Annotated in this window: 53 protein-coding genes and 1 riboswitch (1 of these 54 cut by a window edge); of the genes, 35 read left to right on the top strand and 18 right to left on the bottom strand. The window is 71.7% G+C overall.

Going from position 1 to position 56,377, the window contains the following annotated elements; genetic code table 11:
• The 16 genes from AB0395_RS27745 to hypE all read left to right on the top strand — a co-directional run.
• A protein-coding gene (locus AB0395_RS27745; RefSeq protein ID WP_366285736.1) for a helix-turn-helix transcriptional regulator crosses the window boundary here: on the top strand, window positions 1-90 show its final stretch. 816 nt of this gene lie to the left of the window's left edge; 90 of the gene's 906 nt are visible here — the last part of the coding sequence; the start codon falls outside the window, past its left edge; its stop codon occupies window positions 88-90.
• Between the two features lie 48 nt (window positions 91-138).
• Entirely contained in the window at window positions 139-1,656 is a 1,518-nt protein-coding gene (locus AB0395_RS27740; protein ID WP_366285734.1) for an SDR family oxidoreductase, read from the top strand.
• Window positions 1,657-1,782: 126 nt separating this feature from the next.
• On the top strand, window positions 1,783-2,397 hold the full coding sequence (locus AB0395_RS27735; RefSeq protein WP_366285731.1) for an SIS domain-containing protein: 615 nt from the start codon (window positions 1,783-1,785) through the stop codon (window positions 2,395-2,397).
• Window positions 2,394-2,648: a HypC/HybG/HupF family hydrogenase formation chaperone gene (locus AB0395_RS27730; protein WP_366285729.1), complete on the top strand. Its 255-nt coding sequence runs from the start codon at window positions 2,394-2,396 to the stop codon at window positions 2,646-2,648. The genes AB0395_RS27735 and AB0395_RS27730 overlap by 4 nt, the downstream gene beginning before the upstream one ends.
• The gene (locus tag AB0395_RS27725) at window positions 2,645-3,352 is read left to right on the top strand and encodes an SIS domain-containing protein (RefSeq protein ID WP_366285727.1); all 708 of its coding nucleotides are present in this window, start codon (window positions 2,645-2,647) and stop codon (window positions 3,350-3,352) included. The genes AB0395_RS27730 and AB0395_RS27725 overlap by 4 nt, the downstream gene beginning before the upstream one ends.
• Before the next feature lie 57 nt (window positions 3,353-3,409).
• A complete protein-coding gene (locus AB0395_RS27720) occupies window positions 3,410-4,483 on the top strand; it encodes a hydrogenase expression protein HypE (RefSeq protein WP_366285724.1) in 1,074 nt (357 codons plus the stop codon).
• 93 nt (window positions 4,484-4,576) lie between these two features.
• Window positions 4,577-6,436: a nickel-dependent hydrogenase large subunit gene (locus tag AB0395_RS27715; protein ID WP_366285721.1), complete on the top strand. Its 1,860-nt coding sequence runs from the start codon at window positions 4,577-4,579 to the stop codon at window positions 6,434-6,436.
• A gap of 15 nt (window positions 6,437-6,451) precedes the next feature.
• Window positions 6,452-7,039: a NifU family protein gene (locus AB0395_RS27710; RefSeq protein WP_366285718.1), complete on the top strand. Its 588-nt coding sequence runs from the start codon at window positions 6,452-6,454 to the stop codon at window positions 7,037-7,039.
• On the top strand, window positions 7,036-7,830 hold the full coding sequence (locus AB0395_RS27705; RefSeq protein WP_366285716.1) for a DUF5947 family protein: 795 nt from the start codon (window positions 7,036-7,038) through the stop codon (window positions 7,828-7,830). The genes AB0395_RS27710 and AB0395_RS27705 overlap by 4 nt, the downstream gene beginning before the upstream one ends.
• Window positions 7,823-8,464: a DUF6084 family protein gene (locus AB0395_RS27700; protein ID WP_366285713.1), complete on the top strand. Its 642-nt coding sequence runs from the start codon at window positions 7,823-7,825 to the stop codon at window positions 8,462-8,464. Before AB0395_RS27705 ends, AB0395_RS27700 begins: the two co-directional genes overlap by 8 nt.
• Window positions 8,461-9,915 (top strand): hypothetical protein, encoded by a 1,455-nt coding sequence (locus AB0395_RS27695; protein WP_366285710.1) that lies wholly within the window; start codon window positions 8,461-8,463, stop codon window positions 9,913-9,915. Before AB0395_RS27700 ends, AB0395_RS27695 begins: the two co-directional genes overlap by 4 nt.
• A complete protein-coding gene (locus AB0395_RS27690; RefSeq protein ID WP_366285707.1) occupies window positions 9,905-10,453 on the top strand; it encodes a hydrogenase maturation protease in 549 nt (182 codons plus the stop codon). The genes AB0395_RS27695 and AB0395_RS27690 overlap by 11 nt, the downstream gene beginning before the upstream one ends.
• Before the next feature lie 195 nt (window positions 10,454-10,648).
• On the top strand, window positions 10,649-11,044 hold the full coding sequence (locus AB0395_RS27685; protein ID WP_366285705.1) for a hydrogenase maturation nickel metallochaperone HypA: 396 nt from the start codon (window positions 10,649-10,651) through the stop codon (window positions 11,042-11,044).
• Complete coding sequence (locus AB0395_RS27680) at window positions 11,019-11,270, top strand: HypC/HybG/HupF family hydrogenase formation chaperone (protein ID WP_366285703.1); 252 nt, start codon at window positions 11,019-11,021, stop codon at window positions 11,268-11,270. Before AB0395_RS27685 ends, AB0395_RS27680 begins: the two co-directional genes overlap by 26 nt.
• Before the next feature lie 6 nt (window positions 11,271-11,276).
• Window positions 11,277-12,401 (top strand): hydrogenase formation protein HypD, encoded by a 1,125-nt coding sequence (gene hypD, locus AB0395_RS27675; RefSeq protein ID WP_366285701.1) that lies wholly within the window; start codon window positions 11,277-11,279, stop codon window positions 12,399-12,401.
• Window positions 12,398-13,591, top strand: a complete 1,194-nt coding sequence (gene hypE / locus AB0395_RS27670) for a hydrogenase expression/formation protein HypE (RefSeq protein ID WP_366285699.1) — start codon at window positions 12,398-12,400, stop codon at window positions 13,589-13,591. The genes hypD and hypE overlap by 4 nt, the downstream gene beginning before the upstream one ends.
• Before the next feature lie 61 nt (window positions 13,592-13,652).
• On the opposite strand, the gene hypF is transcribed toward hypE, so the two are convergent.
• Together hypF and AB0395_RS27660 are read right to left on the bottom strand one after the other, a co-directional pair.
• Window positions 13,653-15,929, bottom strand: a complete 2,277-nt coding sequence (hypF, locus tag AB0395_RS27665; protein ID WP_366285696.1) for a carbamoyltransferase HypF — start codon at window positions 15,927-15,929, stop codon at window positions 13,653-13,655.
• A gap of 99 nt (window positions 15,930-16,028) precedes the next feature.
• Complete coding sequence (locus AB0395_RS27660; RefSeq protein WP_366285693.1) at window positions 16,029-16,445, bottom strand: helix-turn-helix domain-containing protein; 417 nt, start codon at window positions 16,443-16,445, stop codon at window positions 16,029-16,031.
• Between the two features lie 99 nt (window positions 16,446-16,544).
• Between AB0395_RS27660 and AB0395_RS27655 the strand changes: the two genes are divergently transcribed.
• Complete coding sequence (locus AB0395_RS27655) at window positions 16,545-17,441, top strand: zinc-binding dehydrogenase (protein ID WP_366285690.1); 897 nt, start codon at window positions 16,545-16,547, stop codon at window positions 17,439-17,441.
• Window positions 17,442-17,616: 175 nt separating this feature from the next.
• Here AB0395_RS27655 and AB0395_RS27650 read toward each other — a convergent pair whose 3' ends face one another.
• Entirely contained in the window at window positions 17,617-18,690 is a 1,074-nt protein-coding gene (locus AB0395_RS27650) for an LCP family protein (RefSeq protein WP_366285688.1), read from the bottom strand.
• Window positions 18,678-19,274: a sigma-70 family RNA polymerase sigma factor gene (locus AB0395_RS27645; protein WP_366285686.1), complete on the bottom strand. Its 597-nt coding sequence runs from the start codon at window positions 19,272-19,274 to the stop codon at window positions 18,678-18,680. The genes AB0395_RS27650 and AB0395_RS27645 overlap by 13 nt, the downstream gene beginning before the upstream one ends.
• A 159-nt stretch (window positions 19,275-19,433) precedes the next feature.
• Here AB0395_RS27645 and AB0395_RS27640 point away from each other — a divergent pair, with 159 nt between their 5' ends.
• The gene (locus AB0395_RS27640; protein WP_366285683.1) at window positions 19,434-20,213 is read left to right on the top strand and encodes an SDR family oxidoreductase; all 780 of its coding nucleotides are present in this window, start codon (window positions 19,434-19,436) and stop codon (window positions 20,211-20,213) included.
• A gap of 228 nt (window positions 20,214-20,441) precedes the next feature.
• Here AB0395_RS27640 and AB0395_RS27635 read toward each other — a convergent pair whose 3' ends face one another.
• Together AB0395_RS27635 and AB0395_RS27630 are read right to left on the bottom strand one after the other, a co-directional pair.
• Complete coding sequence (locus tag AB0395_RS27635) at window positions 20,442-21,545, bottom strand: winged helix DNA-binding domain-containing protein (protein ID WP_366285680.1); 1,104 nt, start codon at window positions 21,543-21,545, stop codon at window positions 20,442-20,444.
• Window positions 21,546-21,640: 95 nt separating this feature from the next.
• Window positions 21,641-22,753 carry an epoxide hydrolase family protein gene (locus AB0395_RS27630; protein ID WP_366285678.1) on the bottom strand — a complete coding sequence of 371 codons (1,113 nt, stop codon included), beginning with the start codon at window positions 22,751-22,753 and terminating at the stop codon, window positions 21,641-21,643.
• 62 nt (window positions 22,754-22,815) lie between these two features.
• Between AB0395_RS27630 and AB0395_RS27625 the strand changes: the two genes are divergently transcribed.
• A complete protein-coding gene (locus AB0395_RS27625; RefSeq protein ID WP_366285675.1) occupies window positions 22,816-23,775 on the top strand; it encodes a YafY family protein in 960 nt (319 codons plus the stop codon).
• A 188-nt stretch (window positions 23,776-23,963) separates the two neighbouring features.
• Complete coding sequence (locus AB0395_RS27620; RefSeq protein WP_366285673.1) at window positions 23,964-24,653, top strand: hypothetical protein; 690 nt, start codon at window positions 23,964-23,966, stop codon at window positions 24,651-24,653.
• A gap of 46 nt (window positions 24,654-24,699) precedes the next feature.
• Here the strand turns inward: AB0395_RS27620 and AB0395_RS27615 are convergent, their stop codons facing one another.
• The 4 genes from AB0395_RS27615 to AB0395_RS27600 all read right to left on the bottom strand — a co-directional run bounded on the left by AB0395_RS27615 (window position 24,700) and on the right by AB0395_RS27600 (window position 28,903).
• A complete protein-coding gene (locus AB0395_RS27615; protein ID WP_366285672.1) occupies window positions 24,700-25,794 on the bottom strand; it encodes an ABC transporter substrate-binding protein in 1,095 nt (364 codons plus the stop codon).
• 210 nt (window positions 25,795-26,004) lie between these two features.
• Window positions 26,005-27,099 carry an ABC transporter ATP-binding protein gene (locus AB0395_RS27610; RefSeq protein ID WP_366285669.1) on the bottom strand — a complete coding sequence of 365 codons (1,095 nt, stop codon included), beginning with the start codon at window positions 27,097-27,099 and terminating at the stop codon, window positions 26,005-26,007.
• Window positions 27,096-28,004: an ABC transporter permease gene (locus AB0395_RS27605; RefSeq protein ID WP_366285666.1), complete on the bottom strand. Its 909-nt coding sequence runs from the start codon at window positions 28,002-28,004 to the stop codon at window positions 27,096-27,098. The genes AB0395_RS27610 and AB0395_RS27605 overlap by 4 nt, the downstream gene beginning before the upstream one ends.
• Complete coding sequence (locus AB0395_RS27600) at window positions 28,001-28,903, bottom strand: ABC transporter permease (RefSeq protein ID WP_366285664.1); 903 nt, start codon at window positions 28,901-28,903, stop codon at window positions 28,001-28,003. The genes AB0395_RS27605 and AB0395_RS27600 overlap by 4 nt, the downstream gene beginning before the upstream one ends.
• 446 nt (window positions 28,904-29,349) lie before the next feature.
• Between AB0395_RS27600 and AB0395_RS27595 the strand changes: the two genes are divergently transcribed.
• The 6 genes from AB0395_RS27595 to cobM all read left to right on the top strand — a co-directional run bounded on the left by AB0395_RS27595 (window position 29,350) and on the right by cobM (window position 34,283).
• A complete protein-coding gene (locus AB0395_RS27595) occupies window positions 29,350-30,591 on the top strand; it encodes a helix-turn-helix domain-containing protein (protein ID WP_366285661.1) in 1,242 nt (413 codons plus the stop codon).
• Between the two features lie 185 nt (window positions 30,592-30,776).
• A complete protein-coding gene (locus tag AB0395_RS27590; RefSeq protein ID WP_366285658.1) occupies window positions 30,777-31,175 on the top strand; it encodes a PPOX class F420-dependent oxidoreductase in 399 nt (132 codons plus the stop codon).
• Window positions 31,176-31,253: 78 nt separating this feature from the next.
• The gene (gene def / locus AB0395_RS27585) at window positions 31,254-31,802 is read left to right on the top strand and encodes a peptide deformylase (protein ID WP_366285655.1); all 549 of its coding nucleotides are present in this window, start codon (window positions 31,254-31,256) and stop codon (window positions 31,800-31,802) included.
• 91 nt (window positions 31,803-31,893) lie between these two features.
• Window positions 31,894-32,286 carry a TIGR03618 family F420-dependent PPOX class oxidoreductase gene (locus tag AB0395_RS27580; protein ID WP_366285652.1) on the top strand — a complete coding sequence of 131 codons (393 nt, stop codon included), beginning with the start codon at window positions 31,894-31,896 and terminating at the stop codon, window positions 32,284-32,286.
• A complete protein-coding gene (cbiE, locus tag AB0395_RS27575; protein WP_366285649.1) occupies window positions 32,279-33,502 on the top strand; it encodes a precorrin-6y C5,15-methyltransferase (decarboxylating) subunit CbiE in 1,224 nt (407 codons plus the stop codon). Before AB0395_RS27580 ends, cbiE begins: the two co-directional genes overlap by 8 nt.
• Before the next feature lie 37 nt (window positions 33,503-33,539).
• The gene (gene cobM / locus AB0395_RS27570) at window positions 33,540-34,283 is read left to right on the top strand and encodes a precorrin-4 C(11)-methyltransferase (protein ID WP_366285646.1); all 744 of its coding nucleotides are present in this window, start codon (window positions 33,540-33,542) and stop codon (window positions 34,281-34,283) included.
• A 62-nt stretch (window positions 34,284-34,345) separates the two neighbouring features.
• Here cobM and AB0395_RS27565 read toward each other — a convergent pair whose 3' ends face one another.
• Entirely contained in the window at window positions 34,346-35,419 is a 1,074-nt protein-coding gene (locus tag AB0395_RS27565) for a cobalt-precorrin-5B (C(1))-methyltransferase (RefSeq protein ID WP_366285643.1), read from the bottom strand.
• Between the two features lie 68 nt (window positions 35,420-35,487).
• On the opposite strand from AB0395_RS27565, the gene AB0395_RS27560 reads away from it, so the two are divergent.
• A complete protein-coding gene (locus tag AB0395_RS27560; RefSeq protein ID WP_366285641.1) occupies window positions 35,488-36,240 on the top strand; it encodes a cobalt-precorrin-6A reductase in 753 nt (250 codons plus the stop codon).
• Between the two features lie 95 nt (window positions 36,241-36,335).
• Here AB0395_RS27560 and AB0395_RS27555 read toward each other — a convergent pair whose 3' ends face one another.
• The 3 genes from AB0395_RS27555 to cobG are packed head-to-tail and all read right to left on the bottom strand — an operon-like array spanning window position 36,336 to window position 39,792.
• Complete coding sequence (locus tag AB0395_RS27555; RefSeq protein ID WP_366285639.1) at window positions 36,336-37,880, bottom strand: precorrin-2 C(20)-methyltransferase; 1,545 nt, start codon at window positions 37,878-37,880, stop codon at window positions 36,336-36,338.
• Window positions 37,877-38,503 (bottom strand): precorrin-8X methylmutase, encoded by a 627-nt coding sequence (locus tag AB0395_RS27550; protein ID WP_366285636.1) that lies wholly within the window; start codon window positions 38,501-38,503, stop codon window positions 37,877-37,879. Before AB0395_RS27550 ends, AB0395_RS27555 begins: the two co-directional genes overlap by 4 nt.
• On the bottom strand, window positions 38,500-39,792 hold the full coding sequence (cobG, locus tag AB0395_RS27545; RefSeq protein ID WP_366285633.1) for a precorrin-3B synthase: 1,293 nt from the start codon (window positions 39,790-39,792) through the stop codon (window positions 38,500-38,502). Before cobG ends, AB0395_RS27550 begins: the two co-directional genes overlap by 4 nt.
• Window positions 39,793-39,815: 23 nt before the next feature.
• Window positions 39,816-40,008, top strand: a riboswitch (cobalamin riboswitch).
• A gap of 122 nt (window positions 40,009-40,130) precedes the next feature.
• On the opposite strand from cobG, the gene cobN reads away from it, so the two are divergent.
• The gene (gene cobN / locus AB0395_RS27540; RefSeq protein ID WP_366285630.1) at window positions 40,131-43,745 is read left to right on the top strand and encodes a cobaltochelatase subunit CobN; all 3,615 of its coding nucleotides are present in this window, start codon (window positions 40,131-40,133) and stop codon (window positions 43,743-43,745) included.
• A 145-nt stretch (window positions 43,746-43,890) separates the two neighbouring features.
• Here cobN and AB0395_RS27535 read toward each other — a convergent pair whose 3' ends face one another.
• Entirely contained in the window at window positions 43,891-44,493 is a 603-nt protein-coding gene (locus AB0395_RS27535; protein ID WP_366285627.1) for a superoxide dismutase family protein, read from the bottom strand.
• Window positions 44,494-44,839: 346 nt separating this feature from the next.
• Here AB0395_RS27535 and AB0395_RS27530 point away from each other — a divergent pair, with 346 nt between their 5' ends.
• Window positions 44,840-46,096, top strand: coding sequence for a cytochrome P450 (locus AB0395_RS27530; protein WP_366285625.1), 1,257 nt, complete (start codon window positions 44,840-44,842; stop codon window positions 46,094-46,096).
• Between the two features lie 14 nt (window positions 46,097-46,110).
• Here AB0395_RS27530 and lysA read toward each other — a convergent pair whose 3' ends face one another.
• Entirely contained in the window at window positions 46,111-47,391 is a 1,281-nt protein-coding gene (lysA, locus tag AB0395_RS27525) for a diaminopimelate decarboxylase (protein WP_366285622.1), read from the bottom strand.
• Window positions 47,392-47,535: 144 nt separating this feature from the next.
• On the opposite strand from lysA, the gene AB0395_RS27520 reads away from it, so the two are divergent.
• From AB0395_RS27520 to AB0395_RS27495, 6 genes are all read left to right on the top strand, one after another.
• A complete protein-coding gene (locus AB0395_RS27520) occupies window positions 47,536-48,420 on the top strand; it encodes an ABC transporter substrate-binding protein (protein WP_366285619.1) in 885 nt (294 codons plus the stop codon).
• Entirely contained in the window at window positions 48,411-49,349 is a 939-nt protein-coding gene (locus AB0395_RS27515; protein WP_366285616.1) for an amino acid ABC transporter permease, read from the top strand. Before AB0395_RS27520 ends, AB0395_RS27515 begins: the two co-directional genes overlap by 10 nt.
• The gene (locus AB0395_RS27510) at window positions 49,349-50,140 is read left to right on the top strand and encodes an amino acid ABC transporter ATP-binding protein (RefSeq protein ID WP_366285613.1); all 792 of its coding nucleotides are present in this window, start codon (window positions 49,349-49,351) and stop codon (window positions 50,138-50,140) included. Before AB0395_RS27515 ends, AB0395_RS27510 begins: the two co-directional genes overlap by 1 nt.
• On the top strand, window positions 50,137-51,741 hold the full coding sequence (locus tag AB0395_RS27505) for a D-aminoacylase (RefSeq protein ID WP_366285611.1): 1,605 nt from the start codon (window positions 50,137-50,139) through the stop codon (window positions 51,739-51,741). Before AB0395_RS27510 ends, AB0395_RS27505 begins: the two co-directional genes overlap by 4 nt.
• Window positions 51,738-52,625, top strand: a complete 888-nt coding sequence (locus tag AB0395_RS27500) for a serine hydrolase (protein WP_366285608.1) — start codon at window positions 51,738-51,740, stop codon at window positions 52,623-52,625. The genes AB0395_RS27505 and AB0395_RS27500 overlap by 4 nt, the downstream gene beginning before the upstream one ends.
• A 296-nt stretch (window positions 52,626-52,921) precedes the next feature.
• The gene (locus AB0395_RS27495; protein ID WP_366285605.1) at window positions 52,922-54,337 is read left to right on the top strand and encodes an amidase; all 1,416 of its coding nucleotides are present in this window, start codon (window positions 52,922-52,924) and stop codon (window positions 54,335-54,337) included.
• 107 nt (window positions 54,338-54,444) lie between these two features.
• Here the strand turns inward: AB0395_RS27495 and AB0395_RS27490 are convergent, their stop codons facing one another.
• Both AB0395_RS27490 and AB0395_RS27485 read right to left on the bottom strand, forming a co-directional pair.
• Window positions 54,445-55,356 (bottom strand): LysR substrate-binding domain-containing protein, encoded by a 912-nt coding sequence (locus AB0395_RS27490; protein ID WP_366285602.1) that lies wholly within the window; start codon window positions 55,354-55,356, stop codon window positions 54,445-54,447.
• A 4-nt stretch (window positions 55,357-55,360) separates the two neighbouring features.
• On the bottom strand, window positions 55,361-56,071 hold the full coding sequence (locus AB0395_RS27485) for a CHAP domain-containing protein (protein WP_366285600.1): 711 nt from the start codon (window positions 56,069-56,071) through the stop codon (window positions 55,361-55,363).
• Window positions 56,072-56,377: the final 306 nt, after the last annotated feature.

The raw sequence follows: 56,377 nt of genomic DNA, 5'->3' as shown, positions 1-56,377 counted from the left end.
TACCTCGAGGTGATGGAACGCCTGTGCATCGAGGCCGAGCCCGTCGGGCGCACCAGGGGGATCCTTCTCGGGATCCGTGAGGAGTCATAGAACCGTCAAGCGTGCAACCTTTCCGGCTCGCCGTACGAACAATGGCAGATGAAGTGTCTCGTCACCGGGGCGACCGGATACATCGGCGGGCGGCTCGTGCCCGAACTACTGGACGCGGGCCACGAGGTGCGCTGCATGGTGAGGTCGGCGGGCCGCCTGCGCGACCAGCCCTGGGCAGGCCGGGTCGAGGCCGTCCAGGCTGACGCGGCCGACGCGGACGGCACGAGGAAGGCACTCGACGGTGTCGACGTGGCCTACTACCTCATCCACACCATGGGCGGAGGGAAGGATTTCGCCGCCTCCGACCGCCGCGCCGCCGCCACGTTCGCCGCCGCGGCCGGGGACGCCGGGGTGCGCCGCGTCGTCTACCTCGGGGGGCTCGCCCCGAAGGAGGGGCTCTCGCCCCACCTGCGATCCCGCGCCGAGGTCGGGCAGATCTTCCTTGACTCCGGGGTACCCGCCGTAGTGCTGCGGGCGGCGGTCATCATCGGCTCCGGGTCCGCGTCCTTCGAGATGCTGCGCCATCTCACCGAGCGGCTTCCCGTGATGACGACGCCGCGGTGGGTGCGCACCAGGACGCAGCCCATCGCCATCCGCGACGTCCTGCGCTACCTGGTCGGCTGGGCGACCGTCGAGCAGGAGGTGAACAGGTCCTTTGACATCGGTGGCCCCGACGTGCTCACCTACGCCGGCATGATGCACGTCTACGCCTCCGTCGCCGGGCTGCCCCGCCGCCTCATCATCCAGGTGCCGCCGCTCAGCCCCGGCCTTTCGAGCCACTGGGTCGGCCTGGTCACCCCGGTCCCCGCGAGCATCGCCAGGCCTCTGGTCGAGTCGCTGCGAAACGAGGCCGTCTGCCACGAACACGACGTCGCCCGGTACGTTCCCGACCCGCCGGAGGGCCTGATCGGCTTCGGTGACTCCGTGGCGCTCGCCCTGCAGCGGATCAAGGAGGCGAAGGTCGTCACCCGCTGGTCCTCCGCCTCGACCCCGGGGGCGCCCAGCGACCCGCTGCCGACCGACCCCGACTGGGCGGGAGGCAGCCTTTACGTCGACAGCCGGGCTCGCCGGGTCAAGGCCTCCCCGGGGGCGCTCTGGACGGTGATCGAGTCGATCGGCGGCGAGCGGGGCTGGTACTCCCTGCCCGTCGCCTGGCGAGCCCGTGGCATCCTCGACCGCCTGGTCGGGGGAGTGGGACTGCGCCGGGGACGCCGTGACCAGCGGCACCTGCGCGTCGGCGACTCGGTCGACTTCTGGCGGGTCGAGGAGGTCGAGCCGGGACGGCTGCTCCGGCTGCGCGCGGAGATGCGCCTGCCCGGTCTCGCCTGGCTCGAGCTGAGTGTGGAGCACGACCAGGACGGCACTCTCTACCGCCAGCGCGCCGTCTTCCACCCCCGCGGGCTGGCGGGCCACCTCTACTGGTGGTCCATCTCGCCCTTCCACAGCCTGATCTTCGGCAGGATGCCGCGCAACGTGGCGGCCGCCGCCGAGGCGGAGACCATGCCCGAATCCATGCCCGAATCCATGCCCGAGGGGCCCCTTCGTGAGATCCGCCCGGCCCGCTGAGGGCGGGCCCGGACATCCCTGGTGATTTTTTGCGAAATCCCCGAGCGCTGTTTTCTCTCGGCCCGCCTGCCCGGTCGTACGGTCGATAGACAGGGACGACGTCCGACACGAGGGAAGAGGTCCGCCATGGACCAGACGGCCTTGGTCTCCGCCCAGGAAGTCTTCGCACGTCGTGTGGGGCCTGCCCGCGGCCTGGCCGAGGAGGCCGAGCGGGTGGCGAGAGCCTGTCATGCCATGGCGACGCGATTTCACAGCGGCGGCAGGCTCATCGTCTTCGGCAACGGGGAGGCGGCGACGGACGCCCAGCACATCGCGGTCGAGTTCGTCCACCCGGTGATCGTCGGCAAACGCGCGCTCCCGTCCTTCTCCCTGACGAACGACGTCGCGACCGTCACCGGGATCGCCGCGGCCGTGGGAGCCGACCAGGTCTTCGCCCACCAGTTGCGCCATCTGGCCGTGCACGACGACATCGCGCTCGGCGTCTCCGCGTACGGCGACTGCGTCAATGTGCTCAGAGCCCTGGAGACCGCAAAGGAACTCGGCCTGCTCACTCTGGCGCTCGTCGGGGGGGACGGCGGGGAGATCATGCGGAGCGTCGCGGTCGACCACGTGCTCGTCGCCCGCTCCGGCGACCCCCGCATCGTCAAGGAGGTGCACGTCACGACCTACCACATCCTCTGGGAGCTGGTGCACGTGTTCTTCGAGCAGCCCGGCGTGCTCGATCCCCAGGTGGTCGCATGACCGGCAGGGAGCGGGCAGGCGGAAACGAGGTCCCGATCGCGGGCCCGTGTCACGAAGACGTGTGCGTGACCTGCTCCGACGAGGCAGTGCCGATGAGGGTGGTGCGGCTGCTCGAGGCGGGGCTCGCCGTGGTCGACACCGGGCGGGGCACGGAGGAGGTCAGCGTCGCTCTGGTCGACGCCCAGGTCGGTGACATCGTCCTGGTGCACGCCAGGGAGGCCATCGCCGTGGTCAAGGGGGTGACCACGTGAGCACCCCGGACGGCTCCGTCGAGTCGCTGTACCCGTTCCTCTACGCGGGTTCGACGGACCTGGAGGCCGTACTGAGGGCGGTGCGCGGGTCGACCGTGGAGAAGGCGGGCGAGATCGTCACCCTGCGCCAGACCGTGCTCGAGCGCGACGGCGACCGGATCACCGCCTGTGCCGAGGTCATGGCGGAGGCCTTCGCCAGGGGGGCGCGGCTGTTCGCCTTCGGCAACGGCGGCAGCGCGACCGACGCGCAGGACGTGGTGACCCTGTTCCTCAACCCCGGGTTCCTCGGCGACGGGAATGCCGCCGTGCCGCTGCCCGCCTTCGCCCTCACCGCGGACGTCGCGGTGGTGACGGCGCTGTCGAACGACATCGGCTTCGAGGTGGTGTTCGCCCGGCAACTGGCCGCGGCCGGGCGCGCGGGGGACATCGCGCTCGGGCTGTCGACGAGCGGCAACTCGCGCAACCTCATCGCCGCCTTCGAGGAGGCGGACCGGCGAGGAATGATCACGGTCGGGCTGGCGGGTTACGACGGCGGCCAGATGGCCGAACTGGGCACCATCGACCACCTGTTCGTGGTGCCGTCGACGTCGGTGCACCGCATCCAGGAAGCCCAGACCACTGTCTACCACGTGCTGTGGGAGCTCACCCAGAACGCGCTCGTACGGCACGGCGCACCCGGCAAGCCCGTGTCGCGCTCCAACTGAAAGCTGAAAGCACTCCTCCGACGGCGGGCAGGGGGCCCGCGAAGGTGGTGAGGCGCAATGACCACACCGACCGGGTCGAAAGAGACCACTTCAGAAGCACAGGAAGAGCCGGTCGTCCACATTCTCTGGATCAACGCGGGGCTGAGCTGTGACGGTGATTCCGTGGCCTTGACGGCGGCGAGCCAGCCGAGCATCGAGGAGATCGTGCTGGGCGCGCTGCCGGGGCTGCCGAAGGTCGCGGTGCACTGGCCGCTGATCGACTTCGAGTCCGGTCCCGTGCAGGGGGCGGACGTGTTCATCGAGTGGTTCTTCAAGGCCGATCGGGGTGAGCTCGAGCCGTTCGTGCTGGTGGTCGAGGGATCGATCCCGAACGAGGGGATCAAGCAGGAGGGCTACTGGTGCGGGTTCGGCAACGATCCGGCCACCGGGCAGCCGATGACGACGAGCCAGTGGCTGGACCGGCTGGCGCCGAAGGCGACGGCGGTGCTGGCGGCCGGCACGTGCGCGACCTACGGCGGGATCCACGCGATGGCGGGCAACCCGACCGGGGCCATGGGGGTGGCGGACTACCTGGGCTGGGAGTGGCGCTCGAAGGCCGGGCTGCCGATCGTGAACGTTCCCGGCTGCCCGATCCAGCCGGACAACCTGTCGGAGACGATCGTGTACCTGCTCTACCAGGTGGCGGGGCAGGCCCCGATGATCCCGCTGGACGAGGCGCTGCGTCCCACCTGGCTTTTCGGACAGACGGTCCACGAGGGGTGCGACCGGGCCGGGTACTACGAGCAGGGGCAGTTCGCCACCGAGTACGGGTCACCGAAGTGCCTGGTGAAGATCGGCTGCTGGGGGCCGGTGGTGAAGTGCAACGTACCCAAGCGGGGGTGGATGAACGGGATCGGAGGCTGCCCGAACGTGGGCGGCATCTGCATCGCGTGCACGATGCCGGGATTCCCCGACAAGTTCATGCCGTTCATGGACGAGCCGCCCGGGGCGCGGATCTCCTCGGCGGCCAGTACGGCCTACGGCGGGGTGATTCGGACGTTGCGCTCCATCACCCTCAAGACGGTGGACAAGGAGCCGAAATGGCGCAAGCGGGGCCGTGAGCTGCTGACCGGCTACCGGGCGCCCTGGTGAGCAAGTGCAGACAGGACGCCGACGGAACGCCGGCGGAACGGGGCCGGCGAGGGCAGGCCTGCCGCGGAGGCGGGCTGAGACGACGGGGCTGACATGACGACGACACCACATCAGGGCGGCTCGGCGAAACCGGGCACCGGCAGGTCCAGCTCGACGCGGACCAGCTCGGCGCAGACCGGCGAGAGACCGCAGGACAGCGAACTGGTGGAGATGGCCTGGGATCCGATCACCAGGATCGTGGGCAGTCTGGGCATTTACGCCAAGATCGACTTCAAGCAGCGGCGGGTCGCCGAGTGCTACAGCACCTCGTCGATCTTCCGCGGCTACAGCATCTTCATGAAGGGCAAGGACCCCAGGGACGCGCACTTCATCACCAGCCGGATCTGCGGGATCTGCGGCGACAACCACGCCACCTGCTCGGTGTACGCGCAGAACATGGCCTACGGTGTCCGCCCGCCCGCGCTGGGGGAGTGGATCCTCAACCTCGGCGAGGCCGCCGAGTACATGTTCGACCACAACATCTACCAGGAGAACCTGGTCGGGGTCGACTACTGCGAGAAGATGGTCGCCGAGACCAACCCCGGTGTGCTGGCGATGGCCGAGCGCACCGAGGCCCCGCACGCCGCCGACCACGGCTACGCCACGATCGCCGACATCATGCGCTCGCTCAACCCGCTCGAGGGCGACTTCTACCGCGAGGCGCTGCAGATGAGCCGGATGACCAGGGAGATGTTCTGCCTGATGGAGGGCAGGCACGTGCATCCTTCCACGCTGTATCCCGGCGGGGTCGGCACGGTGGCCACGGTGCAGCTGTTCACCGACTACCTGTCGCGGCTGATGCGGTACGTGGAGTTCCTCAAGCGGGTCGTGCCGATGCACGACGACCTGTTCGACTTCTTCTACACCGCGCTGCCGGGCTACGAGGAGGTCGGCAGGCGCCAGGTGCTCCTGGGCTGCTGGGGCAGCTTCCAGGACCCTGCGCACTGCGACTTCACCTACCAGAACATGGGCGACTGGGGGCGGAAGATGTTCGTCACCCCGGGCGTCATCGTCGACGGCAGGCTGCTGACCAGCGACCTGGTCGACATCAACCTGGGCATCAGGATCCTGCTGGGCAGCTCCTACTACGACGACTGGGAGGGACAGGAGAAGTTCGTCACCCACGACCCGCTGGGCAACCCGGTCGACGGGCGCCATCCCTGGAACCAGCACACCATTCCGCACCCGCAGAAACGGGACTTCACCGACAAGTACAGCTGGGTGATGTCACCACGCTGGTTCGACGGCCAGAACATGCTGGCGCTGGACACCGGCGGCGGCCCGATCGCCAGGCTGTGGTCGACCGCGCTGGCCGGGCTGGTCGACATCGGCTTCGTCAGGGCGACCGGGCACAGCGTGCAGATCAACCTGCCGAAGACCGCCACGAAGCCTGAGAAGAGCCTTGAGTGGAAGATTCCCACTCACAACGGGCTGCCGCTGTCGAACGCGCTGGAACGCAACCGGGCGCGCACCTACTTCCAGGCCTACGCCGCGGCGTGCGCGCTGTACTTCGTCGAGCAGGGGCTGGCGGAGGTGCGGGCGGGCCGTACTCAGACGTGGACGCCGTTCACGGTGCCGGAGGAGGCGATCGGGTGCGGGTTCACCGAGGCGGTCCGGGGGGTGCTGTCGCACCACATGGTGATCCGCGGAGGGAAGATTGCGAACTACCACCCGTACCCGCCGACGCCGTGGAACGCCAGCGTGCGCGACAGCTACGGCACGCCGGGCCCGTACGAGGACGCGGTGCAGAACACGCCGATCTTCGAGGAGAACCCGCCGGAACGGTTCAAGGGGATCGACATCATGCGCACGGTGCGCAGTTTCGACCCCTGCCTGCCGTGCGGGGTGCACATGTACCTCGGTGACGGCGGCGAGCTGCGCAGGCTGCACACCCCGCACGCGTTCGGCGCCTGACGGGGGGCGCGGCAGATGCCAGGAACCACCGACGTCCAGGCGACCGGCGACCGGGTCGAGGAGCTGCTGGCCGAGCTGGCCGCGCTCAGCGACCCGGTGGCGCGGGCCAAGGCGGAGGAACTGGTGCGGTTGCTGGTCGAGCTGTACGGCGCGGGCCTCGAACGCGTCATGGAGATCGTGACCGAGGCGGGGGCCGGGGCGGTGCTGCACGGGCTGGCCACGGACGACCTGGTGAGCGGGCTGCTGGTGCTGCACGACCTGCATCCGCTGAGCACCGCGGAGCGCGTGGGGCTCGCCCTCGAGGAGGTCCGCCCCCACCTGGGCAGCCACGCCGGGGACGTCGAGCTGGTCGGGGTCGAGGAGGAGACCGGCGTGGTACGGCTGCGCCTGCGCGGCACCTGCGACGGCTGTCCCTCCTCACAGCTCACGGTGAAGCTCGCGATCGAGCGGGCGGTGGCCAAGGCCGCTCCCGAAATCGTCCGCGTGGACGTCGAGGGCATGGTCGAGCAGGAGCCCTCGCTGCTCCAGATCGGGATGAGGCCGCCTCCGGGACCGTGCCCGGTTCCCGTCCCCGGCGGCACCGAGAGGACGGCGGCGCGGTGAGCACGGGCCTGCGGCGGTTCAGAGAACCCGGACCCGCTCCTCCCCAGGCGGTGGAGGAGTGCTGCGAGCTGTGCGCGGAGCCGATCGGCGCGGAGCACGGGCACGTGGTGAACGTCGGGACACGCGCCCTGATATGCGCCTGCCGGAGCTGCTACCTGCTCTTCACGGTCGAGGGCGCGGCGATGGGCAGGTTCGTCGCAGTGCCGGATCGCTACCTGTACGCGCCCTCGTTCGTCCTGTCCGCGGCGGATTGGGAGGAGCTGCAGATCCCGGTGCGCATAGCGTTCTTCTTCCGCAACTCGGCGCTCGACCGTACGGTCGCCTTCTACCCGAGCCCGGGCGGGGCGACCGAGTCCCAGCTCCCGATGGAGACCTGGGAACGGGTCATGGCGGCCAACCCCGGCCTCGCCGACGCCCTGCCGGACGTCGAGGCGCTCCTCGTCGACCGCGGGGACGGCGGCTTCGTGTGTCACCTGGTGCCGATCGACGCCTGCTACGAGCTCGTCGGCCTGGTCAGGACCCAATGGAAGGGGTTCGGCGGCGGGCAGGAGGTGTGGGAGGCCATCGACGCCTTCTTCGCGGGCCTGCGCGGGCGCAGCCGCGTCGTGGGCGGCGACGGGCCTCAAGCCGGGACCGGGGCGGACAGGACAGGGCCCCCGGCGGAGGAAGGGGCGGACGCCGGAACCGGAGACGGGGCGGACGGCGGGACCGGGGATGGGACAGAGGACGGAATCGGGGACGGGGCGGACGGCGGGACCGGGGACGGAGACAGGGAGGCGAGCCATGGTTGACCTCGGCTTCGCCTGCCTCGGCGTCCGCCCGGACCCCTTCGCGGCCTCCCCGACGCTGGTCTTCCGGCTGCGCCTGACCGAGGCGGGCGGCGGTGCGGTGCAGGCCGTCGCACTGCGCTGCCAGATCCGCATCGAGCCACAGCGCCGCCGCTACACGCAGGAGGAGGCCGTCCTGCTCGGCGACCTGTTCGGAGACCCCTCCCGCTGGGGGGAAACCCTCAAGGCGCTGCAGTTCGCCAACGTCTCGGCCATGGTCCCCGGCTTCACCGGGACGACGGAGACCGACCTGCCGGTCCCCGTCACCTACGACCTGGAGGTGGCGGCGGCCAAGTACTTCGCCGCGCTCGACGACGGCGAGATCCCGCTGATCCTGCTCTTCAGCGGAACCGTGTTCGCCAGGACGCCGACCGGCTTCTCCGTCGAGCAGGTGCCGTGGGACCGCGAGGCGCGCCACCGGCTGCCGGTGGCCGTGTGGCGCGAGCTGATGGACCGCTACTTCCCCGGAGAGGGATGGGTACGGCTGAGCCGCGAGACCCTGCGGGCCCTGCACCGCTTCAAGTCCGCCAGGGCGCTGGCCACCTGGGACGAGGCCGTGCGGACGCTGCTGGCGCAGGCGGAGGAGGCGGCCAGATGAGCACCCCGATGGAGGTCGCCCGCCGGGTCGCGGACGCCGTGCTGTACGAGGGCTACCTGCTCTACCCCTACCGGGCCTCCGCCGTGAAGAACCGGGTGCGCTGGCAGTTCGGCGTGCTTGTGCCGCCCGCCTACACCGCGACCGCCGAGCCGTCGGCCTGCCAGACGGAATGCCTCCTCGAGGCCGCAGGCGACGCGACGGTCCACATCAGGCTGCGGTTCCTGCAGATCATGACCAGATCCGTCGAACGCGCCGACGGAGACGGGTACCGGCCGGTGCCCGCCCTCGAGGCCGGTGGCCAGACCCATCTGACCTTCGACGAGGCCGTCGAGAGGGAACGCGACGCCCTGCTCTCGCTGGCCGCCCTGCTGGAGGCCGAGCAGGTCCTCGGCGCGGGGTTCCCCGCGACGCGCACGACCGAGCCGATCCTGACGCCCTCGGGACAGGAGGCGGGCCGCGTCGTCCGCGAGCACCGGCCGATCGAGGCGGTCGCCCGCATCGGCGCCGAACGGCTGGCCGGGCCGTACGGGCTGGTCAGGCTGCGCGTGCGGATCGAGAACACCAGCGCGTGGGAGCCGGGGCCCGCTGCATCCCGTGACGACGCGCTGCGCCGCTCGCCGATCGCCGCGCACACGCTGCTCACGGTCACCGGCGGGGCGTTCCTGTCCCTGCTCGACCCGCCGGAGTGGGCGGGCGAGGCGGCGCGGTCCTGCCGGAACCTGCACACCTGGCCGGTGCTGGTCGGCGAGCAGGACCGGCGGGACGCGGTGCTCTCTGCGCCGATCATCCTGTACGACCATCCCTCCATCGCGCCGGAGAGCCCCGGCGACCTCTTCGACGCCACCGAGATCGACGAACTGCTCAGCCTCAGGACGCTCACCCTGACCGAGGAGGAGAAGCGGGAGGCGCGGGCGACCGACCCGCGCGCCGCCGAGATCCTGGAACGGACCGAGGACATGCCGCAGGAACTGCTCGAACGGCTGCACGGCGCCGTCCGCTACCTGCGTTCCCACACCCCGGAAGCGTCCGCGGAGAGCCAGGGGCCGCGGCACGAGACACCATGGTGGGACCCTGGCGCGGATACCTCGGTGTCCCCGGAGTCAGACGGCGTCGTCGTCGCGGGAGTGACCGTTGCAAGAGGCAGCAGGGTCCGGCTGCTGCCCGGCCGGTCCCCCCTCCCGGGGACACCGAGCAGGCTCGCCCCGCACGGGCGCCGCGCCGACGCCCACGACATGTTCCTGGCCGGGCGGATCGCCACGGTCGAGGCCGTGCTGCTCGACGTGGACGGCGCCTGTCATCTGGCCGTCACCCTCGCGGACGACCCCGGAGCGGACCTCCAGCGCGAGCAGGGCCGCTTCCTCTACTTCTCGCCCGACGAGGTCGAGCCGCTTGGCGACGGCCCGGTCGGCTTCCCGGCGAACGGCGATCGGAGGGGGAGCGATGAGAGGTGACGGCGGGCCCGCGGCGGGACCCAGGATCCTGGTCGCGGGCGTCGGGAACATCTTCTTCGGCGACGACGGGTTCGGCGTCGAGGTCGCCAGAGTGCTGGGCAACGCGGGCCTGCCGGAGGAGGTCGTCGTGGCCGACTTCGGGATCCGCGGCGTCCACCTGGCATACGAGCTGCTGGCCGGATACGACAGCCTGATCCTCGTCGACGCCGTCCCCCGTGGGGAGAGGCCGGGGACGCTGTCCGTCATCGAGCCCAGGATCGGGCAGGGGCTCCCCGCGGGCGACCCCCTCATGCGGGGCGCTCTCGGTGACGCCCACGGCATGACCCCGGACGCGATCTTCGCCCTGCTCGGCGCGCTGGGCGTCGGCACCGGCCGCATCCTGCTGGTCGGCTGCGAGCCCGAGGACACCTCGCCGGGCATGGAGCTCAGCGTCCCGGTCGCACATGCGGTCCCGCAGGCCGTCGACCTGGTCAGAGAACTGGTCGCAGAACAACTCGCGGCATCCTGCGCCGCGTACGTCGAGAGGAGGCAACCGTGATAGGACGCCTGCTGGTCGTGGTGATCGCCGCGGGGCTCGCGGCCGTGGTCGTGCAGTCCCTGCCGGACATCATCCGCTACAAGAAGATGCGGGACATGTGATTCGCGCGGCCCGCGCGCCCGCCCGTGACGACGGGCGGGGAAGGCGGCCGCACGATCGCCGGAAACGACGGACCGAGGAAGGCGGTGGACAGCCGTGCACGAGTTCGGAATCGCCGAGGCGGTGCTCGACGCGGTCGAGCGCAGGGCCGAGGGGCGGAAGGTCGCGCGCCTGCGCGTGCGCGCCGGGACGCTGCTGCGGATCACCGGCCCCGCATTCGACCAGGCCTTCTCCCTGGTCTCCCCGGAGACGGTCGCGGAGGGAGCAACCGTCGACCTGATCGTGGTACCCGCGCGGCTCATCTGCAGGTCATGCGGCGAGGACCAGGAGACCTTCGACGCGCTCGCCGTATGCGGCGCCTGCGCGAGCACCGACGTCGACCTGCGAGGTGGCGACGAGCTGGTCCTGGAATCCATCCAGCTTGAGGAGGTGGCGACCCATGTGTCTGGGAATTCCCGGCGAGATCGTGGAGATTCTGCCGGACCGTACTGACCTCGCGAAGGTCGACGTGAGCGGGGTACGGCGGGCGATCAACGTCGGCCTGCTCGAGAACGAACGGCTCCAGCCCGGCGACTGGATCCTCATCCACGTCGGCTTCGCCCTGTCGAAGATCGACGAGGACGAGGCCAGGGCCGCGCTGGAATTCCTTGAGGGGATCGGCCAGGCCTACGACGACGAGCTGGCTGCGCTCAGGGACTCTTCGATCGACCGGGGGTGAGACGCGATGCGTTTCGTCGACGAATACCGCGACGCGGAGAAGGCACGGGCCCTCTCAGCGAAGATCACGAGCCTGTGCGAGCCAGGGCGTGCCTACAAGTTCATGGAGGTGTGCGGCGGTCACACCCACACCATCTACAAACACGGGCTCGAGGACTACCTGCCGGAGGCCGTCACCCTGGTGCACGGCCCCGGCTGCCCGGTCTGCGTGATACCGATGGGGCGGGTCGACGACGCCATCCACATCGCCGAGCAGCCGGACGTCGTCATGACCTCGTTCGGGGACATGATGCGGGTCCCCGGCGGACGCGGCTCGTTCTTCGACTCCATGGCCCAGGGCGCCGAGATCCGCATGGTCTACTCGCCGCTCGACGCCCTCAAGGTCGCCCGGCAGAACCCGAGCAAACACGTGGTCTTCATGGCGATCGGCTTCGAGACCACGGCCCCCTCGACCGCCATGACGGTCCTGCGCGCCGCGGCGGAGGGCATCGGCAACTTCTCGGTCTTCTGCAACCACGTGACGATCATCCCCGCGATCAAGGCCATCCTGGACTCGCCCGACCTGCGTCTCGACGGGTTCATCGGCCCCGGCCACGTCTCGACGATCATCGGCTGCAGGCCGTACGAGTTCATCGCCCGCGACTACGGCAAGCCGCTCGTCGTCGCCGGGTTCGAGCCGCTGGACATCCTGCAGTCGATCTACATGCTCCTCGTGCAGCTCGCCGAGGGGCGCTCCGAGGTGGAGAACCAGTACGCGCGCGTCGTGCCGTGGGCGGGCAACCTCAAGGCGCTCACCGTCATCAACGAGGTGATGGAGCTGCGCCCCTACTTCGAGTGGCGCGGCCTCGGCTTCATCTCCCACTCCGCGCTGAGCGTGCGGGAGAAGTACGCCGCCTACGATGCCGAGCGGATCTTCGAGATCCCCGGCAGCCGGGTGGCCGACCCGAAGGCGTGCCAGTGCGGTGAGGTGCTCAAGGGCGTGCTCAAGCCGTGGGAGTGCAAGGTGTTCGGCACCGCGTGCACCCCGGAGACCCCGATCGGCACCTGCATGGTCTCGTCGGAGGGCGCCTGCGCGGCCTACTACAACTTCGGCCGCTTCTCCAGAGAACGGGTGAGGGAGGCGACACGGTGACCGACGTCGAGGGAACCGCCGGGTGGGCGGAGGCCGCGGTCCGCGAGCACGCGGGGGAGGCGGAACGGCCGAGCCGCGAGGAACAGGTCCTCGAGCGGATCGACCGGGCCCGCCGCCGCAAAGCCAGGGTGAAGGAGGAGCACGTCACCATGGCCCACGGCTCCGGGGGCAAGGCGACGCAGTCCCTGATCGAGGCGATCTTCCTTGAGGACTTCCGCAACCCATTGCTCGAACCGCTTGAGGACGGCGCCGTCTTCGGCGTCGGCTCCAGCAGGCTCGCCTTCACCACCGACTCCTACGTGGTCTCCCCGCTGTTCTTCCCCGGCGGCGACATCGGGGACCTCGCGGTCAACGGAACCGTCAACGACCTGGCGGTGTGCGGCTCACGCCCGCTGTACCTGTCGGCGGGGTTCATCCTCGAGGAGGGTTTCCCGGTCGAGGACCTCAGGCGCGTCACCGCGTCGATGGCCGGTGCGGCGGCCCGGGCGGGAGTGCAGGTCGTCACCGGCGACACCAAGGTGGTGCAGCGGGGCAAGGCCGACGGGTGCTACGTCAACACCGCGGGCGTCGGACTGCTCGACCGGCCGATCGGCCTCAGCGCGGCGGCCGCGCGCTCCGGTGACGCCGTCATCGTCTCCGGGCCGATCGGCGAGCACGGCGTCACGATCATGCTCGCCCGGGGTGAGCTGGACATCGAGGCCGACCTGGTCTCGGACACCGCGCCGCTGAACGGGCTGGTCGCCGCGCTCCTCGACGCCTGTGAGGGCCTCCCCCCAGAGGCTCGCCGGGACGCCGCTCCCGATGTCCGTCCCGGCGTGGTGCGCTGCATGCGCGACGCGACCCGGGGCGGGGTCGCGACGATCCTGAACGAGATCGCGCACGCCTCCGGCGTCGCCGTCGTCGTCGAGGAGGACGCGATCCCGGTACGGCCGGGCGTGCGGGGGGCATGCGAACTGCTCGGCATCGACCCGCTCTACGTCGCCTGTGAGGGGCGTCTGGTCGCCGTGGTGGACGGGGCGGCGGCGGACACGGCGCTCGCCGCCCTGCGCGCGCATCCGCTCGGTGCGGGCGCGGCGCTCGTCGGCCACGTCAAGGACGACCCGCCGGGCCTGGTGCTGCTGAAAACCGGCTTCGGTGGCACCCGCATCGTCGACCTGCTGGTCGGCGACCCTCTGCCCCGGATCTGCTGACCGTCACCGGCCGGGCGCGCGCCGGGACGGTCGCCGGGCTCGGCGCCGGTCGGGGGTGCGGTCAGCGCGCTCTGTCCCTGGCAGCGGCGACGGCGGCCTGGCCCAGGCTGATGCCGCCGTCGTTGGGCGGTACGCGTCGATGCAGCAGCACCTGGAAGCCGCGTTCCTCAAGCAAGGCCGTCGCCCGTTCGAGCAGCAGGACGTTCTGGAACACGCCCCCCGACAACGCCACCGTCGAAAGGCCGCTTTCCTCCCTGACCCGGGCGCAGCCCTCGGCGACGACCCGGGCGACCGCGTTGTGGAACCTGGCGGAGACGACCCCGGGCGCCGTGCCCGCCCGCAGGTCGTCGGCCACCGCCCCGACCAGGTCGGCGCCGGGGACGGTGAAGGGCGTCCCGTCCGTCATGCGGAAGCCGTACGAGCCCGTCTCCTCCGGGTCGGCGCGCTGTTCCCACTCGACCGCGGCCTGCCCCTCGTAGTTGATCACGTCGCGGTCGCCCGCGAGTGTCGCGACCGCGTCGAACAACCTGCCCACGCTGGAGGTGAGGGGGGCGTTCACACCACGGCGGCCGAGCGCGACGACGCTCTCCCACGCCGCCGCGTTGCGCCGCACGACGTCCAGGTCGCCGGGGACCGCGCCGTCGTAGGCCGCGTCGAGATAGACGGCGGCCATCCGCCACGGCTGCCTGATCGCCGCAGCCCCTCCCGGCATCGGCACCGTGGCCAGGTGACCCGCCCGCTCGAACCCCGTCAGGTCGGCGACCAGGAACTCGCCGCCCCACAGCGTCGCGTCCTGGCCGTAGCCGAGCCCGTCGAAGGCGACCCCGATCACCGGCCCCGCCACCCCGTTGTCGGCCAGGCACGAGGCGACGTGCGCGTGATGGTGCTGCACCGCGACCAGGTCGACGACCCCGTCACGGGCCAGCGCGTACTTGGTGGACAGGTACTCCGGGTGCAGGTCGTGGGCGACCACCTCCGGGACGACGTCGAACAGCCGCAGGAAGTGTCCGACCCCCTCGGTGAAGGAGCGGAACGTCTCGTAGTTCTCCAGGTCGCCGATGTGGTGGGACACGAAGGCGTGCCCGCGCCTGGCCACGCAGAAGGTGTGCTTCAGCTCGGCGCCGCAGGCCAGCACCGGCCTGGGGCAGTCCCAGGCGAGCGGCAACGGGTGCGGGACGTAGCCGCGGGAGCGCCGGATCGGCAGTTCCCCGCCGCGGAAGACCCGCAAGACCGAGTCGTCCGTGCGCATGTGGATCGGCCGATCGTGGGTGAGGAAGGCGTCGGCGATGCCGCCGAGCCGCGCAACGGCCTCGTCGTCGCGATAGGCGATCGGCTCGTCGGAGACGTTGCCGCTGGTGAGCACGGCGGGCGCCTCCAGTCGCCGCAGCAGCAGGTGGTGCAGCGGGGTGTAGGGCAGCATCAGGCCGAGCCACCGGCTGCCCGGCGCGACCGAGGGCGCGACCTTGGCGTCCCCGTGCCTGCGCAGCAGCACGATCGGGCGGGAACCGCCGGTGAGCAGCCGCTCCTCCGCCTCGCCGACCTCGCACAGCCGCCGTGCCCCGGCCAGGCCGGACACCATGACGGCGAACGGCTTGTCCTCCCGGTGCTTGCGGGACCGCAGCGCCGCCACCGCGGGCTCGCAGGCGGCGACCGCGGCCAGGTGGTATCCGCCGAGCCCCTTGACCGCCAGCACCTTCCCCTCCCGCAGCAGCTCCACGGCCTTTTCGAGAGGGGGGCCCGCGATCGGGCCGCCCGCGCGGTCGAGCAGCCGCAGCCGGGGCCCGCAGGCGGGACAGCACACCGGCTGGGCGTGGAAGCGCCGGTCTCCCGGGTCGTGGTACTCCCGTGCGCAGTCGTCGCACATGACGAAGGCCGCCATCGTGGTGTTCGGCCTGTCGTAGGGCACGTCCTCGACGATCGTGAATCGGGGACCGCAGTTCGTGCAGTTGGTGAACGCGTAGCCGTACCGCCGGTCCGCCGGGTCGTCCATCTCGCGCAGGCAGTCCTCACAGGTGGCCACGTCCGGCGAGACGAGTGCGCCTCTCTCCCCGCCCGCCGTGCTCCGCGCGATGGTGAACCCGGTTTCGCCCGTCGGGGGCACGGCGCGCGAGCTGATCCGCTCGACCACCGCGAGCGGCGGCGGGTCCGCGCTGAGCGCCGCCGTGAACTCCTCGACGAGGGCACGGGTCCCCTCGACCTCGATGAACACGCCGCGCTCGTCATTGCCGACCAGGCCGCCCAGGCCGAGCCGTACCGCCAGGCCGTACACGAAGGGGCGGAATCCGACCCCCTGCACGACGCCCTCGACCCTGATCGCGGAGCGCACACGCGTGCTCACCCGCCCATTGTCCGCTGAACGCGACGGCTGCCGCAACGAGGCGCGACGAAGCGTGACGGAACGTGGCGGAGAGGGTGGGTGATGATCCGGAGGAGGCCGTCAATCGCCGGAACGGTGAACGGGCCCGTCATGGTGCCGGTCGTAGGCCGCCCGCGCGATGTCGACCTCGGGCATGTGAGCCTCGGCCCACTCCTTGAGGTGGCGAATCGGCTCCAGCAGGGTCAATCCCAGCGGCGTGAGTTCGTAGTCGACGCGTACGGGCACCGACGGAGTCACCGTGCGGGTCAGCAGCCCGTCTCGCTCGAGATTCCGCAAGGTCTGGGTCAGCATCTTCTGGCTCACCCCGGCGATCCGCGCGGAGAGCTCGGAGTAGCGCATTCGGCCCTCCAGGCCCAGCGCCACGATCGCCAGGCTGGCCCACTTGTTACCGATCGTGTCGAGCAACCGCCGGCTCGGGCAGGAGACGGCGAACGCGTCGAATCGCGCTGTCGGCCCGTCGGCAGTGGTCGCGTCCATGGCTCACCTCTGGGTGCCTACACCACTTTAAAGTGCCTACTTCCTAAAAGAGAGTAGGTCACCGATGGTGGTGACGTCCACCCGTGAAGGAGATCCATCATGACGCTCGCACTCGTATCCAAGCCCGACAGCCCCACGGTCACCCTCCAGGAGGTGACGCTGCCCCCGCTGGGACTCCATGACCTGCGGGTCCGCGTCACGGCGGCATCAGTCGATCTCATCGACACCCTCTTCGCCGGCGGACCGGCTCGGGCGATCTTCGGGCTCACCGGCACGGTCGGCCTTGGCCTGTCCCTCGCCGGCGTCGTCACCGAGACCGGCGCCGGGGTCACCGGCTTCTCGGCCGGCGACCCGGTCGCCGCGATACACGGCGACTTCACAGCCCCCGTCCGCGCGCACGCCGAGGAGACCGTCGTACCAGCGGCGAACGCGGCGCTGCTGCCAGGCGGCCTCGACCCGGTCGCTGCGGCCTCCGTCCCGCTCAACGCCTTGACCGCGGCGCAGCTGGTTGACCGGCTCGGCCCCGCCGACGGGCGGACCCTGCTGGTCACCGGCGCCGCCGGCGCCGTGGGCGGGTACGCCGTCGCGCTGGCCGCCCACGCGGGCTGGACCGTCACCGGGCTGGCACGCGAGTCCGACCGCGACTTCGCGCTGAGAGCCGGGGCTCGGGAGCTCGTCACGCGTTTGCCGGGGCCGTCGTTCGACGCCGTCGTCGACGGCGCAGTCCTGAACGCGGCGGCCCTCGTCGCGATCCGCGACGGCGGGAGTTTCGTCGGCGTGCCCTCGGCGTCTCCCGCGACGTCCGAGCGGGGCATCGAGATCGCCATCATGAGCGTCGAGCCCGACGGCGCCAGGCTCGCCGAGCTGCTCGCCCTCGCCACCTCCGGCGTCCTGGAACTGCGGGTGGCGGGCCGGGTGCCGCTGGCCGACGCCATGACGGCCTACGACAAGGTCGCCGGCGGCGGACAGCGGGGACGGTGGCTGCTGGTGCCGTGACCCGTGAAACCGGGCCTCCGAACCGGAAGCCGTCCGCGTGGTCGGCCGCCCATTGGTCGAAATCGATCGCTGGCGTCCGATGGCCTGCTCGACGGTGGAGGCCGCCGGTCAGTCCGGTGTGCTGACGGGCGCTCCGTGTGCCCTCGGAGGCCCCGTCTCCGAGGGCACACGGGGTTCACATGGTGTCGTTCCTCACCCGCGCGAACAGATTCTTGGCGGCGGAGTCGTCCCATTCGAGCCTGTTCGGGTCGGCGGCGTACGGGCGCACGGGGACCGTCACGAACTCCACCGCCCCCGGATCGGTCCTTTCCAGACTGCGGGCGATCGCCTGCATCGTCGCCAGGTCGAGCCCGGCGTCGGTCTTGATCCACTTGCCGGCCTCGGCGACGAAGGCGGAGAGCCGGGCGGGGTCGGTCCGCAGCTTTCCCGCCTGTTTCGCCAGTGCCCTCATGAACCGCTGCTGACGCTTGATCCGTTCCAGGTCCGACCCGTCGCCGAGGGTGTAACGGGCCCTCATGTAGCCCAGTGCCTGGTCGCCGTTGAGTGTCTGCTTCCCCTTGGGGAGCCTCAGCTTCGCCTTCGGATCGTTCACCGGCTCGGGCAGTGTGACCTCGACTCCGCCGAGGGCGTTCACCATGCCCTTGAACCCGGAGAAGTCGACCTCCAGCGCGTGGTCGACGCGCACTCCCGTCAGGGACTCGACGGTCTTCCAGACGCAGGACAGGCCGCCGGTGGCGAACGCCGAGTTGATCATGTCCGTCCTGGCGGGAAGGGGAGTGCCTGCCGGGTCCGCGCAGGCGGGGATCCGGGCCATCGAGTCCCGGGGGATGCTGATGACGCCGACCTTCCCGCGGTTCGCGGACAGGTGCACCAGAAGCATCGTGTCGCTGCGCGCGCCGGGCCCGCGCCCGGCGGAGGGCGACGCCGCCCGGCTGTCGGTCCCGAGCAGCAGCACGTTGAGCGCCCCGTTCGGCTTGGCCGGGCGATCTCCCGCCGGGCTCGGCACGGGGTCGGCCACCCGGCCGAGGCCTTCCAGGAGCACGGAGGGGGCGACGAGCACGGCGGCGGTGACCCCGGCGGCCAGTCCGGCCATCGCCCAGCCGAGCGTCCAGCGCGACAGTCGCGGCCGGGGACGGCCCGGGGCGCCGGACAGGCCGTCCAGCAGCCGTTGCCGCTGGCGCGCGAGGGTGGCGGGCGGCTCGTGTTCCAGTTCCTCGCCGAAGCGGCGGAGCATCCTCAGGTCGTCCACGGTCGCTCCTCCTCGTGCATCGGGTTGGTGTCGCCGAGCGCCGCGCGGACCTTCCTGCGGGCCCTGCTGAGGCGGGAGCGCACGGTGCCGACCGGGATGCCGAGGGACCGCGCGACCTCCTCGTAGGACAGGTCGCCCCAGGCGATCAGCAGCAGGACGTCCCGGTCCTTCGACGGAAGTCCCGCCAGCGCGCTGGCGAGCGCGGGGCGGGAGGTCAGGGCGGTGACCTCGGCGACCACCCGCTCCTCGGGGTTCTCCACCGTGTCCTCTGCGGGACTGCGCTGCAGCGCCCGGTACCTGGCCGCCTCGGTGCGGTGGTGCCTTGAGACGAGCTTGGTGGCGATGCCGAACAGCCACGGGCGGGCGTCGGGATAGGAGAGGTCGTAGCGCGACCTGCGGTCGAAGGCGACCAGGAACGTCTCGCCCACCAGGTCCTCGGCGACCTCGGGGCCGAGCCTGCGGGAGACGTACCGGTAGAGCATCCCCGAGTAGCGGTCGAACAGCGCGGCGAACGCCTCGGGGCGCGTCCGGGACTCGTGCAGCAGGTCGCAGTCACGGGTCTCGGTCGTGGGTGGTGCCGTCATCCTGTGCACCATGGCATCGGGGCCGGCCTTTCCATCGGAAAAGTGGTCAGCGATGTCTCGCCACAAGTCCCCGCTCGGGTTCACGGTCCCTCCGGCCCGGTAGGCGCGGGCGTTGGTCTCGTTCGGCGACCCGGAATCGATCCTCTAAAGTGTGCGGCCATGACGACACAGTCCTACCTGTCCGAACTGTTCTCCCTGGAGAACCGGGTCGCCGTGGTGACCGGTGGAAGCTCCGGCATCGGCCGCGCCATAGCCGGGGCCCTCGCCCGCGCGGGGGCGAGCGTCGTGGTCGTGGCGCGCCGGGAGGCGGAGCTGACGGCCACGGTCGGCGAGCTGACGGCCCATGGTTGCCGCGCGGCCTGGGTGAGCGCGGACCTGGGCACACGTGACGGTGTGCGCGCGGCGGCGGAGCAGGCGGCCGAGGTGTTCGGGGAGCCCGACATCCTTGTGAACAGCGCCGGGATCAACGTGCGCCCGCCGATGGGCGAGCTGGGCGAGGAGGTGTGGGACGTCACGATGGCGGTGAACCTGGAGGCGCCCTACCTGCTGGGACAGCGGTTCGGTCCCGGCATGGCGGAGCGCGGGTTCGGGCGGATCATCCACATTAGCTCCCAGCAGGCGCACCGGGCGTTCGTGCAGAGCGGCGCCTACGGGGTCTCAAAGGGAGGGCTGGAGTCGCTGGCGCGTTCCCAGGCCGAGGCGTGGTCGCCGAGCGGCGTCACCTGCAACACGCTCGTGCCGGGCTTCGTGATGACGCCGCTCAACGCGCGATTGTCGTCCGATCCCGAGAGGGTGGCGGCGCTGGCCGCCCGCACGATGATCGGGCGCAACGGCCTGGCGGAGGACTTTGCGGGCGCGGCGGTCTTCCTGGCCAGCCGAGCCTCCGGCTATGTCACCGGTCAGTCGATCTTCGTCGACGGCGGGCTCTCCGTCCACTGAGCCCGCTACGAAAACCAGGAACAGCCGGTCGGGCATGGGCCGTCCCGAGCCGATCACCGGCGAGTGCTCAAGCGGAGGCCTCCCCCTCTCCGTGCCGTACGGCTTGCGCCCGATCGGGCGAGTGATCGGGCGCAAGCCGTACGGGCTCTCACCCGACGGTGGCTTGGCGCAGTGGCCTCCAGACGGTGCGCATCCGCCCGAGCCTCGCGTCCTGCAGGCCGGTCCCATTCAGGGCTGGGTGGTGAAGCGGATCTCGTGTGACGTTCCGGGGGCGAGGAAGTTCAGCAGGGCGCCGCCCTCGGTGGTCAGTGCGTCGCGGTCGGCGGGCGACAGCGGCGCGAAGGGGCGCACGGTCAGCGTCGCCGAATCCCGTGTCCCGGTGAGTGTCCAGGTCGCCGCGGTGAATCCGTCGAGGAGCACCAGGCGGGGGGCCGGGCCGTGCGGGGAGAGGTTCTGCCGTCGGAGGCCGTCGGTGACCACCCTTGAGCGGTCGTGATGTGACAGCAGGAGGTTGTCGAAGTCGTACAGGTACCGGGCGGGCGCGTCCACCTGCTCGCCGGGGCGGGGTGCGTCGGGCAGGTCGAACAGCTCGGCGCCGTTCTCGTCGCGGAACGTCGTCAGGCGGGGGCGGAGCCGTTCGAGCACCTCGGCCAGCCGGGTGAGACCGCTCCAGGTCTGCACGTCGCGTACGGACGCCGGGCCGAACGCGGCCAGGTATCTCAGGATCATCTGGTCGAGCGGCGGGTCGGTGCGCTGCGGCGCACCAACCCACGACTCGAGTGGCGCGTGGACGGTCCGCCCGCTGGCGCCCCACACACCTCGTGGCGGGATCTGCACCACGGGTACCAGGTTCCGTACGGCGTAGGCGAGGCTCGCCGGGCTGCGGTCCGGCCACCGGGCGGCCAGCAGGCGGCCGAGTTCGCCGGGGGTGCACGGTCGCTCGTCGAGCAGCTTCCGGCCCATGGCGGCCAGCTCGGCGGTGTTCAGGCCGCGGATCGGCGGCCCGTGCGTGTGGTTGCGGAACAGGTCGCGGTCCAGCACCGGTTGCACGAGCGGGCGCAGCGTCAGCGCGTCGGCGGCGCTCACGAGGTGAATCGTCGAGCGCATGAGCGCGATCCGCACCACCCGCCGTTGTGTGAGCAGTTCCGAGACCCGCTCGGGACGGCAGTCGGTGAGCCTGCTCCACAATCCCATGTACCAGGTGTGCGAGGTCTGCGCCTGCAGGCCGACGAGGTGTTCGACAGCCTGCATCGGGGTGAGGTCGGCACGGCGCAGGAGTAGCTGCCGAGCGAGGGTGGCGCGGTTGAGGGCGCGGCGGGTCAATGTCGGCATCGGGGTGCTCCTGCAGGTTGGCCGGGGTGCTTTTCGGAGGGGCGGGGGTGAGGGCCCGCGGCGGGGTTTCCGCCGCGGGCACTCGGCCGACGGGGTCAGCGGAGCCGGCGGAAGAAGGTGCGGATGTCGTCGACCAGCAGGTCGGGAGCGTCGTGCGCGGCGAAGTGGCTGCCCCGGTCGTACACGTTCCACGAGACGATGTTCTTGTGGTCACGTTCGGCGAACGGACGGATCGACTGGAAGTCGTAGGCGAAGTTCGCCAGTCCCAGCGGCACCGTGGTCGGCTCGGTGGGCTTGTCGGCGTGGAAGTCCTCGTAGTAGAGCCGGGCGGACGAGGCGGCGGTGTTGGTCAGCCAGTAGATCATCACGTTGGTGAGCACGTAGTCCGGGGCGAGACCGGGGCCGAGGAGCTGCGCGTTCCAGGCCAGTTGCCCGACGGGCGAGTCGGCCAGGGCATGCGCCAGGGTCTGCGGGGCGGTTGACTGGAGTTTGTCGTACGCGCCGCCGTTCTCCAGCCACCACTGCAGGAACTGCACCCTGTCCCGGTCCTCCTCGGACAGGTTCGTCAGCTCGGCAGGGTCGCCGGACGGGAACGAGAAGACCTGGGTGACGTGGACGCCGATGACGTGCTCGGGGTCGAAACGGCCTACCTCGGGGGAGATGAGCGAACCGCCGTCGTTGCCGTGCGCGCCGTAGCGCCGATAGCCGAGACGGCTCATCAGCTCGGCCCACGCCTTCGCGATGCGGTAGCGGTTCCAGCCCCGCTCGGTGGTCTGCCCGGAGAAACCGAACCCGGGCACCGAGGGGATCACCAGATGGAAGGCGTCGGCGGGATCGCCGCCGTGGGCGCGAGGGTCGCTGAGCGGGCCGATGACGTCGAGGTATTCGACGACGGTGGTGGGCCAGCCGTGCGTGAGCAGCAGCGGGGTCGCGTCCGGTTCGGGGGAGCGGACGTGCATGAAGTGGATGTTCTGCCCGTCGATCGTGGTCGTGTACTGCGGGTGGTCGTTGAGCTTCGCCTCCCAGGCGCGCCAGTCGTACTCGTCGCGCCACCGGTCGACGAGGCCGCGCACGTACTCCAGGGAAACGCCGTAGTCCGCGCCGACGCCGGGCAGTTCGCCGGTCCAGCGAACCCTGGCGAGGCGGTCGGCCAGCTCGTCGAGGTCGGCCTGCGGGATGTCGATGCGGAATTCCTTGATCTCGCTCATGACCGCAACTCTTCCAAGCAATTAGGATGGGTCCGTTCCTAATTGTCGGGGAGCGTGGAAAAATGCTGGAAACCTCGGCTCGCCTCCTACGGCTGCTCTCCCTGCTGCAGTCGACCCGTGAATGGACCGGTGCCGAACTCGCCGGACGGCTCGGGGTCAGCGGACGCACCGTCCGCGCCGATGTCGAGCGTCTGCGCGGCCTCGGATATCCGGTGCTGGCCACCCGTGGCGCGGCCGGCGGCTACCGTCTCGGCGCCGGTGCGGCCCTGCCCCCGCTGCTGCTGGACGACGACGAGGCGGTCGCGGTGGCGGTCGGGCTGCGGACGGCCACGGGGAGGGCCATCGCGGGCATCGAGGAGGCGTCCCTGCGCGCTCTCGCGAAGCTGGAGCAGGTGCTTCCCTCCCGTCTCCGGCGCCGGGTCAACACGCTGCAGACGTACACCGTGCCGGTTCCCGGTGACGACGTCGGCCCGACCGTCGACCCGGAGGTTCTCACCACCCTGACCGCCGTCAGCCGCGACCGGGAACGGCTCCGGTTCGACTACCGCGACCACACCGGCACGGACAGCCCGCGCACCGTCGAGCCGTACCGGCTCGTCAACTGGGGGCGCCGCTGGTACCTGCTGGCGTGGGACGTCGATCGCCGGGACTGGCGGACCTTCCGCGTCGACCGGATCCGGCCGCGGATTCCGACCGGTCCCCGCTTCGCGCCTCGCGAGCTGCCGGACGACGACGTCGCGGCCTACGTGTCCCGCCGGGTGTCCGCCACGGCCTGGCGGTATCAGGCGAAAGTCACCGTGCGCGCCCCGGCCGGCGTCGTCGCCGACCGGATCAGCCCGGCGGTCGGTACGGTCGAACCGGTGGACGAGAACACCTGTGTCCTGCGCACCGGCGCCGACACGGTCGAGACGCTCGCCGTCTATCTCGGGTTGCTCGGGGAGGACTTCACCGTCGACGGGCCGCCGGAGCTGCTCGCGCACCTGCGCCTTCTCGCCGGCCGGTACGCGCGAGCGATCGGCTGACGCCCCTGCTCCGCTCCGGGCGGGGGACGGCTCTGTCGTCACCCGGCTATGCCCGCCGAACATATCGCCCAAATGGGGATAAAGTGCATTTTGTGTGGTGAAGGATGGGTGCCGAATTCGTTGACACCGTCTGAAATTAATAGTTTATTTTGAATGGTTGTGATGCTCGGCCTCGCAATGGAGGTGGCGTGACACGTCAGCCGTTCGACTGCCCGTTCGTCTTCGCGGTCGGCCTGAACACCCACCCGGAGGAGGCCGCCCCGGCGATCGAGGACTTCAACCGCTTCTACGACACCGTCCACCTGGGTGAGGTCCTGGCGGGCAATCCCGGTTTCGTCTGTGCCGCCCGTTACGTCCTGGCCGACCCCGACCCCCGGGGAGACCTGGGGCCGCGTTGGCTGGCCGTCTACGGGGTCGCCGACGAGGCCGCGGCGCAGGCCTTCGCCGACAGGGACGCGGGGGCGCGGCCGGCCTACAGCCAGGGGCCGCCCGCGTGGGCCAGGGCGGTTCCCGTCTGGCGGATGCTCTGGCGGCGAGGGGAGTCCGTCGGCGGGTCCACGGCGGCCCCGGGCAGGGTCGCCCTGATCGGGATGGACCCCGCCGCGGACGCGAGCGAGGACGAGGTCGCCGACTTCGACGCGTTCTACGGCGGGACACACCTGACGGAGATCCTCTCGGGTTTCGGCTACACACGGGGCACCTGTTACGAGCTCTGGCAGGAGTTCCGCCATCCGGCGCCGGGGTGCCCCCGCCACTGCGCCGTGTACGAGGCGGACGTCCCGCCCCCCGTTCCCGTCTCCGCCGCGCTGTCACCCGGGCCGAGGGCCTGGGAGGAACGCGAGGTGCGGTGGCGGCTCAAATACGATTGGATCGCCTGAGGCGCGTCCCGGTCCGTCGCCGGCCGCGAGAGGTCGGAAGGGCGGATCAGGCGGCCGTGAACTGCTGGAACCGCTTGAGGACCGCGGGGCGGTTCTGCCCCCACCATTCGGAGCCGTAGAGGAACTGCACCTCGGCGTTGGCCGGGTGGGAGGGCAGGGAGCGCGCCCAGTCCTTGTCCATCAGGGCCAGGGCCCTGCTGTTGGCCGGGCCGTTGTTGTAGCCGCCCCAGACGGCGGCCTGCACCTCGGGACGGACCGAGTACTCCATGAGCTTGAACGCCGCGTCCTTGTTGCGCGCGTCCCTGGGCACCGACCAGGCCCCGAGCTGGAGCATGCCGCCGTTCCAGGTGAAGTCGAGCGGCGCGCCCTCCTTCATCAGCGCGCCGATCCGGCCCGCGAAGACGCTGGCCGCGGAGACCTGGCCGCTCACCAGCATCTGCCCCGGCTGCGCGCCGGAGGCCCACCACTGGGGCACGTCCTTCTTGAGCTTCTCCAGCCTGCCGAAGGCACGGTCGACGTCGATGGGGTAAATCTCGCCGGTGGACACGCCGTCGCTCAGCAGCGCGAACTCCAGGTCCGGGGGCACGCCCTGGTCGGCGCCCCGCAGCGTCCGCTTACCGGGGAACTTCTCGGTGTCCCAGAAGTCCGCCCAGCCGGCCGGCTTCTCCCCGGTGCCCAGCGCCTTGGTGTTCCAGCCCTGGACGATGGAGAACAGATAGTAGGTGAGCCAGTTCCTGTCCACGTAGGACGGGTCGATGCCGGGGGTGTTGAGCAGCGAGTCGGGCAGCGGCTCGAAGTAGTCGCGGCCGAGCGGCAGCACGATGGAGGGACCCGCGGCGATGAGGTCCCACTCCAGGTTTCCCGTGTCGACCATCGCCTTGATCTTCGCGCCGGTCGGCGGTCCCGAGACGACCACCTCGATCCCGGTCTCCTTGCTGAAGGGGTCGAAGATGTGCTTCTTCTCGGCCTCCTGGAGCGCCCCGCCCCAGTCGGCGACGACCACACGCCTGTCACCGCCGCCGGTGCCGCCGCAGGCGCTCAGCAGGGGGACGGCGGCGAGCCCGCCCGCCAGCAGTGTGCTCCTGCTGAGGAGGGCGCGCCGGGTGATCTGTCCACGGGGAAGGCTGTCGGAGGTGCTCATGACGAACCAGCTTTCTTTCACCGTCTGGCGAGATTCATCGGAACATTCCTCGTTCGAGGAGATTGCGGGCGATACGGCGCCGACCATGTGCCAGGTCAGGCACGACAGTCCGGAGATCTCCACGACCTTCCTCTCTGCCGCGGGACCGGAGTCGCCCGGTACGGCGGGGCATGACGACGGGGGAGACGGGGACAGCGGGGGCGGGCAGGGTCAGGCGACCCGGGGCAGGAAGCGGCCGTCGGCGGGCGTCCAGCTCAGCCAGCGCGCGGAGCCCGCGACCAGGGCGCCGCCGTCCGCGGCCGGGACCACGACCCGCACCGGGGCGCCGGCCTCCTCCCGCAGGTGTACCTCGACCTGCGCGCCGAGGTACACCCTCGCCTCGACCGAGCAGCGGACGGCGTTGACGTCGGAGGAGCCGGGGCGCTCCTCGGTGATCCGGAACCGCTCCGGCCGGATCATGAACTCCCCGGCCGTGTCCTCGCAGGTGTCGTTGTCGCGCTCGACCAGGACGGGGCCGGTGAGGCCGTCCACCCGCAGAAAGGTGTGCTTGGCCCCGGTGTCCCGCTCGGCCCGGGTGGCGGGCAGGCAGACCGACTGCCCGAGAAACCTGGCGACGAAGGAGTTGACGGGACGCTCGTAGATCTCGGCGGGGGGCGCGGTCTGCTGCAGGATGCCCCGGTGCATGACGCCGATGCGGTCGGACATGGCCAAGGCCTCCTCCTGGTCGTGGGTGACGTACATGACGGTCGCGCCCACGCGCTGTTGCAGGGACTTCAGCTCAAGCCGCATGTGGTCGCGGAGGTTGCGGTCCAGCGCCCCGAGCGGCTCGTCCATGAGCAGCACGCTGGGATCGAAGACGAACGCGCGGGCCAGCGCGACCCGTTGCTGCTGCCCGCCGGACAGCTGGCGCGGGTAGCGGTCGCGGAACGCGGTGAGCCGGGTCATCTCCAGCACCCGGTCGACCCGGGACCCGATCTCGGGTGCTCGCCGCCGTCGCATCTTGAGGGGGAAGGAGACGTTCTGCGCCACGGTCATGTGAGGGAAGAGCGCGTAGCTCTGGAACACCAGCCCGATGTTGCGCTTCTCCGGCACCTCGCCGGTGACCATACGGCCTGCCAGGCGGATCTCGCCGGACGTGACGGCCTCCAGGCCCGCCAGCATGCGCAGGGTGGTCGTTTTGCCCGATCCGCTCGGCCCGAGCAGGGTGAGGAACTCCCCGGGCCTGATGCCGAGGTTGAGGTCGTGGACGGCAGGCATGTCCCCGTACCACTTGTGGACGCCGTCGAAGACGACCTGGTCGGTCATGGATGGGCCTCCCGGTCCGGTGCGCCGCTCCCCGGTCGCCGGCGCTCCCGCCGCTCGCGAAGAACCTTGATCAACTCTGAGAGCAGGAACAGCGTGGCGCAGACGCAGATCAGCACCGTCCCGGCCACCGCGAGCGTGGGGGTGAGGTCGTAGCGCACGCTGTCCCAGAGCTTGCGCGTCAGCGTGACCGAGTCGCTGCCCGAGACGAACAGGATGACGACCGCCTCGTCGAACGCGATCACGAACGCGAACAGCGCGCCCGCCAGGACGGCGGAGGCGAGCTGGGGCAGCGTGACGCGCAGCAGGGTGCGGGTGATCCCGGCGCCGAGCGTGCGGGCCGCGTTCTCCAGTTCCGGGTCGAACTGCTGCAGGGCGCCGGTCACCGACACCAGGACGTAGGGCACGCCCATGACGGAGTAGGCGATCGCGATCGCCGCCCACTGGCCGATCAGACGCAGCTCGGCGAACAGGAAGTAGTAGCTCATGGCCAGCACGATGATCGGGACCACGATCGGCGAGTAGAGCAGCGCGAAGGCCGCGCCCTTGCCGCGGTGGGAGAGACGGGCCAGCCCCCAGGCCGCCATGGTGCCGACCACCGTGGAGACGGCCGAGGCCGGCAGCGCGATCTCGGCGCTCCGCGCGGTGGCCCCGACCCAGCTCGCGTCGCCGAAGAACCGCTCGTAGTGCCTCAGGGACCAGCCCTCCAGGGGAAAGGACAGGTAGTCGACGCTGTTGAACGACTCCACGATCACGATGAGGATGGGGATCACCAGGAACGCGAAGACCAGCGTGACCACGACGACGAGGCCCAGCCTGAGCACGCGTTCCAGCGGGCCCGCGGGCAGTCTGTCCCCGCGCGGGGAGAGAGGCCGGGGCAAGGGAGGGGCGGCGTCCGGCGTGGTCACAGGGACACCAGTCCCTTCACCCTGGTCAGCTTCCTGACCAGCAGGGTCAGGGTCACCGCGAGCAGCAGGAGCAGGGTCGCCAGGGTCGCCGCCATGCCCCAGTCGAAGGTCTCCTGGACGTTCTGCGCGATCACCACGGCGATCGTGCTCTCCCTCGGACCCCCGACCAGGGCGGGGGTGACGTAGAAGCCGAGCCCGATGACGAAGACCAGCATGGCGCCGCTGACGATCGCCGGGACGGCCAGCGGCAGGTAGATCCGGGCGAAGGCGCGCACCGGCCCCGCGCCCAGTGTCCGCGCGGCCCGTGTCAGCGACCCGTCGATCTGGTCGAGCGCCGCCTTGACGATCAGAATGGGGAAGGGCAGCAGGATGTGGGTGAGCGCCACCACCACCGCGCCCTCGCTGTAGAGCAGGCCCTGCTCGTCGCCGGTCAGCGGGGACAGCAGCCGCGTCACCAGCCCGCCGTCGCCCAGCAGCACGATCCAGGCGAACGACCGCACCAGGACGCTGGTCCAAAAAGGGATCACGACGAGCAGCAGGAGGATCCGGGCCCGCCGCGGGGGAGAGACGGCGAGGAAGCAGGCCACGGGGAAGCCGAGCAGCGCCGCCGCGACCGCGACTTCGGCGGCCATTCTGACGGTCACCCCGAGTACGTGCCAGATCGCCGGGTCGGTCGTCGCCCTGGCGAAGTTCGCCAGGCCGAACTCGGGTTCGGTGACGCTTCTGAGCAGCATCGCGCCGACCGGATAGGCGTAGACGGCCATCATGAACGCGACCGGCAGGCCGAGCGCCACGGCGGCGAACGCAGGCCTGCGCGGGCGGCGCCCCGATGGGCGGCGCCGTCCCGGCTCCGGATCACCGCCCGGTGGCGGTCTCGTCGCGAAGGCGCGCGTCGTCATGTCTCACCATCCCTGGACGAGGGGGCACGGGTCCGGCGGCCGGTGAGGGCCGGTAGCGCACGTCGACACAGTCAACGTGCAGCCCGCGTGACTGTCATGAGGGCCGGGGCACAAACCTGCGGAACGTGCCCTGTGGGTGACACACAGTCCCGATCCGGGCCGGGAGCGCGGCGAGGGCGAGGACGCGCCACATCCGTGAGGAGATCTCCGACGCGGAAAGGGCGGTGAGGGCGGGGGAGGGGGCCGGTGACCGGGACTCCCGGGTCACGCCGGGGGCACGACCCGTGTGACCATCATGTCACGGGGCGTGGCGAGGCCATGGCGGTAACGGACAACCTAGGCGTACGCTCCTGGCACCACACCTGCCCCCTGTCACGGGGAGACCTGGAGCCCCAGCCGGGCCCGGGACGCCTCGCGCGCACGGCACAGAGTGAAGGAGCGCTTGGATGCCAAGCAGCAACGCGTTGACCGCCGTGGCCACGGACCTCATGTCCTGCGCCACCCCCATCGCCAACGAGTTCGTCCGCAGACACGCCTCCGGAGTCGATCCCAACACCGCGGACCGCATCGCCCCCCGTGACACGTTCGACTGGGCCCTTCAGATCATCAAGACCTGCGCGTCCGCCCTCGGTGACGAGGAGGCCGACGTGCACTACCCCGTCACCCGCGGGGCCCTGGTCGCCCTCCAGGGCAAGCCCGTGGCCGACGCGGTCGAGTGGCTGCGCTCGCTGGAGCGGCTCATCAGCGACCAGCTGCTCTCCGACCCCGCGCTGGGCATGGACGTGGTGCGGCGGGCCGTGGCCCGGGTCGCCCGCTTCTTCGATGAGCTGTGCGTCCACGAACTGGAGTCGTTCGAGAGCACCCACGACGAACTGTCGAGCTGGTGCTCCCGGCTCGGGACCGACCTGCTGAGCTGCCTCGTCTCCGGCGCGCCCGTCGACGCCGCGACGGTCAACGGGCAGGCGCGCGTCCTCAACATCGACCCCCACCAGCCATTCCGCGCCATCGCGGTCTCTCCGATGCAGGTGTCCGGTCCCTCGCACTGGGCCCAGATCCGGCGCCGAGTCCTGGATGTGCTGTGGCGGCACGACCCGCACCGGCAGGCACTGATCCGCGACCGCAACGGGCTGATGCTGGCACTCGTCCCCACCGGCGGGGAGGGCCCCGGCCTGATCCCGCTGCTCACCCGGCTTCTGGAGGACGAGGAGCTGAGCCTGTCCATGTACGTCGCCTCCGGCGAGCCCGCCGACTCCCTGGCCGTCGCCGGGCACAGTTGCCGCCAGGCGCTCTCGGCTCTGGAGATCGCCATCTACCGGGGCCAGCGCGGCCAGGTCACCCAGTGCACCCAGGTGATCCTGGAGGTGCTGCTGGCGCACAACCGCTGGGTCTCACGCCGGATCGTCGACACCAGGATCGGGTCCCTGGTGAAGAAGCCGCACCTGCTGGAGACCCTGCGGGTCTACATCAACTGCGACCTGGCCCTGCAGCGCACCGCTGAGGAACTGCTCGTCCATCCGAACACCGTGGCCTACCGGCTGCGCCAGATCGGCGCGCTCACCGGCAGGGACATGCGGCGGATCACCGACATCAGCGACCTGAGCATCGCGCTGACGGCCCTGGACGTGGTGGAGATGCGCAGGGACCAGGACGAGGGACGCACGGACCTGCGGGCGCGACTGCTGGCCTGACCGCCGGCGCCTGCCGGGCTGAGGCGCGGGCGCACGCCACGTGGCCTGCCCGGGGCAGGCCACGCCGGGTCGTGGAGCACCGCATCCGCAGGGGGCGGTGAAATTGCCTGGGGGCGGTGGAATTGATCAGTTACGTGTGATGTTCGATTGGTCGGTAAGAACATCGCGCAATCGTGGAGGTTCCCGTGGGAAAGCTGAACGACGACGCCAAGGAACTGCTCAACCAGCCGATTCACGGCTGGGTGACCACCCTGCGGCCTGACGGCTCGCTGCACAGCACCGTCGTCTGGGTCGCCGTCGACGGAGACGACGTCATCTTCAACACGGCCGTCGGCCGCGCGAAGGAGCGTCACCTGCGCAACAACCCGCAGGTCTCGCTGAGCGTGCTCGACCCCAAGGACGCCTTCCACCTGGTGAGTGTCTCGGGCACCGCCGAGCTGGAGCTCGAGGGCGCGGACGCGGTCATCGACGGCCTGGCGAACAAGTACCTCGGGGTTGAGACCTACCCCTACCGCCAGCCCGGCGAGCAGCGCGTCACCGTCAGGATCAAGCCCGAGCAGGTCATCTACAGCCCGGGCAGCTGACCGGTCGTTCTCCGGGAGCCCCGGGTCACGAGTAGTCTGCTGCCGCGAACGACACACCGCGACCTGGAGGCATCACGGATGGAAGCAAGCGGCGAGGGCACGGCCAGGCCGATCACGTTCGTCGGCACGCCGGTACTGCACCACCCGTGCGAGGACGTGACCCACTTCGACGAGGAGCTGGTCACGCTCGTGGCCGATATGTTCGCGAGCATGTACGCCGCGGAGGGAGTCGGGCTCGCGGCCAACCAGATCGGGGTCGCCCTCAGGGTGTTCGTCTACGACTGCCCTGACGAGACCGAGGAGTACCGCAAGGGGGTCGTGGTCAACCCGACCCTGGTGCTGCCCGCCCACGGTGAGCGACACCTGGACGACTACGAGGAGGGCTGCCTGTCCGTGCCCGGGCAGCGCGCGTCGCTGGCCAGGCCGGACCGGGCCCTGGTGCACGGGTTCGACGTCACCGGCGCGCCGATCACGGTCGAGGGCACCGGGCTGCTCGCCCGCTGCCTGCAGCACGAGACCGACCACCTGGACGGCATGCTGTACATCGACCGGCTCCCCGCCGAGCGCCGCGAGCAGGTCCTCGCGGCCTACGAGCGGGAGCGCGACGAGACGCCCGTGACGGACTGATCCCCGGCGGGCCCGGCGGAGCCGATCCTCCGCCGGGCTCGGACCCCGGCTAGCATGTCGCCCCGTAGACGCAGCCATTGGAGGGGCACCGGTGTTGAAGGATCGCGAAGACGGGTTCCACGCCTTCTGGCGGGAGTACCACCTGTGCACGCTGACCACGCTGAGGGCCGACGGCACGCCGCACGTCATCCCGGTCGGGGTGACGCTGGACGCGGACGCCGGGATCGCCAGGGTGATCACCTCGGACGGCTCGCGCAAGGTCCGCCACGTCGAGGCCGCGGCGGACGGCGGCGCGACGGTCGCGGTCTGCCAGGTGGACGGTGGTCGCTGGTCGACGCTGGAGGGCCGGGCGACGATCCGCAGAGACCCCGAGTCGGTCGCCGAGGCCGTGCGCCGGTACGCCGACCGCTACCGGCAGCCCAGGGAGAACCCGGCCCGCGTCGTGATCGAGATCCGCGTCACCCGGGTGCTCGGCAATGTCTGATCCGGTCACCGTCGTCGGCATCGGAGCCGATGGCTGGGCCGGTCTCTCCCCGGCGGCGCGGCGCGAGCTGCTCGCCGCCGAAGTACTGATGGGCAGCGCCAGACAGCTCGCGCTCGTCCCCGAACCGGCCGCGGAACGCGTCGCCTGGCCGTCGCCGATGTTGCCCGCGTTGCCCGCGCTGCTCGCCTCCAGGCAGGGCCGCAGGGTGTGCGTGCTGGCCAGCGGCGATCCCATGTTCCACGGCGTCGGCACGACGCTGGTCCGGCTACTGGGCGCGGAGCGGGTCAGGGTCCTGCCGTCCCCCTCCTCGGTCTCGCTGGCCTGCGCCAGGCTCGGCTGGGCCGCGGATCGTGTCGAGGTGGTCAGCCTGGTGACGCGCCCGGCCGAGACGGTGCACGCCGCGGTCCATGAGGGACGCAGGCTGCTGGTCCTCAGCGCCGACGGCCGCACCCCCGCCCGGGTCGCCGCGCTGCTCACCGCGCGAGGATACGGCGACAGCCCGATGACGGTCCTGGAACGGCTCGGCGGCGCGGAGGAACGCCTGGTCTCCGGTACGGCGGCCCGCTGGTCGCTGCCCGATGCCGACGACCTCAACATCGTCGCCGTCGAGTGCAGGGCCGACGCCGGGACCGTTCCACTGCCGCGCCTGCCCGGCCTGCCCGACGAGGCCTTCGAGCACGACGGCCAGCTCACCAAGAGCGAGGTGCGGGCGGTGACCCTGTCCCGGCTCGCGCCCGTCCCCGGCGAGCTGCTGTGGGACGTCGGCGCGGGAGCGGGCAGCATCGCGATCGAGTGGATGCGCGCTCACCCGGAGAACCGGGCGATCGCCATCGAAAGAGACGGTGAACGGGCCGGGCGGGTCTCCCGCAACGCCTCCGCGCTCGGCGTGCCCGGCCTGAACGTGGTGACCGGCGCCGCGCCCGAGGCGCTCACCGGGCTCGAGACCCCGGACGCCGTCTTCGTCGGCGGCGGGGCGACCGTTCCCGGCGTGGTCGAGAGCTGCTGGGCGGCGCTGCGGCCCGGCGGCAGGCTGGTGGTCAACGCGGTGACCGTCGAGTCGGAGGCCGCCGTCGCCGCCTGGCACGGCAGGCTCGGCGGCGGCCTGGTCAGGCTCGCGGTCAGCAGAGCGGCCCCGGTCGGCGGTTTCACCGGCTGGCGGCCCATGATGCCGGTGACGATCTGGACGGCGGTCAAGCCGGTCGGAGGAGAACGATGACGGTCAGGACGCCGGTCCAGCCGGTCGAGGGGGAACGATGACGGTACGGTTCGTCGGGGCGGGGCCGGGAGCCGCCGACCTCATCACCGTGCGGGGACAGCGGGTGATCGCCTCCTCGCCGGTGTGCCTGTACGCGGGTTCGCTGGTCCCCGCCGAGCTGCTCGGGTGCTGCCCGCCGGGCGCGCGCCTGGTCGACACCGCCAGGATGGCGCTCGACGAGATCGTGGCGGAGATGCTCACCGCCCACGAGGCGGGCCACGACGTCGCCAGGCTGCACTCCGGCGACCCCTCGGTCTACAGCGCGATGGCCGAGCAGATGCGGCGCCTCGACGCGGCGGGAGTGCCCTACGAGGTCGTTCCCGGCGTGCCCGCCTTCGCCGCGGCGGCCGCGTCGCTGAAGCGGGAGCTCACCGTGCCCGGGGTCGGCCAGACGGTGGTGCTGACCCGCACCTCGGCGCGGGCGACCCCCATGCCCGAGGGCGAGGACCTGGACACGCTCGGCAGGGGCAGGGCCACGATGGTCCTCCACCTGGCCGTGCAGCGCGTCGAGGCGGTCGTCGAGGAGCTGATCCCCAACTACGGCGCCGACTGCCCGGTGGCCGTCGTGGCCAGGGCCAGCAGGGACGACGAGGTGATCCTGCGCGGCACGCTCGCCGACATCGCGGGCCTGGTCCACGCCGCGGGCGTCGTCCGCACCGCGGTGATCGTGGTCGGCAGGGTGCTGACCGCATCGGAGTTCCCCGACAGCCACCTGTACTCGGCCGCCCGCTGCCGTGACTGACCCGTGCCGTGACTGATCCCGCCCCGCCGTGCGCCGGGACGCCCCGGGGCCGTGCCGCTGGATCAGCCCGCGCGGCCGACGATCACCCCCGCGCGGTCGATGACCACCACGTCGACCGCGACCGGCGCCTCGCGCAGCACGCCCGCGGCCGCGGCCCGGGCGCGCTCGGCGACCAGGTCGCCCAGCGGCAGCCCCGCCTCCTGGCACAGCCGCAGCGCGTGCAGCGCGGTGTTGGCGGCCAGCACCCGCCCGGCCAGCGCCTCGTCCCCGCCCGCGGAGCGGACCATTCCGGCGAGCATCTCCGGGTTGACCTGGGAGCGGCCCGAGTGCAGGTCCAGGTGGCCGTCGGCGAGCTTGGAGAGCTTGCCGATGCCCCCTGCGACGGTCAGCCTCGGCACAGGGTGCCTGCGCAGGTATTTCAGCACGGCCCCCGCGAAGTCACCCATGTCGAGCAGCGCGTCCTCGGGCAGCCCGTACAACTCGGCCGCGACCCGCTCGGAGGTGCTTCCCGTGCACCCGGCGACGTGCTCGCGGCCCGCCGCCCTGGCCACGTCGATGCCCCGCCTGATGCTGTCGATCCAGGCGGAGCACGAGTACGGGACCACGATGCCGGTCGTGCCGAGGATCGAGAGGCCGCCCAGGATCCCGAGACGGGGGTTCCAGGTCTTCCGCGCCAGTTCCTCGCCGCGCTCGACGGAGATCTCCACGATCACGTCCCCGGTTCCGCCGTGCCTGGCGGCGACCTCGGCGACGTGCTCGCTCATCATCCGCCGGGGGACCGGGTTGATGGCCGGTTCGCCGACCTCGAGCGGAAGCCCGGGCTTGGTGACGGTGCCGACCCCGGGGCCCGCGACGAACACCACTCCGCTGCCGGGGGCGCCGTGCCGTACCGTCGAGGAGATCAGCGCGCCGTGTGTCACGTCGGGGTCGTCACCGGCGTCCTTGACCACCGCGGCCGTGGCGGCGCCGCCGCCCAGCTCCTCGGTGGCCAGCGCAAACGCCGGGCGCTGCCCCCTGGGCAGCGTGATCTCCACCGGGTCGGGGAAGGCGCCGGTCAGCAGTGCGGTGTAGGCGGCGGTCGTGGCCGCCGTCGCGCACGCGCCGGTCGTCCATCCGTGGCGCAGGGGTGTGCTCATGCTTCAAGCATCGCCCGGTACGGCGGGGCGGGATCCCCCGGCCGGGCAGACGGAGGAAAGGTGACGGTGTGCTGAACATCCTGGTGCTCGGCGGCACGGACGAGGCCAGGCGGCTGGCCGCCGCGCTCGCCGGACGTGCGGGGACCCATGTGGTCTCCTCTCTGGCCGGGCGCGTCCGCGATCCCAGGTTGCCGGTCGGCGAGGTGCGCGAGGGCGGCTTCGGCGGCCCCGCCGGGCTCATGGCGTGGATCAAGGAGCACCGGATCGACGTCGTCGTGGACGCGACGCACCCGTTCGCCGCCCGGATGACCGTCTCCGCGGCCGAGGCGACGGGACAGGCCGGGGTACCGCTGCTGATCCTGCGCCGCCCCGGCTGGCAGGCGGGCCCCGGCGACGACTGGCGCTGGACGCCGTCGCTGGCCGCCGCCGCCGAGTCGCTGCCCGGGCTGGGAAGGCGGGTCTTCCTGACCACGGGGCGCCGCAGCCTGCCGGTTTTCGCGGGCCTCGACGACCTGTGGTTCCTGGCCCGCTCCGTTGACCCGCCGGAGCCACCGGCCCCGCGCCGCCTCCAGGTGCTGCTCAGCCGGGGCCCGTTCACCGTCGAGGGCGAGCTGGCCCTCATGCGGGACAACCGGATCGACATGCTGGTCACCAAGGACAGCGGCGGCCGGATGACGACCGCCAAACTGTTCGCCGCCCGTGAGCTCGGGCTTCCCGTCGTCGTCGTGCGCCGCCCGGCTGCGCCGGACGGTGTCACGAAGGTGGAGACGGTCGAGGAGGCCCTCGCCTGGCTGGAAGCCGTGACGGGCACAGCCGGGTAGCGCGTGCCCCACCGCCTTCCGCGGGGCGCTCCTCGCGGGGCGGGGCCGAGCCCGGCGTCCGGCCCCCGGCGCGAGGCCGGGGCGCGCGGAAGCGGTCACGCGGGGTAGCGGCGGGGGGTGAACACCACCCGGCCGCCGTCCTTCCTGCCCGCGACCTTGGTGGTCGAGGATCCAACGAGCAGCAGGCAGCGCATGTCGACCGCCGCGGGGTCCAGTTCGCCGAGGGTGGTGACGGTCACCCTCTCCCCGGCGCCGCCGACGTCACGGCCGATGACCACGGGAGTCTCCGGCGTCCGGTGCTCGAGCAGCAGGTCCCTGGCGGCGGCCACCTGCCAGGTGCGGCTCTTGGAAGCCGGATTGTAGATCGCCAGGACCAGGTCGGCCCGCGCCGCGGCGCTGATCCTCCCGGCGACGACCTCCCACGGCTTGAGCAGGTCGGACAGCGACAGCACGCAGTAGTCGTGGCCGAGCGGCGCGCCCGCCCTGCTCGCCACCGCGTGCGCCGCGGTCAGGCCGGGCAGCACCCGCACCGGCACGTCCGCGAACCTCGGCTCGCAGGCCACCTCAAGCACCGCGCTGGCCATCGCGAAAACCCCGGGGTCGCCGGAGGAGACGACGGCCACCCTCGACCCGGCCGCGGCCAGTTCCAGGGCGTGCGCGGCCCGCTCCGCCTCGACCCGGTTGTCCGTCGGATGGCGGCGCTGGCGCGGATTCGGCGGGACCCGGTCCAGGTAGGGGCCGTACCCGACGAGCTCGTCCGCGGCGGCCAGCGCCTCCTGCGCCTCGGGGGTCAGCCACGGCCGCCCCGCGGGGCCGAGCCCGACCACGACCACCTCGCCCCGCACGCCGGCGGCCACGGCCGATCCGATCTCCCGCGCGGGGGCGGCCTCCCCGGTACCGGGGAGGTCCGCGTTGACCGGGCTCGGGATCAACGCCAGCGAGAAGTACGGCACGCTGTCCGGATCGACCTCGGCCAGCGGGGCCAGGCGCTGCTTGCCGGTGGTCGCGCGCTCCACGTACCAGGCCTCGTCGAGGCGGCCCGCCTCGGCCAGCGCGTCACGCACCTTGGCGAACGTCCGGCCGAGCTTGAGGATCGCCGCCGAGTCGGTCGTGGCGAGGCGCTCGGCGATGACCTCGGCCGGGAGCGTCCCCGGCAGCACGGTCAGGATCTCGTCCCGCTCGACCAGCGGCCTGCCCAGGACGGCCGCCGCACCGCTCACCGAGGTCACGCCGGGGACGACCTCGGTGACGTAGCGGTGGGCGAGACGCTTGTGCATGTGCATGTAGGAGCCGTAGAAGAGCGGGTCGCCCTCGCACAGCACAACCACGTCGCGGCCCGCATCCAGGTGGGCGGCCAGCCGCAGGGCGCAGTCGGCGTAGAAGTCGTCGATGGCGCCCTGGTAGCCGCCGGGGTGGTCGGTGGTCTCCGTGGTGAGCGGGTAGATCAGCGCTTCCTCGACCTGGCCGTCACGCAGGTACGGCGCGGCCACCGAGCGGGCGATGCTCCTGCCGTGACGGGCGCTGTGGAAGGCGATCACGTCCGCCTCCCCGATGAGCCTGGCGGCCTTGACGGTCACCAGCTCCGGATCCCCAGGTCCGAGCCCGACTCCCCAGAGCCGCCCGGCAGACATCTCGCTCATTCTTCCTCACTCGCGATCGCGTTGACCGCCGCCGCGGTCATCGCACTTCCACCCCGGCGCCCGTGCACGACCAGGTACTCCAGACCGGCCGGATGCTCGGCGAGGGCCTGCTTCGACTCGGCCGCGCCGATGAAGCCGACCGGGACGCCGAGCACGGCCGCGGGCCGTCCCGCGCCCTCCCCGACCATCTCCAGCAGCCTGAACAGCGCGGTTGGCGCATTGCCGATCGCGACGACCGAGCCCTCGAGGCGCTCGCGCCACAGCTCGAGGGCGGCGGCGCTGCGGGTGGTGCCGAGCCGTTCGGCCAGCTCGGGCACACCGGGGTCGCCCAGCGTGCAGATCACCTCGTTGTCCGCGGGCAGGCGGCGGCGGGTCACTCCCGAGGCGACCATCATCGCGTCACACAGCACGGGCGCGCCCGCGCGCAGGGCGGCGCGGGCCGAGGCGACCACGCCGGGCGACCAGCCCAGGTCGCCGACCAGGTCGACCATCCCGCAGGCGTGGATCATGCGGACCGCCACCTGGGCGACGTCGGGCGGCAGGCCCTCCAGGTCGCTCTCCGCGCGGATGGTGGCGAAGGAACGCCGGTAGATCTCCGCGCCGTCACGGACGTAGTCGATCACGTTTCCCCTCTCAGGGCCGTCACCGCGGCCGTGGTCTCTTCGATGCCTACGCAGTCCAGGCTCCTGCCGTCCAGGTCGACCCGGTAGCCGGTGGCGGTGGCGACCACGTCCGCGACCCGCCCCTTCGGGCGACCGCAGCGCCGCTCGCAGCCCGCCCAGTGCACGGGGAGCGTACCGGTGCGTGGGAAGGAGGTTATTGCCAGGGTCGCGTCGGCCCGCACGTCGGCCAGAGACTTGGCGCAGCCGGGACGTCCCGTGCAGGCTGTCACGCTTGTCCACGGCGAGGCGGGGTCCACGACCAGCTCCGCGTCCGTGAGCAGGGCGGCGGCCCTGGCGGCCTCCGCGCGGGTCAGGCCGGGCAGGACCACGCCGCGCCACGGCGTCAGCCGTACCTCTCCGGAGGAGGCCAGGTCCGCGAGCAGCTCCGCCTGGGCCGAGGTCAGCCGCCCCAGCGGCACCGTGACCCCAAGCGTGACCCGGCCTCCCGGCTGCTCGATGATCCCCACCGGTTCCCGCCCCGCGAGCGCCTCCGCGGGTGCCTCTGCGGATGTTTCTGCGGGTGTCTCCGTGGACGGCGTCGGCACCGGGGCCGCCCGCCCGAGTTCCAGGGCGGAGCCGACCCGTTCCGCGACCCGTTCCGCGCAGCCGGGCAGCTCGCGGATCCGCCAGGCACGAGCCTGCGCGACCTCCGGTTCCGCCAGGAACGCCTCGGCGGCGGCGAGCAGAGCGGCCACCGCGGAGCCGACCGGCACGCGCAGGCCGCTGTCGGCGCCCGCGAGGATCAGCGCGGCCTGCCCGGGGCCGACCGGCAGGATCCCGGCGTCGGGGTCCAGCCAGGCCACGTCGCCCCGCCCGTCGTCGAGGGCGAACAGGAAACGCCCCGGCAGCCCGGCGAGGGCGGGCGTGCCGCACAGCCGCAGGTCGAGCTCGGAGACCAGCGGGCTCACGTCGAGCAGGCTCCGGGTGTCGCAGCCGGTCAGCGGCGAGGCGAGGATGTTGCGGATCCGCTCGTGGGTGGCCGAGGGCAGCAGCCCGGCGCCCGCCATGCGGGCCGCGAAGCCGCCCTCCCCGCCGAGCCCGCGTACCTGCGCGTTCGCGCGGGAGGTCAGCTCGATGACGCCGCTCCCGCAGGCCGAGGCGGCGTCGGCGAGCTCGCGGAGCTGGGAGGCCGTCAGCCGCCCTCCGGGGACCCTGACCCGTGCCAGGCCGCCGTCGGCGGCGGCGTGCACCTGCAGTGCCCCCGGACACGCGTCAGGCCGCGATCGTCCGGAAAAGTCGCCAATGACCACGCTGAGGATGGTAACGCCAGTTTCTTGCATGGAACCTCGCTGCCGTAGTCTCATCGTTGGCGACGGCAAAGGGAGGAAGCCGGTGTGAATCCGGCGCGGTCCCGCCACTGTAACCGGGGAGCGAACCCCATCCAGGCCACTGCCCGGCGACGGGCGGGAAGGCTGGGGGGAGCACCGATCCGGGAGCCAGGAGACTCCAGCCGTCGTAGCCGACGACGACCCGGGGCGAGGACCCCGAGGGAGGAAGCCTCCGTGCGCTGTTCGCCGTTCCCCCGCCAGCCTTCCGTGCCCGCTGTCCCCGGGGGCCGTGCCCTCCTGTCCGCCGTGGAGCGTGACGCATGATCCTCCTGCTCTCCACCTCGGACACCGACCTGCTCAGCGCCCGCGCGAGCGGCGCCGACTACCGCCTCGGCAACCCCGCCAGGCTCACGGCGGCGGACCTGCCGCCCCTGGTTGAGGGCGCGGACCTGATTGTGGTCCGGCTGCTCGGCGGGCGCCGCGCCTGGGAGGAGGGCCTGGACGCCCTGCTCGCCGGACCGGTGCCCGTCGTCGTGCTCGGCGGCGAGCAGGCGCCGGACGCCGAGCTGATGGAGCTGTCGACCGTGCCGGGCGGGGTGTGCGCCGAGGCGCACGCCTACCTCGCCCACGGCGGACCGGCCAACCTCGTCGAGCTCGGCCACTTCCTCTCGGACACCCTGCTGCTGACCGGGCACGGTTTCGCCGCCCCCGCCCCGACCCCCGCCTGGGGCGTGCTCGAGCGCCCGGCACGCAGCCAGGAGGGCCCCGTCGTCGGGGTGCTCTACTACCGCGCCCACCACGTCGCGGGCAACACCGCCTTCGTCGAGACCCTCTGCTCGGCGATCGAGGACGCGGGCGCCCGCGCGCTGCCCGTCTACTGCGCCTCCCTGCGCAGCGCCGAGCCCGGCCTGCTGGAGCTCCTGCGCACGGTCGACGCCCTGGTGGTGACCGTGCTCGCCGCAGGCGGCACCCGCCCCGCGACCGCCTCGGCGGGCGGCGACGACGAGGCCTGGGATGTCGGCGCGCTCGCCGAGCTGGACGTCCCGATCCTGCAGGGCCTGTGCCTGACCGGCAGCAGGGCCTCCTGGGAGGAGAACGACGACGGCCTCTCCCCGCTCGACGCGGCGACCCAGGTCGCGATCCCCGAGTTCGACGGGCGGATCATCACGGTGCCCTTCTCCTTCAAGGAGATCGACGGGGACGGGCTGACCGTTTACGCCGCCGACCCGGAGCGCGCCGCGCGGGTGGCGGGCATCGCCGTACGGCACGCCGTGCTCAGGCACGTCCCGCCCGCGGAGCGGCGGATCGTGCTGATGCTGTCCGCCTACCCCACCAAGCACTCCAGGATCGGCAACGCCGTCGGCCTCGACACCCCGGCGAGCCTGGTGCGGCTGCTGGCCGCGATGCGCGAGCGGGGCTACGACATCGGCGCGGAGGGCGAGCTGCCCGGCGTGACCGAGCAGGACGGCGACGCGCTGATCCACGCGCTGATCGCCGCGGGCGGCCAGGACCCCGAATGGCTCACCGAGGAGCAGCTCGCGGGCAATCCGGTGCGCATCGCGGCGGGCCGGTACGCCGAGTGGTACGCCACGCTCCCCGAGGACCTGCGCTCCGGCATGGAGGAGCACTGGGGGCCCGCGCCCGGCGAGCTGTTCGTCGACACCTCCCAGGACCCGGACGGCGAGATCGTGCTGGCCGCGCTGCGCGCGGGCAATGTGGTGGTCATGGTGCAGCCGCCCCGCGGGTTCGGCGAGAACCCCATCGCGATCTACCACGACCCCGACCTGCCGCCCAGCCACCACTACCTGGCGGCCTACCGCTGGCTGGCCGACGGCTTCGGCGCGCACGCCGTGGTGCACGTGGGCAAGCACGGCAACCTGGAGTGGCTGCCGGGCAAGTCGGCGGGCCTTTCCGCCTCCTGCGGCCCGGACGCCGCGCTGGGGGACCTGCCGCTGATCTATCCGTTCCTGGTCAACGACCCCGGTGAGGGCACCCAGGCCAAGCGCCGCGCCCACGCGACGCTGGTCGACCACCTCGTCCCGCCGATGGCCCGCGCCGACACCTACGGGGACATGGCCAGGCTGGAGCAGCTCCTCGACGAGCACGCCTCCATCGCCGCGATGGACCCGGCGAAGCTGCCCGCGATCCGCGCGCAGATCTGGACCCTGATCCAGGCCGCCAAACTCGACCACGACCTCGGCCTCGAGGACCGTCCGCACGACGCCGAGTTCGACGACTTCCTGCTGCACGTCGACGGGTGGCTGTGCGAGGTCAAGGACGTCCAGATTCGCGACGGCCTCCACGTGCTGGGCGCCGCGCCGCAGGGCGCGGCCCGTGTCGACCTGGTGCTGGCCATCCTCCGCGCCCGCCAGATGTGGGCGGGGGGCGCGGCCCTGCCCGGGCTCCGCGAGGCCCTCGGGTTGAACGAGGACGGTACGGCGGGCCGCTTCGGCACCGACGAGGCCGAGGCGCTGGCCAGGTCGCTGGTCGAGGCGATGGAGAACCGGGATTGGGATCCGGAGGCCGCCGCCGAGGTGGCCGCGACCGTGCCGGACACTGTCCGCCCGGTGGCGGAGGCCGGTTCCGGGCCGGTCGAGCGCATCCTGCGGTTCGCGGCGGAGGAGGTCGTCCCCAGGCTGGCGCGCACCACGGACGAGATCGGCGCGATCCTGCACGCCCTCGACGGCGGCTACGTTCCGGCCGGGCCGAGCGGATCGCCGCTGCGCGGGCTGGTCAACGTGCTTCCCACGGGCCGCAACTTCTACTCGGTCGACCCGAAGGCCGTGCCGAGCAGGCTGGCCTGGGAGACCGGGCAGGCGATGGCCGAGTCGCTCCTGGAGCGCTACCGGGCGGAGACCGGCGACTGGCCGCGCTCGGTCGGCCTGTCCGTGTGGGGGACCAGCGCCATGCGCACGGCGGGTGACGACGTCGCCGAGGTGCTGGCGCTGCTGGGCGTGCGCCCCGCGTGGGACGAGGCGTCGCGGCGGGTGACCGGCATCGAGCCGATCCCGGCCGGAGAACTGGGCCGTCCCCGGGTGGACGTCACGGTCCGGATCAGCGGGTTCTTCAGGGATGCCTTCCCGCACGTGGTCGCGATGCTGGACGACGCCGTACGGCTGGCCGCCGCGATCGAGGAGCCGGAGGAGAGCAACTACGTCAGGGCGCACGTGCTTGCGGACACGCGCGAGCACGGCGACGAGCGCAGGGCCACCATGCGGATCTTCGGCTCCCGGCCGGGGGCCTACGGCGCCGGGCTGCTGCCGCTGATCGACAGTCGCAACTGGCGCGACGACGCCGACCTCGCCGAGGTGTACGCGGTGTGGGGCGGTTTCGCGTACGGCAGGGGCGTCGACGGAGTCCCGGCAAGGCAGGACATGGAGGCGGCCTATCGGCGGATCGCGGTCGCGGCCAAGAACGTCGACACCCGCGAGCACGACATCGCCGACTCCGACGACTACTTCCAGTACCACGGCGGCATGATCGCCACCGTCCGCGCGCTCACCGGCAAGGCGCCCGCCGCCTACATCGGCGACAGCACCCGCCCCGACGCGGTGCGCACCAGGACGCTGTCCGAGGAGACCTCCAGGATCTTCCGCGCCCGGGTGGTCAACCCGCGCTGGCTGGCCGCCATGCGCAGGCACGGCTACAAGGGGGCCTTCGAGCTCGCCGCGACCGTCGACTATCTGTTCGGCTACGACGCGACCACCGGGGTCGTCGCCGACTGGATGTACGACAAGCTGGCCGCGACCTACGTGCTGGATCCGGAGAACCAGGCCTTCCTCGCCGAGTCCAACCCGTGGGCGCTGCACGGCATCGCCGAACGCCTGCTCGAGGCGGCGGGGCGCGGCATGTGGGAGCACCCCGATCCCGACATCCTGCGGGACCTGCAGGAGGTCTACCTCAAGTCCGAGGGGGACTTGGAGGACGGCGCCTGACCGGCGGCTCCGGCCGCCGCTCCGGGGCCGTGCGCCTGATTCTCGGGCGCGACGCCATGCCCGCCCTGACGCGAGCCTCGCGGACCCACAGGAGGGGGCCGCGAGGCCCGCGCACGGGTGCCGGGAGACGGGACCCCGGCGAGGGTCAGCGCTCGGAGATCACGCCGCAGCCGATCCTGCCGCCGGAGTCTCCGGTCTTGAGGGTCGCCTCGTCGGGCCCCGCCTTGCCGTTGGCGTCGGTGTACCGGGCCGGGATGTTGGCGTGGTTGTCGGGCAGGGCGTGCACGATGACCGCGCTGCCGTCCTTGTCGAGGAGCTGGTCGACCCGGAAGCGGTCGGTCACCACGGAGGCGCTGGCGGTGCCGTCCGCGCCGACCAGGAGGGCGGGCAGGTCCCCCGAGTGGTCGGCGTGGCCGCCTGTGCCGAGGTTGAAGTGGCCGCCCGCGCTGAAGAAGGGGCTGCCGGTCGCCGGGTCGGTGGACGTGGGGTCGCAGATTCCGGTGGTGTGGATGTGGAAGCCGTGGTAGCCGGCGGTCAGGCCCCTGACGGTCACGGTCACCCTGGACTTGCCGTACCGCTCGTGGTCGATCCTGAGTGAGCCGACCACCGCGCCGTCGACGTTCTTGATCACAGCGTGGGCCTGGCGCCCGGAGCGGTCCGCCACCGACTCGGCCGCGGCGGCGGCGCCGACGGAGACGACGCCGACACCGAGCGCCACGATCAGGGCCAGATGGGTCTTGCGGAACATGGCAGGCCTCCTTTGTTGGTCCGTGCGAGGTTGTCCGTGCGAGCTTTCACTGGGATCTTTCTCCACACTTCGCGGGCGACGCTCTCATCTGGCTGGGGTTGGACGGTAAAGGGCGCGCAAAGCATGGTGGGGCCGGGTGCGGCGGGGCGCGGGGTCGCCCCGGGCCACGGAAAGAAAGGACCGCTTTCGGTAACGCAATGCTCACAGTGCGGTCATGGAAGCCAGGAGGGAAGGTGATTTCATCCGGGCGTGCCATGGCGTAGGTTCGGCCACTGCCGTACCTCCCGTCCCTGCCCGTCCCTGCCCGTCTATGCCCGTTCACGCCGCCGAGACAGCCGGAGAGCCCGTGGAACCCACCTCCCGCCCCGTCCCCCTGGACCCGACAGGCCGCGACATCCACGCGGAGGGGGCCCGCCTCCGGGACGCGGGCCCCCTGGTGCGGGCCGAGCTTCCCGGGGGTGTGGTCACGTGGGTGGTGACCCACCACGACGCGATCAAACGGCTCCTGGCCGACCCGCGCGTCTCCAAGGACGCCCGCAGGCACTGGCCCGCCTACATCAACGGCGAGATATCGCCGCACTGGCCGCTGATCAGCTGGGTCTCCGTCTACAACATGTTCACCGCCTACGGCGACGACCACCGGAGACTGCGCTCGCTGATCTCCAAGGCGTTCACCCCGCGCCGGGTCGCGGCGATGCGCCCGCGCGTCGAGCGGATCACCGGAGAGCTCCTCGACGCGCTGGCCACGACCCCGCAGGGCCGGGTCGTGGACGTCAGGGAGACGTTCGCCTACCGGCTTCCCATGCGGGTGATCGGCGAGCTGTTCGGCATCCCGGACAGCGCGAAGGATGACCTGCGCCGCGTCGTCGACAGCCTCTTCCGCACCTCCGCCGACCCAGAGGAGGTGGAGGGCGCCCTCCGGGACGGATACGTCCTCCTGGACGGCCTGGTCGCCGGCAAGCGGGAGAAGCCAGGTGACGACATGACCAGCGACCTGATCGCCGCGCGCGACGAGGACGGTGGCTCCCGCCTCAGCGAGGCCGAGCTGGTCGACACCCTGTTCCTGATGATCGCGGCAGGCCACGAGACCACCGTCAACCTGATCGACAACGCGATCCACGCCCTGCTGACCCACCCCGGCCAGCTCGGCCTGCTGCGCGCGGGCGCCGCCTCGTGGGACGACGTGATCGACGAGACGATGCGCTGGCAGACACCCGTGGCCAACCTGCCGCTGCGCTACGCCGTCGAGGACATCGACCTCGACGGCGTGGTGATCGGCAGGGGAGAGCCGATCGTCGTCGGCTACACCGCCGCGGGGCGCGACCCGGACCAACACGGTGGCGACGCCGACCTGTTCGACCTCACCAGGCCGACCCGCCGCGAGCACCTCGGATTCGGCCATGGCGTCCACTACTGCCTCGGCGCCCCGCTGGCCAGGCTCGAAGCGGGCATCGCGCTTGCGGCGCTGTTCTCCCGCTTCCCCGATCTGACGCTCGCCGTCCCCGGGCACGAGCTGGTTCCCCTCGACTCCTTCATCGTCAACGGGCACCGGACACTGCCGGTCGTGCTGCGCCCGGCCGCTCCCGCCCAGGCTCGGCCGTAGCCGAACTCCCGGGCTCAGGCGTAGAGGCGCAGGAGGTCCTCCTCGGTCTCCCTGCGCACGATCACCCGGGCGGCCCCGTCGCGGACCGCGACCACGGGCGGCCGCGTCACGTGGTTGTAGTTGCTCGCCATCGACCGCTGGTAGGCCCCGGAGGCGGGGACGGCGAGCAGGTCGCCGGGCCGCACGTCGGCGGGCAGCGGCAGGTCGCGGACGAGCACGTCCCCGCTCTCGCAGTGCTTGCCGACCACGGTGACCTCACGCGGGGGAGCCTGTGAGGGGCGGGAGGCCAGGAACGCGGTGTAGGCGGCGCCGTACATGGCGGGGCGTGGGTTGTCGCTCATCCCCCCGTCCACGCTGACGTAGGTGTTGACGCCGGGGATCTCCTTGACGGTGCCCACCTCGTACAGTGCGACGGCCGTCGGCCCGGCGATCGAGCGGCCCGGCTCGACGGCGAGCCGTATGCGGGCGGGCACGACCTCGCGCAGCGCCGCGACCACCTCCGCGGGGCGCGGGGGAATCGGGTCCCCGGGGCGGTAGACGATGCCCAGCCCGCCGCCGAGGTCGAGCTTGGGGATCGTCACGCCGTGCTCGTGCTCCATGGTCTGGAGGAACTCGGCCATCCTGCGCGCGGCCAGGGTGAACCCGCCGAGATCGGTGATCTGCGAGCCGATGTGGGAGTGCAGCCCGGCCAGTTCCAGGGAGGGCTCGGCCAGGACCCGGCGGACCGCCTCCGCGGCCAGCCCGGCACGCAGCGAGAAGCCGAACTTCGAGTCGTCGCCGCCGGTGGCGATGAACTCGTGGGTGTGCGCCTCGACCCCGGGGGTGACGCGGATCATCACGCTCTGCCGTACCCCGGCCTCGTCCGCCAGGGCGGCCAGGCGCTCTATCTCGGAGAAGGAGTCGACGACCACGCAGCCGACCTGCCACGAGACGGCGCGGCGCAGCTCGGCGAGGGACTTGTTGTTGCCATGGAAGACCACCCGCGCGGGGTCCATGCCCCCGGCGACGGCGACCGCCAGCTCGCCCCCCGTGCACACGTCGAGGCAGAGCCCGGCCGCGTCGAGCCAGCGCACCACCTCGGGGCAGAGGAAGGCCTTGCCGCCGTAGTGCACCTCCCCGTCGGCGAGCGCCTGGCGCCACTCGGCGCAGCGGGCGCGGAACTCCTCCTCGTCGAGGATGTAGGCGGGGGTGCCGAACTCGGCGGCGAGCTCCCGCACGCCTATCCCGCCGATGCGCAGTTCCTCGCCGGTCCACGCCGCGGTGCGTGGCCAGCCGTTCTCGATCACCAAGCTCATGGGGTCGAAGGTAGGCCTTTAAGGCTTTTGTCCAGTCTGAGCATCGAAGTTTTCGATGCTCAGACTCGCAAGCATTCACCTGTATTGGGACCGTTACCTGCCGTCGGCACCATAAGCTCAACTATTCGCAAAAGGGGAGCTTAAATGACAAAACGGCTGTATTCGGTCATTGCTGCCGCCCTGGTCGTCTCGGCGTTCGCGGGCGGCTGCGGGCGGTCGGCGTCGGGGACGGACACGAACACGGGGGCCACCGCCGCCGCGGGCAAGACCGCGAAGGACCTGGTGCCCGAGGCCGTGCGCAAGACGGGCGAGTTGCGGATGGCGACCTCCGAGGGCTACCCGCCGATGGAGATGTACAAGAAGGGCACCCAGGAGCTCACCGGCGTCGACCCTGACCTCGCCGCCGCGATCGCCGCCAAGCTGGGCCTGAAGGTCACGGTGACCAACGCCGCGTTCGACGGTCTGATCCCCGGCCTTCAGGCGGGACGCTGGGACGTGGTCATGTCTTCCATGAGTGACACCGAGGAGCGCCGCGCGGCCGTCGACTTCGTCGACTATTTCAACGCGGGCGGGGCCATCATGGTCAAGAAGGGCAACCCCGAGGGCATCAAGACCCTTGAGGACCTGTGCGGCCGCACCGTCGTGCTGGCCAAGGGCAGCTCGAACCTCGCGATCGGGCAGCGGCAGAACGACAAGTGCACCAAGAAGATGCAGATCATGCAGAGCGAGGACGCGCCGACCGGTCTGCTGAGCATCGACTCGGGACGCGCGGTCGCCACCATCGTCGACTCGCCCGTCGCCGCCATGTACGCCAAGGACACCGGCAAGTACGACGTGCTGTCCGAGCAGTACGACGCGGGCCCGTGGGGCATCGCGATCGACCGCCGCAACACCGCGCTGCGCGACGCCGTGGCCAAGGCCATGCAGGAGCTGCTGGCCGACGGCGGCTACAAGGCGGTCCTCGACGAGTACGGCGTGGCGAGCAACGCCGTGCCCGAGACCATGGTCAACACCAAGCCGTGGAAGTGACCGGCGCTCCCGAGGCGGCCACGAGCCCCGAGGCGGCGCAGGAACGGCATCTGCCCATCGACGCGATCCGCGCGCCCCGTCCAGGGCGGTGGATCGCGGCGGCGGTCGCCCTGTTCGCCCTGGTCTGGCTGCTCTACACGATTATCGTCAACGAGAACCTGCACTGGGACGTCATCGTCGAGTACTTGGCCGACGGCAGGATCCTCGGCGGCCTGTGGGTCACCATCCAGCTCACCGTGCTGTCCATGGCGATCGGCCTGGCACTCGGCATCCTCGCCGCGGTGATGCAGCTGTCCGGCAGCCCCGTCCTGCGGGGCGCCTCCGCCCTGTACACCTGGTTCTTCAGGGGCACCCCGCTGCTGGTGCAGCTCATCTTCTGGTTCAACATCGGGCTGGTCTTCCCCTCCTTCGGCATCGGCGTGCCCTTCGACGGCCCCAAGCTGGTCGAGTGGCAGGCCAACGAGCTGATCACGCCCTTCACAGCCGCGCTGCTCGGCCTGGCGATCAACGAGGGCGCGTACATGGCTGAGATCGTCAGGGCGGGCATCCGCTCGGTCGACCCCGGGCAGCGCGAGGCCGCGGAGGCGCTCGGCATGACGCACCGGCAGGTGCTCCGCCGGGTGGTGCTTCCCCAGGCGATGCGCGTGATCATCCCGCCGACCGGCAACCAGTTCATCTCGATGCTCAAGACCACCTCGATGGTCTCGGTCATCGCCGGAGCCGAGCTGCTGACCGTCTCCCAGCGCATCTACCTGGGCAACTTCGAGGTCATCGCGATGCTCATCGTGGCCTCCATCTGGTACATCGTGCTCACCACCATCGCGAGCGTCGGACAGCACTTCATCGAGAAGCGGTTCGAGCGCGGCCACCACGCGCTGCAGACGAGGGTGCGCCGCAATCTGCGGCCGTTCGGCAAGGGGAACGTGTGATGGCCCGACCGGCGTTCGAAACCGTGCCCGCACCGCCCATGGTGCAGATCCGCTCGGTCCGCAAGTGCTTCGGCTCCGTCGAGGTGCTCAAAGGCATCAGCCTGGACGTGCCCGTCGGCGGCGTCGTGTGCGTCGTCGGCCCCTCGGGGTCGGGCAAGTCGACGCTGCTGCGCTGCGTCAACCGCCTCGAGACCATCGACTCGGGCCGCATCTGGGTCGACGGCGACCTGATCGGCTACGCCGAGCGGGGCGACCGCTTACACCACCTGCGCCCCGCCCAGCTGTGTGCCCAGCGGCAGGACATCGGCATGGTCTTCCAGCGCTTCCACCTGTTCCCGCACCGCACGGCGCTGGAGAACGTCATGGAGGGCCCGGTCGTCGTCAAGGGTGTCCCCAGGGACGTCGCGAGGAAGCGGGCGATGGAGCTGCTCGACCGGGTCGACCTGGCCGGCAGGGCAGAGCACTACCCCTCCCAGCTCTCCGGCGGCCAGCAGCAGCGCGTGGCGATCGCCCGCAGTCTGGCCATGGACCCCAAGCTGATGCTCTTCGACGAGCCGACGAGCGCGCTCGACCCCGAGCTGGTCCAGGAGGTCCTCGCGGTCATGCGGGACCTGGCGGCCAGCGGCATGACGATGATGGTGGTGACCCACGAGATGGGCTTCGCGCGCGAAGTCGGCGACAATCTGATCTTCATCGACGGCGGTGTCATCGTCGAGCAGGGAAACCCCCGCGAAGTGCTCGCCGACCCCAAGCACGAACGGTTCCGCGCCTTCCTCGGGCAGGTGTTGTGATCCACTTCGACCTGCTGTTGCGCGGCGGCCTCGTGGTCGACGGAACGGCGGAGCCCGGTGCCGCGCGCCCGGCCGACGTCGGTGTCGCCGGGGGCCGTCTCACCCTGCTGCCCCCGGGAGCCCCGGCGACCTCGCGCGAGACCGTGGACGTGACCGGCCTCGCCGTCACCCCCGGCTTCATCGACGTGCACACCCACTCGGACGGCGTCACCCTGATCGACGGAGAACTGGGCCGCGAGATGGTCCTGGCCTCCGTGCTGCAGGGGGTGACCACCGAGATCTCCGGCAACTGCGGCTCGAGCCTCTTCCCCGCGCTGCCGGAACGGCTGCCCCCCATGTGCGCGGAGACCCGGGTCTACTTCGGCGGCGACGTCGGGATGTACGAGGGGTTCGCCGAGTTCTCCGCGGCGCACGCCGCCGTGCCCAGGGCCAACCACCTGGCCTCCCTGGTCGGGCACGGCACACTGCGCGGCGGGGTGATGGGCCCCGTCGACCGGGCCGCGACCCCCGAGGAGCTGGACACCATGTGCCGGTTGCTCGACCGGGCGCTGGTCCAGGGCGCGGCCGGGCTGTCCACCGGGCTGATCTACACTCCCGGCACCTACGCGGGCACGGACGAGGTGGTCGCGCTGGCGGCCGTCGCCGCCAGACACGGCAAGCCGTACGTCACCCACCTGCGCGACGAGATGTCGCGGGTCGAGGAGGCGCTGGAGGAGGCCGTCGAGATCGCCGTCAGGAGCGGTGCCTCGCTGCACGTCTCCCACCACAAGACCGCCGGAAAATACGCATGGGGTCGCACTGAGCGTACTCTTCCCAGAATCTCCGCTCTACGGACAGGGGGGATGGATGTGACATGTGATGTCTATCCCTATACTGCGGGGAGCACAGCGCTGGGCGCGATGCTTCCGCCGTGGGCCTCCGAGGGCGGGATCTCCGCGCTGACGGCACGCCTGGCCGATCCAGGCCAGCGTGACCTGATGCGCCTCGCCATCGCCGAAGGCGTCCCCGGCTGGGAGAACACCGTCGGCAACGGTGGCTGGGATCGCATCTCGATCGCCTGTGCGCCACGCCACTCCGAAACGGAGGGGCTCACGATCGCCGAGCTGGCCGTCACCCGCGGCCAGGACCCCCTCGACGTGGCCGCCGCCCTGCTCGTCGCCGAGCAGGGCGAGGTCACGATCATCAGCCATTCCATGATCGAGGACGATGTGCGGCGCGTGCTGGCGGCGCCGTACTCGATGATCGGCTCCGACGGCGTGCCCAAGCCGGGAGGCCGCCCCCACCCGCGCTGGGCGGGGACGTTCCCCAGGGTGCTCGGCCACTACGTCAGGGAGCTCGGGCTGCTCAGCCTGGAGACGGCCGTGCACAAGATGACGGGCATGGCCGCGGCCAGGTTCGGGCTCACGGGGCGCGGTGTGATCGCCGACGGCGCGCACGCCGACCTGGTCGTCTTCGACCCCGGCTCGATCGCGGACGGCGCGACCTTCGCCGACCCGCTGGTCCCGCCCTCCGGGATCCACCTGGTCGTCGTCGCCGGGGAGATCGTGGTCCGCGATGGTGTGGAGACCGGCGCCAAGCCGGGATCGGTGCTCGCCGCATGACCGGCGGGCAGGACCCCGGGCGGGACACAGGACAGGACCCCGGGCGGGGGCTCGGACAGGACACGGCGGGCGTCGCGGGCGTGCCGTACGGCGACCTCGGAGCGCTCGATCTGGGCGGGCCCGGCACGCTCGCCGTTTCGGTGCCCGGGCTGATCTCCCTCGGCGAGGACGCCGAGCTGACCCTCGCCAGCACCGGCAAACTGCTGCTGCTCGCCGCGGTCGCCAGGCGGATCGCCTCGGGAGAGCTCGACCCCGGGGAGATCGTGGAGCTGCGGGAGGAGGACCGCTGCGGCGGCTCCGGGCTCCTCGGCCTCCTGTCGGCCCGGCGCTGGCCGATCGGCGACCTCGCCGTGCTCACCGCCTCGGTGAGCGACAACACCGCGACCAACGCGCTGCTGCGCAGGGTCGGCCTGGACCGGGTGGCGGAGAGCGCCGCGGAGCTGGGGTTCGCCCGCACCCGGATCCTCGACCGGATCCGCGAGCCCAGGCTGCCCTCGCATCCGCCGACCTTCGCCGTCGGCACGGCGGGCGAGCTGGCCCGGTTCGCGGCCGGGCTGGACGGGCGTGAGGAGTGGACCGCGCTCATGCTGCGCTGGATGGCGCACAACGGCGACCGGAGCCTGGTCCCCGCCCTGCTACCGCACGAGGCGGAGGAGCGGGAGGTCCCGGCCTCCGTCCCGGCGGGGAAGGTGTGGGTGGCCAACAAGACCGGCACGGACACCGGGGTGCGGGCCGACGTGGGAGTGATGATCGGCCCGGAGCGCCGGATCGGCTACGCCGTGCTGGCCAACGGTCCCGCCGGAGCCGAGCACGCCCTGGTCGAACGCGCCCGTAGAGCGGGCCTGGCCATCGGCCACCTGGCGGGCCTGTCCCGCGGGCGCTGACACGGCGGCGGCACGCCTCCACCGTGCCGGTGTCCGTGTCCGTGTCCGTGCCCGTGGCCGTCACGGTCCGTGGCCATGTCCGTCACGGGCACCGGCACCGGCGCCGTACCCGTGTCCGTGGTCGTCACGGACACGGGTACGGCGGGCGGCAGGTTTCTCTCCTTTGCTGTCGCTGTTCGCCAGAAAACCCGTGAAAACAGTGGAAATCCACCGATGGAACGCGCTAAACACTGTTCGCAAGCACGGGCGCGGCCGGGTGAGCGGGACCGGCGGCGCCGCCGACAGGAGGGACGCCAGTGGAGCTCCACGAGTACGCACGTTTCGACGCCGTCGGGCTGCGTGACCTGATCGCGACGGGTGAGGTCACGGCGGCCGAGGTCGAGGACACCGCCAGGCGAGCCCTGCTGGCGGCGGACGCGGAGGTCAACGCCCTGGCGCTGCCGCTGTTCTCCCCGGCGCTCGACCACGTGGCGGACGGGCCGCTCGCCGGTGTGCCGTTCCTGATCAAGGACAGCGGGCCGATGGCGAAGGGGGTGCCGTCCTTCCTGGGCAGCCGGGGCCTCGAGGTCGTCGCCGGGCACGACAGTGAGCTGATGACGCGGCTGCGGGCCGCGGGCCTGGTCACCCTGGGCCTGACCACCGTGCCGGAGATGGTGGTCAGCTTCTCCACCGAGTCGGTCAAGCACGGGCCGACCCGCAACCCCTGGGACCTGGAGCGGGGCGTCGGCGGGTCGAGCGGCGGCGCGGCGGCCCTGGTCGCGGCCGGTGCCGTTCCCCTCGCGCACGGTAACGACGGCGCCGGCTCCATCCGCGTCCCCGCCTCCTGCTGCGGGCTGGTCGGACTCAAACCGAGCCGGGGCCGTGTCTCCAGCGGCCCCGACACGGCGGAGGTGACGTTCGGGATGTCTTGTGAGTTCGGGCTGGCCCGTACCGTCAGGGACGCCGCCCACCTGCTCGACGCCGTCCACGGCCCCGCCGCGGGTGACAAGTACACCGCGCCGCCCCCCGCAGGGCGCTACGCGGACGAGCCGGGCGCGGATCCGGGGACGCTACGGGTCGCCGTGACCACCGAGGCCTGGTCGGGCGTCGCGGTTGATCCCGAGGTCGCCGCCGCGGCGGTCACGGTCGGCAAGGCCCTGGAGGGGATGGGACACCTTGTCACCGGCGCCACCCCGGCCGTCGAGTGGGACCTCGTCCTGCGGGGCGTCGTCCCGGTCGCGATCGCCTGCGTCGCCGGGGCCGTGCTCGCGGCCTCGGCGACGCCGGACCCCGGCGGCTTTGAGGCGGTCACCAGGCACGCCCTCGACGCGGTGAAGGGGCTCGGCGCGCTCGACCTGATGGCCGCGCTCGACGCACAGAACCGGGTGAGCCGGTCGGTCGGCGCGTTCTTTGCCGGCTACGACCTGCTGGTCACCCCGACCTTGGGGCAGCTCCCCGCGCCGCACGGCATCCTGCGCTACGACGACCCGGACCACACCATGGCGAGCTGGCACGAGTCGCTCTTCGACTACGGCCCCTTCACCGTGGTGTTCAACATCGCGGGCCTGCCCGCCGTCAGCCTGCCGCTGGGCTGGAGCGAGAGCGGGCTGCCGATCGGGGTGCAGCTCGTCGCCCCCTACGGCCGCGAGGACCTGCTGCTGCGGATCGCCGCCAGGCTCGAGGAGGCCATGCCCTGGAAGGACCGCACTCCCCGGGTTTTCGTGGGAGGCTGACCTCCGTCCCGCCGTACGCCGTTCCGCCGTGTCGCCGGGGGAGAACGGCCGCCCGGCTGGAAGGCGTCCCCGGCCGTCACGGAGGACGGGAGCAGGCGGGGCGGGGGTCAGCGCAGGGCGTTGCGGATCTGGGCCGAGGCGTCGCGCAGATAGTCGATGAAGGAGCGCAGCGCAGGGTTGGGGTTCGTCGGACGGGTCGCGGCGCCGATCCTGCGGAAGAGGCGGGGGCCGTCCAACCGGCACACCTGGATGCCCGTCGCACCCTGTGCGCCGAGACTGGGCACCAGGGCGACCCCGAGCCCGGCTCTGACCAGTCCCAGGGTGACCTCATAGTGGTCGCTGCGGCAGCGGATCGTCGGGTTGAACCCCTCGAGCGCGCTGGCCCGTTCCAGCACCGAAACGGGGGTCTCCGTGCCGTACGTGGTGATCCACGGCTCGTGGGCCAGGTCCGCGAGCCGTACCCGCGGACGCTGCCCTGCGGGGTGGCCCTGCGGCACCACGAGCAGCTGCGGCTCGTCGAACAGGTGGGTGACCTCGACCCCCTCCGGGGGCTTCCACGGGTCGAGGGCGTGCTCGAAGACCACCAGGACGTCGAGGGCGCCGCGCTCCAGGTCGGGCAGGAGCTCGTGCGGCTGGCCGAGCACCAGGTCGAGCTCGACGGCGGGATGGCGGGCGCTGAAGGTCGACAGAGCCAGCGGCAGCAGCCGGTATCCGGCGGAGGCGAAGAACCCGATCCGCAGCTGTCCCGCGTCCGCCCTGGCCTCGGCGAGCAGGTCCTTCTCCGCCGACTCGATGATGTCCAGGACCTCCTGCGCCCTGGTCGCAAGCCGGCGCCCGGCCCCGGTCAGCCGCAGGCTCTGCGCGCCCCGCTCGACCAGGCCGACCCCGGCCTCCTCCTCCAGTTTGGACAGCTGGTGGGACACGGCGGACGGGGAGAGCCGCAGGACACGCGCGGCTCCCGCGATACTTCCCGTCCTGAAGACCTCCAGGAGCACCCGCAGGCGTTGACTGCTCAGCACGCATTCAGTATCGGTGCAGGTGGAAGGTGCGTGTGGCACGCCGCCTACGGTGCCTGCCGGCCGCGGGAACGCGCGGCCTGAGCCAGGCCAGCACGAGCGCCGCGCCGAGCGCGCAGGAAAGCGTCACGGTGACCGGCGCCACCTCGAACGCGAGCGCCGGAGGGGCGCTCATGGTCACATTCATCGGGCCGGACGCGGGACGGTCGCCGGACTGCGGCGCGTCGTCGAGGACGGGTACGGCGCCCGCCAGCTTCTCCCTGACCTTGCGCGGCAGCCCGTAGCCGACGACCTTGCTCTCGTCCCGGGTCTTGCGCCTGAGCCAGACCCCGTCGACGTTCCCCTCGATGGTGTGGAGCGTTCCAGCCTCGACACTCTCGACCACGCCGACATGGTCGATGCCCTCGATGTCCTTGCCGCCCGACCAGTCGAAGAACACCAGCGCTCCCGGCTCCGGCGTCTGCGACCAGGCGTCGTGCGCCTGGAACCAGCGGGCGTGCGAGGGGGTCCAGGCGAACCGGCCCACGAAGTCGCCGACGCCCGCCTTCTCCGCGGCCCACGCGATGAACATGTCGCACCAGGGGGCCGTCTTGTACTGCGGGTCGCGCACGACCTTGGTCGAGTACCACTCGCCGAAGGTGGTGTGCTGTCCGTCCCGCTCCCGGTATCCGAGCTCGGGCTCCATGACGCTGAGCAGATCGTCGCCGATCGGGTCCATGGTCGCCGGCCACCCCGTCCACTGTCCTCCGCCCTTCGAGGAAGGGTGGTCACTGTCCGATAACGCTGGACTGTATGCAGTGGAAAGGTGAAAAGTCGGGCTTTTCACTCAAAAAGCGGGCCGGAGGCGGCCGGGGATACCTGATTGGACGGTCGGCGCGAACCTCGGCCCTTCCTGCTCTATCATCGTCCGGCACGGTGGCCGCCGCCGGGTGGACGGCCCGCGGCAGCGTGAACCCCCGGCCCCTTGTTCAGGTACCGGCGCGATCTCGACATGCTCCGGGAGCGGAGCTTCGCCCTGCTGCTC

The organism is Streptosporangium sp. NPDC051023 (assembly GCF_040689595.1).
Lineage (GTDB): Bacteria > Actinomycetota > Actinomycetes > Streptosporangiales > Streptosporangiaceae > Streptosporangium.
The sequence above is the reverse complement of the archived record's forward strand: the minus strand, read 5'-3'. Positions and strand labels throughout refer to the sequence as shown.

Bases quoted from the DNA above. Each gene is read 5' to 3' on its own strand.
- AB0395_RS27735 (WP_366285731.1), top strand. From the start codon at position 1,783: ATGGACCAGACGGCCTTGGTCTCCGCCCAGGAAGTCTTCGCACGTCGT.
- AB0395_RS27710 (WP_366285718.1), top strand. From the start codon at position 6,452: ATGCCAGGAACCACCGACGTCCAGGCGACCGGCGACCGGGTCGAGGAG.
- AB0395_RS27635 (WP_366285680.1), bottom strand. From the start codon at position 21,545: ATGCCGACATTGACCCGCCGCGCCCTCAACCGCGCCACCCTCGCTCGG.
- AB0395_RS27660 (WP_366285693.1), bottom strand. From the start codon at position 16,445: ATGGACGCGACCACTGCCGACGGGCCGACAGCGCGATTCGACGCGTTC.
- AB0395_RS27535 (WP_366285627.1), bottom strand. From the start codon at position 44,493: ATGTTCCGCAAGACCCATCTGGCCCTGATCGTGGCGCTCGGTGTCGGC.
- cobM (WP_366285646.1), top strand. From the start codon at position 33,540: ATGACGGTACGGTTCGTCGGGGCGGGGCCGGGAGCCGCCGACCTCATC.
- AB0395_RS27630 (WP_366285678.1), bottom strand. From the start codon at position 22,753: ATGAGCGAGATCAAGGAATTCCGCATCGACATCCCGCAGGCCGACCTC.
- AB0395_RS27740 (WP_366285734.1), top strand. From the start codon at position 139: ATGAAGTGTCTCGTCACCGGGGCGACCGGATACATCGGCGGGCGGCTC.
- AB0395_RS27565 (WP_366285643.1), bottom strand. From the start codon at position 35,419: ATGAGCACACCCCTGCGCCACGGATGGACGACCGGCGCGTGCGCGACG.
- AB0395_RS27610 (WP_366285669.1), bottom strand. From the start codon at position 27,099: ATGACCGACCAGGTCGTCTTCGACGGCGTCCACAAGTGGTACGGGGAC.
- AB0395_RS27640 (WP_366285683.1), top strand. From the start codon at position 19,434: ATGACGACACAGTCCTACCTGTCCGAACTGTTCTCCCTGGAGAACCGG.
- AB0395_RS27510 (WP_366285613.1), top strand. From the start codon at position 49,349: ATGGCCCGACCGGCGTTCGAAACCGTGCCCGCACCGCCCATGGTGCAG.
- AB0395_RS27655 (WP_366285690.1), top strand. From the start codon at position 16,545: ATGACGCTCGCACTCGTATCCAAGCCCGACAGCCCCACGGTCACCCTC.
- cobN (WP_366285630.1), top strand. From the start codon at position 40,131: ATGATCCTCCTGCTCTCCACCTCGGACACCGACCTGCTCAGCGCCCGC.
- AB0395_RS27615 (WP_366285672.1), bottom strand. From the start codon at position 25,794: ATGAGCACCTCCGACAGCCTTCCCCGTGGACAGATCACCCGGCGCGCC.
- AB0395_RS27730 (WP_366285729.1), top strand. From the start codon at position 2,394: ATGACCGGCAGGGAGCGGGCAGGCGGAAACGAGGTCCCGATCGCGGGC.
- def (WP_366285655.1), top strand. From the start codon at position 31,254: ATGGAAGCAAGCGGCGAGGGCACGGCCAGGCCGATCACGTTCGTCGGC.
- AB0395_RS27720 (WP_366285724.1), top strand. From the start codon at position 3,410: ATGACCACACCGACCGGGTCGAAAGAGACCACTTCAGAAGCACAGGAA.
- AB0395_RS27645 (WP_366285686.1), bottom strand. From the start codon at position 19,274: ATGACGGCACCACCCACGACCGAGACCCGTGACTGCGACCTGCTGCAC.
- AB0395_RS27715 (WP_366285721.1), top strand. From the start codon at position 4,577: ATGACGACGACACCACATCAGGGCGGCTCGGCGAAACCGGGCACCGGC.
- lysA (WP_366285622.1), bottom strand. From the start codon at position 47,391: ATGAGCTTGGTGATCGAGAACGGCTGGCCACGCACCGCGGCGTGGACC.
- cbiE (WP_366285649.1), top strand. From the start codon at position 32,279: ATGTCTGATCCGGTCACCGTCGTCGGCATCGGAGCCGATGGCTGGGCC.
- hypD (WP_366285701.1), top strand. From the start codon at position 11,277: ATGCGTTTCGTCGACGAATACCGCGACGCGGAGAAGGCACGGGCCCTC.
- AB0395_RS27695 (WP_366285710.1), top strand. From the start codon at position 8,461: ATGAGCACCCCGATGGAGGTCGCCCGCCGGGTCGCGGACGCCGTGCTG.
- AB0395_RS27485 (WP_366285600.1), bottom strand. From the start codon at position 56,071: ATGGACCCGATCGGCGACGATCTGCTCAGCGTCATGGAGCCCGAGCTC.
- AB0395_RS27625 (WP_366285675.1), top strand. From the start codon at position 22,816: ATGCTGGAAACCTCGGCTCGCCTCCTACGGCTGCTCTCCCTGCTGCAG.
- AB0395_RS27500 (WP_366285608.1), top strand. From the start codon at position 51,738: ATGACCGGCGGGCAGGACCCCGGGCGGGACACAGGACAGGACCCCGGG.
- AB0395_RS27555 (WP_366285639.1), bottom strand. From the start codon at position 37,880: ATGAGCGAGATGTCTGCCGGGCGGCTCTGGGGAGTCGGGCTCGGACCT.
- AB0395_RS27690 (WP_366285707.1), top strand. From the start codon at position 9,905: ATGAGAGGTGACGGCGGGCCCGCGGCGGGACCCAGGATCCTGGTCGCG.
- AB0395_RS27700 (WP_366285713.1), top strand. From the start codon at position 7,823: ATGGTTGACCTCGGCTTCGCCTGCCTCGGCGTCCGCCCGGACCCCTTC.
- AB0395_RS27595 (WP_366285661.1), top strand. From the start codon at position 29,350: ATGCCAAGCAGCAACGCGTTGACCGCCGTGGCCACGGACCTCATGTCC.
- AB0395_RS27520 (WP_366285619.1), top strand. From the start codon at position 47,536: ATGACAAAACGGCTGTATTCGGTCATTGCTGCCGCCCTGGTCGTCTCG.
- AB0395_RS27600 (WP_366285664.1), bottom strand. From the start codon at position 28,903: ATGACGACGCGCGCCTTCGCGACGAGACCGCCACCGGGCGGTGATCCG.